44 protein-coding genes and 1 pseudogene (1 of these 45 running past the window's edge) are annotated in these 47,051 nt (G+C 73.1%); 29 read left to right on the plus strand and 16 right to left on the minus strand.

Annotation, left to right across the window (positions count from 1 at the left end; all coding sequences use genetic code 11):
* The 9 genes from ACWD4U_RS15585 to ACWD4U_RS15625 form a co-directional block, all read left to right on the plus strand.
* On the plus strand, nt 1-655 hold the 3' portion of the coding sequence (locus ACWD4U_RS15585; protein WP_363455988.1) for a PQQ-binding-like beta-propeller repeat protein. It extends 254 nt beyond the left edge of the window; the window shows 655 of its 909 coding nt (coding positions 255-909); its start codon lies off the left edge, out of view; the stop codon is at nt 653-655.
* A gap of 86 nt (nt 656-741) precedes the next feature.
* Nucleotides 742-2,340 carry an ABC-F family ATP-binding cassette domain-containing protein gene (locus ACWD4U_RS15590; RefSeq protein WP_363455986.1) on the plus strand — a complete coding sequence of 533 codons (1,599 nt, stop codon included), beginning with the start codon at nt 742-744 and terminating at the stop codon, nt 2,338-2,340.
* A 363-nt stretch (nt 2,341-2,703) separates the two neighbouring features.
* Nucleotides 2,704-2,937 carry a helix-turn-helix domain-containing protein gene (locus ACWD4U_RS15595; protein WP_363456107.1) on the plus strand — a complete coding sequence of 78 codons (234 nt, stop codon included), beginning with the start codon at nt 2,704-2,706 and terminating at the stop codon, nt 2,935-2,937.
* Nucleotides 2,938-3,180: 243 nt separating this feature from the next.
* The gene (locus ACWD4U_RS15600) at nt 3,181-3,984 is read left to right on the plus strand and encodes an enoyl-CoA hydratase/isomerase family protein (protein ID WP_363455983.1); all 804 of its coding nucleotides are present in this window, start codon (nt 3,181-3,183) and stop codon (nt 3,982-3,984) included.
* A 190-nt stretch (nt 3,985-4,174) separates the two neighbouring features.
* The gene (locus tag ACWD4U_RS15605) at nt 4,175-4,651 is read left to right on the plus strand and encodes an Asp23/Gls24 family envelope stress response protein (protein WP_363455980.1); all 477 of its coding nucleotides are present in this window, start codon (nt 4,175-4,177) and stop codon (nt 4,649-4,651) included.
* A 38-nt stretch (nt 4,652-4,689) separates the two neighbouring features.
* Nucleotides 4,690-4,881 carry a hypothetical protein gene (locus ACWD4U_RS15610; protein ID WP_363455977.1) on the plus strand — a complete coding sequence of 64 codons (192 nt, stop codon included), beginning with the start codon at nt 4,690-4,692 and terminating at the stop codon, nt 4,879-4,881.
* Nucleotides 4,881-5,225, plus strand: coding sequence for a hypothetical protein (locus ACWD4U_RS15615; RefSeq protein WP_363455974.1), 345 nt, complete (start codon nt 4,881-4,883; stop codon nt 5,223-5,225). Before ACWD4U_RS15610 ends, ACWD4U_RS15615 begins: the two co-directional genes overlap by 1 nt.
* Nucleotides 5,222-5,890 carry a DUF6286 domain-containing protein gene (locus ACWD4U_RS15620; RefSeq protein WP_363455972.1) on the plus strand — a complete coding sequence of 223 codons (669 nt, stop codon included), beginning with the start codon at nt 5,222-5,224 and terminating at the stop codon, nt 5,888-5,890. The genes ACWD4U_RS15615 and ACWD4U_RS15620 overlap by 4 nt, the downstream gene beginning before the upstream one ends.
* Nucleotides 5,887-6,537 (plus strand): alkaline shock response membrane anchor protein AmaP, encoded by a 651-nt coding sequence (locus tag ACWD4U_RS15625; RefSeq protein ID WP_363455969.1) that lies wholly within the window; start codon nt 5,887-5,889, stop codon nt 6,535-6,537. The genes ACWD4U_RS15620 and ACWD4U_RS15625 overlap by 4 nt, the downstream gene beginning before the upstream one ends.
* 8 nt (nt 6,538-6,545) lie before the next feature.
* Here ACWD4U_RS15625 and ACWD4U_RS15630 read toward each other — a convergent pair whose 3' ends face one another.
* From ACWD4U_RS15630 to ACWD4U_RS15640, 3 genes and pseudogenes are all read right to left on the minus strand, one after another.
* Entirely contained in the window at nt 6,546-7,301 is a 756-nt protein-coding gene (locus ACWD4U_RS15630) for an SDR family oxidoreductase (RefSeq protein ID WP_363455967.1), read from the minus strand.
* Between the two features lie 42 nt (nt 7,302-7,343).
* Nucleotides 7,344-8,372 (minus strand): right-handed parallel beta-helix repeat-containing protein, encoded by a 1,029-nt coding sequence (locus ACWD4U_RS15635; RefSeq protein ID WP_449787203.1) that lies wholly within the window; start codon nt 8,370-8,372, stop codon nt 7,344-7,346.
* Nucleotides 8,373-8,402: 30 nt separating this feature from the next.
* Nucleotides 8,403-9,023, minus strand: a pseudogene (locus ACWD4U_RS15640) (carbohydrate binding domain-containing protein); the annotation flags it as partial.
* Here ACWD4U_RS15640 and ACWD4U_RS15645 point away from each other — a divergent pair.
* Nucleotides 8,998-11,349 (plus strand): SpoIIE family protein phosphatase, encoded by a 2,352-nt coding sequence (locus tag ACWD4U_RS15645; protein ID WP_363455964.1) that lies wholly within the window; start codon nt 8,998-9,000, stop codon nt 11,347-11,349. The pseudogene ACWD4U_RS15640 and the gene ACWD4U_RS15645 overlap by 26 nt on opposite strands.
* Here the strand turns inward: ACWD4U_RS15645 and ACWD4U_RS15650 are convergent.
* Together ACWD4U_RS15650 and ACWD4U_RS15655 are read right to left on the minus strand one after the other, a co-directional pair.
* A complete protein-coding gene (locus ACWD4U_RS15650) occupies nt 11,339-12,133 on the minus strand; it encodes an SURF1 family cytochrome oxidase biogenesis protein (protein ID WP_363456105.1) in 795 nt (264 codons plus the stop codon). The two genes, ACWD4U_RS15645 and ACWD4U_RS15650, sit on opposite strands and share 11 nt — an antisense overlap.
* Before the next feature lie 31 nt (nt 12,134-12,164).
* Nucleotides 12,165-13,145, minus strand: a complete 981-nt coding sequence (locus tag ACWD4U_RS15655) for a DEDDh family exonuclease (RefSeq protein ID WP_363455961.1) — start codon at nt 13,143-13,145, stop codon at nt 12,165-12,167.
* A gap of 123 nt (nt 13,146-13,268) precedes the next feature.
* On the opposite strand from ACWD4U_RS15655, the gene ACWD4U_RS15660 reads away from it, so the two are divergent.
* The 4 genes from ACWD4U_RS15660 (at nt 13,269) to moaA (ending at nt 17,620) form a co-directional block, all read left to right on the plus strand.
* Nucleotides 13,269-14,312: a zinc-dependent alcohol dehydrogenase family protein gene (locus tag ACWD4U_RS15660; RefSeq protein WP_363455958.1), complete on the plus strand. Its 1,044-nt coding sequence runs from the start codon at nt 13,269-13,271 to the stop codon at nt 14,310-14,312.
* Between the two features lie 199 nt (nt 14,313-14,511).
* Entirely contained in the window at nt 14,512-14,889 is a 378-nt protein-coding gene (locus tag ACWD4U_RS15665; RefSeq protein ID WP_363455956.1) for a DUF485 domain-containing protein, read from the plus strand.
* Entirely contained in the window at nt 14,886-16,493 is a 1,608-nt protein-coding gene (locus tag ACWD4U_RS15670) for a solute symporter family protein (protein ID WP_363455953.1), read from the plus strand. The genes ACWD4U_RS15665 and ACWD4U_RS15670 overlap by 4 nt, the downstream gene beginning before the upstream one ends.
* Before the next feature lie 137 nt (nt 16,494-16,630).
* Nucleotides 16,631-17,620, plus strand: coding sequence for a GTP 3',8-cyclase MoaA (gene moaA, locus ACWD4U_RS15675; protein WP_363455950.1), 990 nt, complete (start codon nt 16,631-16,633; stop codon nt 17,618-17,620).
* Nucleotides 17,621-17,636: 16 nt separating this feature from the next.
* Here moaA and ACWD4U_RS15680 read toward each other — a convergent pair whose 3' ends face one another.
* The 7 genes from ACWD4U_RS15680 to ACWD4U_RS15710 form a co-directional block, all read right to left on the minus strand.
* Complete coding sequence (locus tag ACWD4U_RS15680; RefSeq protein ID WP_363455947.1) at nt 17,637-21,404, minus strand: tetratricopeptide repeat protein; 3,768 nt, start codon at nt 21,402-21,404, stop codon at nt 17,637-17,639.
* A gap of 78 nt (nt 21,405-21,482) precedes the next feature.
* Nucleotides 21,483-21,713, minus strand: coding sequence for a hypothetical protein (locus ACWD4U_RS15685; protein WP_363455945.1), 231 nt, complete (start codon nt 21,711-21,713; stop codon nt 21,483-21,485).
* Nucleotides 21,714-21,937: 224 nt separating this feature from the next.
* Complete coding sequence (locus ACWD4U_RS15690; protein ID WP_363455942.1) at nt 21,938-22,291, minus strand: DUF3099 domain-containing protein; 354 nt, start codon at nt 22,289-22,291, stop codon at nt 21,938-21,940.
* Between the two features lie 100 nt (nt 22,292-22,391).
* Nucleotides 22,392-22,940 carry an RNA 2'-phosphotransferase gene (locus ACWD4U_RS15695; protein ID WP_363455939.1) on the minus strand — a complete coding sequence of 183 codons (549 nt, stop codon included), beginning with the start codon at nt 22,938-22,940 and terminating at the stop codon, nt 22,392-22,394.
* 30 nt (nt 22,941-22,970) lie between these two features.
* Complete coding sequence (locus ACWD4U_RS15700) at nt 22,971-24,365, minus strand: metallopeptidase TldD-related protein (RefSeq protein ID WP_363455937.1); 1,395 nt, start codon at nt 24,363-24,365, stop codon at nt 22,971-22,973.
* Nucleotides 24,365-25,930, minus strand: coding sequence for a TldD/PmbA family protein (locus tag ACWD4U_RS15705; RefSeq protein WP_363455934.1), 1,566 nt, complete (start codon nt 25,928-25,930; stop codon nt 24,365-24,367). The genes ACWD4U_RS15700 and ACWD4U_RS15705 overlap by 1 nt, the downstream gene beginning before the upstream one ends.
* A gap of 117 nt (nt 25,931-26,047) precedes the next feature.
* On the minus strand, nt 26,048-27,178 hold the full coding sequence (locus tag ACWD4U_RS15710; RefSeq protein ID WP_363455932.1) for an MBL fold metallo-hydrolase: 1,131 nt from the start codon (nt 27,176-27,178) through the stop codon (nt 26,048-26,050).
* A 243-nt stretch (nt 27,179-27,421) separates the two neighbouring features.
* On the opposite strand from ACWD4U_RS15710, the gene fabG reads away from it, so the two are divergent.
* Together fabG and fabI are read left to right on the plus strand one after the other, a co-directional pair.
* Nucleotides 27,422-28,141, plus strand: coding sequence for a 3-oxoacyl-[acyl-carrier-protein] reductase (fabG, locus tag ACWD4U_RS15715; protein WP_363455929.1), 720 nt, complete (start codon nt 27,422-27,424; stop codon nt 28,139-28,141).
* A 2-nt stretch (nt 28,142-28,143) separates the two neighbouring features.
* Nucleotides 28,144-28,911: an enoyl-ACP reductase FabI gene (fabI, locus tag ACWD4U_RS15720; protein ID WP_363455926.1), complete on the plus strand. Its 768-nt coding sequence runs from the start codon at nt 28,144-28,146 to the stop codon at nt 28,909-28,911.
* 72 nt (nt 28,912-28,983) lie between these two features.
* Here fabI and ACWD4U_RS15725 read toward each other — a convergent pair whose 3' ends face one another.
* Nucleotides 28,984-29,655: a FadR/GntR family transcriptional regulator gene (locus ACWD4U_RS15725; RefSeq protein WP_363455924.1), complete on the minus strand. Its 672-nt coding sequence runs from the start codon at nt 29,653-29,655 to the stop codon at nt 28,984-28,986.
* Nucleotides 29,656-29,733: 78 nt separating this feature from the next.
* Between ACWD4U_RS15725 and ACWD4U_RS15730 the strand changes: the two genes are divergently transcribed.
* From ACWD4U_RS15730 to ACWD4U_RS15740, 3 genes are all read left to right on the plus strand, one after another.
* Entirely contained in the window at nt 29,734-30,990 is a 1,257-nt protein-coding gene (locus ACWD4U_RS15730; RefSeq protein WP_363455921.1) for a CynX/NimT family MFS transporter, read from the plus strand.
* Between the two features lie 10 nt (nt 30,991-31,000).
* Nucleotides 31,001-31,123: an SGM_5486 family transporter-associated protein gene (locus tag ACWD4U_RS15735; protein WP_363455918.1), complete on the plus strand. Its 123-nt coding sequence runs from the start codon at nt 31,001-31,003 to the stop codon at nt 31,121-31,123.
* Between the two features lie 99 nt (nt 31,124-31,222).
* On the plus strand, nt 31,223-31,750 hold the full coding sequence (locus tag ACWD4U_RS15740) for a SixA phosphatase family protein (protein ID WP_363455916.1): 528 nt from the start codon (nt 31,223-31,225) through the stop codon (nt 31,748-31,750).
* Between the two features lie 179 nt (nt 31,751-31,929).
* Here the strand turns inward: ACWD4U_RS15740 and serB are convergent, their stop codons facing one another.
* On the minus strand, nt 31,930-33,189 hold the full coding sequence (gene serB, locus ACWD4U_RS15745; protein WP_363455913.1) for a phosphoserine phosphatase SerB: 1,260 nt from the start codon (nt 33,187-33,189) through the stop codon (nt 31,930-31,932).
* Between the two features lie 191 nt (nt 33,190-33,380).
* Here serB and ACWD4U_RS15750 point away from each other — a divergent pair, with 191 nt between their 5' ends.
* From ACWD4U_RS15750 to ACWD4U_RS15760, 3 genes are all read left to right on the plus strand, one after another.
* A complete protein-coding gene (locus tag ACWD4U_RS15750) occupies nt 33,381-36,065 on the plus strand; it encodes an FHA domain-containing protein (protein WP_363455911.1) in 2,685 nt (894 codons plus the stop codon).
* A gap of 71 nt (nt 36,066-36,136) precedes the next feature.
* Nucleotides 36,137-37,276, plus strand: coding sequence for a GAF domain-containing sensor histidine kinase (locus ACWD4U_RS15755; protein ID WP_363455908.1), 1,140 nt, complete (start codon nt 36,137-36,139; stop codon nt 37,274-37,276).
* Entirely contained in the window at nt 37,269-37,913 is a 645-nt protein-coding gene (locus tag ACWD4U_RS15760; RefSeq protein ID WP_363455905.1) for a response regulator transcription factor, read from the plus strand. The genes ACWD4U_RS15755 and ACWD4U_RS15760 overlap by 8 nt, the downstream gene beginning before the upstream one ends.
* A gap of 40 nt (nt 37,914-37,953) precedes the next feature.
* Here ACWD4U_RS15760 and ACWD4U_RS15765 read toward each other — a convergent pair whose 3' ends face one another.
* Nucleotides 37,954-38,751, minus strand: a complete 798-nt coding sequence (locus ACWD4U_RS15765; RefSeq protein ID WP_363455902.1) for a hypothetical protein — start codon at nt 38,749-38,751, stop codon at nt 37,954-37,956.
* A 133-nt stretch (nt 38,752-38,884) separates the two neighbouring features.
* On the opposite strand from ACWD4U_RS15765, the gene ACWD4U_RS15770 reads away from it, so the two are divergent.
* The 6 genes from ACWD4U_RS15770 (at nt 38,885) to ACWD4U_RS15795 (ending at nt 44,505) form a co-directional block, all read left to right on the plus strand.
* On the plus strand, nt 38,885-39,676 hold the full coding sequence (locus tag ACWD4U_RS15770; RefSeq protein WP_363455899.1) for an ABC transporter ATP-binding protein: 792 nt from the start codon (nt 38,885-38,887) through the stop codon (nt 39,674-39,676).
* Nucleotides 39,677-39,799: 123 nt separating this feature from the next.
* A complete protein-coding gene (locus ACWD4U_RS15775) occupies nt 39,800-40,210 on the plus strand; it encodes an NfeD family protein (RefSeq protein WP_363456104.1) in 411 nt (136 codons plus the stop codon).
* Nucleotides 40,211-40,220: 10 nt separating this feature from the next.
* Entirely contained in the window at nt 40,221-41,249 is a 1,029-nt protein-coding gene (locus tag ACWD4U_RS15780) for an SPFH domain-containing protein (RefSeq protein WP_363455896.1), read from the plus strand.
* Nucleotides 41,250-41,388: 139 nt separating this feature from the next.
* Nucleotides 41,389-42,156: a sulfite exporter TauE/SafE family protein gene (locus ACWD4U_RS15785; RefSeq protein WP_363455893.1), complete on the plus strand. Its 768-nt coding sequence runs from the start codon at nt 41,389-41,391 to the stop codon at nt 42,154-42,156.
* A gap of 68 nt (nt 42,157-42,224) precedes the next feature.
* Entirely contained in the window at nt 42,225-42,521 is a 297-nt protein-coding gene (locus ACWD4U_RS15790; RefSeq protein WP_363455890.1) for a 4a-hydroxytetrahydrobiopterin dehydratase, read from the plus strand.
* Between the two features lie 100 nt (nt 42,522-42,621).
* Complete coding sequence (locus ACWD4U_RS15795; RefSeq protein ID WP_363455888.1) at nt 42,622-44,505, plus strand: PQQ-binding-like beta-propeller repeat protein; 1,884 nt, start codon at nt 42,622-42,624, stop codon at nt 44,503-44,505.
* Between the two features lie 78 nt (nt 44,506-44,583).
* On the opposite strand, the gene ACWD4U_RS15800 is transcribed toward ACWD4U_RS15795, so the two are convergent.
* Nucleotides 44,584-45,093, minus strand: a complete 510-nt coding sequence (locus ACWD4U_RS15800; protein WP_363455885.1) for an HNH endonuclease — start codon at nt 45,091-45,093, stop codon at nt 44,584-44,586.
* A 226-nt stretch (nt 45,094-45,319) separates the two neighbouring features.
* On the opposite strand from ACWD4U_RS15800, the gene tyrS reads away from it, so the two are divergent.
* A complete protein-coding gene (gene tyrS / locus ACWD4U_RS15805) occupies nt 45,320-46,585 on the plus strand; it encodes a tyrosine--tRNA ligase (protein WP_363455882.1) in 1,266 nt (421 codons plus the stop codon).
* Nucleotides 46,586-47,051: the final 466 nt, after the last annotated feature.

Consider the following 47,051-nt stretch of genomic DNA (forward strand, 5'->3'; position numbering starts at 1 on the left):
CCGGCGCGAGGGCGCCACCGCGCTGTACCTCGCCATGGTCGGCGAGAACGCCGCGGTGGTCTGGGACGACGGCATGGTCACCTCCGTCCACCCGGCCGACCACTCGGTGCGCTGGCACCGCTCGGTCCCCGGCCTGGCCGACTGGCTGCGCGCCGACGGCGAGCCCGGCGCAGCCGACCGGACCGACGACCAGCGCCGGCAGACCGCGGTCCAGCGGGCCGCGGCCGCCCTCCAGCCGGTCAACGACGTCGAGCCCTGGGTCACCGTGGTCACCCCCGGCCTGACCATGGGATTCCGCGACCGGGACGGCGACCTGCGCTTCAACTCCCGCCCGCCGGCGGGCTGTTCGTTCGACCCGCTGCGCACCGTGCACACCGACGACGCGGTGCTCAGCCCGCGCACCTGCCCGCCCGCGGCCGGCGGCGCCCGCCAGCTCCCCGGCGGCATCACGGTCTTCTCGATGTCCGACCACGGCGGCCAGCTCGCCGCCGGACCCGACGTCACGCTGCGCCGGCTCGACAACCACCGGGTCGCCATCGAGGACGGCCCGGTGATCGGCACCCGGACCTTCGACACCTCCCTCGGCGTCCCCGAGACCCCGTGCGGCGCCACCTCCGTCCCGTTCGCGGCGATCACGCCCTTCTGCGAGCAGTAGGGCGGGCCCGGAAACCGGTTCGCGGGCTCCCGTAGACTGGAGGCTCATGGCTGAGTGCCATACCCACGTCTAGGAGTGCCCCAGCCATGATTTCCGCGAACGCCCTGGAGCTTCGTGCCGGTGCCCGCATCCTGATCGAGTCCGCCAGCTTCCGGATCGCCCCGGGCGACCGGATCGGCCTGGTCGGCCGCAACGGCGCGGGCAAGACCACCCTCACCAAGGTGCTGGCGGGCGAGGGCCTGCCGGCCGGCGGCACGGTCACCACCTCCGGCGAGGTCGGCTACCTGCCGCAGGACCCGCGCACCGGCGACCTCGACGTCCTCGCCCGCGACCGCATCCTCTCGGCCCGCGGCCTCGACACCGTGCTGAAGAAGATGCGCGAGAACGAGGAGCGGATGGCCAACGGCAAGGGCGCCACCCGCGACAACGCGATGAAGAAGTACGCCCGGCTGGAGACCGAGTTCCTCACCAAGGGCGGCTACGCCGCCGAGGCCGAGGCCGCCACCATCGCCGCCGCGCTGGGCCTGCCCGACCGCATCCTGGGCCAGCCCCTGCACACCCTCTCCGGTGGTCAGCGCCGCCGCGTCGAGCTGGCCCGGATCCTGTTCTCGGACGCCGACATCCTGCTGCTGGACGAGCCCACCAACCACCTCGACGCGGACTCGATCGTCTGGCTGCGGGACTTCCTGAAGACGTACAAGGGCGGCTTCATCGTCATCTCGCACGACGTCGACCTGGTCGAGACGGTCGTCAACAAGGTCTTCTACCTGGACGCCAACCGCTCCGCCATCGACATCTACAACATGGGCTGGAAGCAGTACCAGCAGCAGCGCGAGGACGACGAGAAGCGCCGCAAGCGCGAGCGCGCCAACGCGGAGAAGAAGGCCGCGACGCTCAACGCGCAGGCCGACAAGATGCGCGCCAAGGCCACCAAGACGGTCGCCGCGCAGAACATGGCCCGCCGCGCCGAGAAGCTGCTCTCCGGTCTGGAGCAGGCCCGGGTCTCCGACAAGGTCGCCAAGCTGCGCTTCCCCGACCCGGCCCCGTGCGGCAAGACGCCGATGACCGCCTCCGGGCTGTCCAAGTCGTACGGCTCGCTGGAGATCTTCACCGACGTCGACCTGGCCATCGACCGCGGCTCCAAGGTCGTCGTCCTCGGCCTCAACGGCGCGGGCAAGACCACCCTGCTGCGGATGCTGGCCGGGGTGGAGAAGCCCGACACCGGCGAGGTGATCCCCGGGCACGGCCTGAAGATCGGCTACTACGCGCAGGAGCACGAGACGCTCGACCCGGAGCGCACCGTGCTGGAGAACATGCGCTCCTCGGCGCCGGACACCGACCTGGTGCAGATCCGCAAGATCCTCGGCTCCTTCCTGTTCTCCGGCGACGACGTCGACAAGCCCGCCGGCGTCCTCTCCGGCGGCGAGAAGACCCGGCTCGCCCTGGCCACCCTGGTGGTCTCCAGCGCGAACGTGCTGCTGCTCGACGAGCCCACCAACAACCTCGACCCGGCCAGCCGCGAGGAGATCCTCGGTGCGCTGCGCTCCTTCACCGGCGCCGTCGTCCTGGTCACCCACGACGAGGGCGCGGTCGAGGCGCTCCAGCCCGAGCGGATCATCCTGCTCCCCGACGGCGTCGAGGACCTGTGGAGCCCCGCCTACCACGATCTGGTGTCGCTGGCCTGAACCCCGCCCAGCCGGCCGTGAGCACCGGACGGCGCAGCGGAGTAGACGCCGGATCGGCCCGTGGTACGAGAAGATCTGGTCTTCCGGCGAAACCGGGAACAGCTGAGCCCCGGCTTCCGTTTTCGGTCGGGGCGCTGACCGGCGTGCGCGGTTTGCCCGCTGACGGTCCGGGCTGAGCAGCGGATTCGCTCACCCAGCGGAGCACTTGGGGGGCGCGTGCACCCTGCGTGAGCGCCCTGGTGCGGAGCGAACACCACCGCAGGACTGCGCTTTCCCGCGACCGACCTTGTCGAATGGGTGGCCAGGAGCCTTGCAATGGGTGATCATGGGATTCTGACCGATCACCTCTACGAGGAGGCACGGGTGGCCGAGACTCTGAAAAAGGGCAGCCGGGTAACAGGTGCCGCGCGTGAGAAGCTCGCGGCCGATCTCAAGAAGAAGTACGACTCCGGCGCGAGCATCCGCGCCCTCGCGGAGGAGACGGGCCGCTCCTACGGCTTCGTCCACCGGATGCTCAGCGAGTCCGGGGTGAACCTCCGGGGTCGCGGTGGCGCCACCCGTGGCAAGGGCAAGGCGGCTGCGGTCGCCGGTTCCTGACGACCCATCACCTCCGGCGGGCGGCCTCCGAGCAGCCCCGGCCGCCACGGCTCTTGCACGCGCTGCTCGCCTCGCACCATGCTCCACAACGGATCGGCGGCCGGGTTCTCCCGAGCCGCCGACCGCCGTTTCCGGACCCGTGCGCACGCGTTCCTGTACGCGCCGGGACGGCTTTGTTACTCTCCAGTAGCCCGTCGGGGTCGGCGGGCCTTTCCCTGCCCAGTCGCTGGAGGTAGCACCGCCATGACCGACCACATCCCCGACGCCGACCGCCTCGCCTGGGAGCAGGCCGGGGTCCGCCTCGACCTGGACGGCGAGCTCGCCGTGGTCACCCTCTGCGACCCCAAGCGCCGCAACGCCCAGACCCCCGCCATGTGGCGCGCCCTCGCCGCGATCGGCCGCGCGCTGCCCGGCAGTGTCCGGGTCGCCCTGCTGCAGGCCGAGGGCTCCTCCTTCTCGGCCGGCCTGGACCGCGCGATGTTCACCCCCGAGGGCATCCCCGGCGAGACCACCTTCCTGCAGCTCGCCGCCCTGCCCGACGCCGAGCTGGACGCCGCCATCGCCGGCTTCCAGGAGGCCTTCACCTGGTGGCGCCGCACCGACCTGATCACCGTCGCCGCGGTCCAGGGCCACTCCGTCGGCGCCGGCTTCCAGCTCGCGCTCGCCTGCGACCTGCGGGTGGTCGCCGAGGACGTCCAGTTCGCCATGAAGGAGACCTCGCTCGGCCTGGTCCCCGACCTGGCCGGCACCAAGCCGCTCAGCGACCTGGTCGGCTACGCCCGCGCCCTGGAGATCTGCGCCACCGGCCGCCGGGTCGGCGCCCAGGAGGCGGTCACCATCGGCCTCGCCAACCTGGCCGTGCCCGCCGCGGACCTGGCCGGCGCCGCGAGCGACCTCGCCGCCGCCCTGCTCGCCGCCCCGCGCGGTGCCGTCATCGAGACCAAGGCCCTCCTGCTCGGCGCCGCCGCCCGCGACTACGACGCCCAGCGCGCAGCCGAACGCGAAGCCCAGGCCCGCCGCCTGCGCGAGCTGGCCGGCCTGGCCTGACCCCGCCCGACCGCAGACCGCGAGCCGGCCGTCCACCGCGTGGCACCCCGCCACCCGGTGGACGGCCGGCTCGCGTCGGTGGGGGTGATCCGGCTCTTGGTTGGCGGACTGACGGTGCGTGAGGTGTGGCGGAATGTCAGAGTTGGGGTGATTTGCGGTATAGCTGGAGTCGAACGTCAGGAGGCCCGTGATGGCGCAGAGCCCTACTCCCACCCCCGCCGATCTGCACAAGAGCGTGTCGGAGAGCCAGTCCGGTGATGAGCGCGGGCGGACGGCGCTCGCGGTCGGGGTGGTGGAGAAGATCGCCGGGATGGCGGCGCGGGAGGTGTCCGGGATCCATGCGCTGGGGTCGGGCTTCACGCGGACCTTCGGGGCGATGCGCGACCGGGTGCCCGGGTCGAAGTCGAGTGTCGGACGCGGGATCAAGGCCGAGGTCGGCGAGAAGCAGACGGCGATCGACATCGCGCTGGTGGTGGAGTACGGGGTGGTGATCCCGCTGCTCGCCAGCCAGGTGCGGGCCAACATCATCGAGGCGGTGGAGCGGATGACCGGCCTGGAGGTGGTCGAGGTGAACATCGCGGTCAACGACGTCCACCTGCCCGACGAGCCGGACGAGGAGGAGGAAGAGGTGCCCTCGTCGTCGGGACGGCGCCCGCGCGTGCAGTGAGAAGTGGTCCGGTCGCGAGAAACCCGAAGGAGTAGCGGATGAACCTGGCGTTGGTGGGCCTGCTCGCCGGCATGGCCCTCGGCTTCGCCGGCTACTTCGGCGGTTTCGCCGCGTTCCTGCTGGTCGCGGCGCTCGGCGCGGTGGGCTTCGTGGTGGGACGGCTGATCGAGGGCGACATCGAGCTCGGTGACCTCGGCGATCTGCTGCGCGGCCGGGACCGGCGGCGTTGATGGCGTACCCGGGGGTGGTCGCGAGCCCGCCCGCACAGCGCGGCGGTGAGCGGATCGCGGACCGGGTGTACCGCCGGATCGCGGCCCGGGCCGCCGCCGACGCGCTGGCCCCCGCCTGGGCGGAGCGTCCCGGCCCGCGGCCGTACCCGCAGGTCTCGGTGCTGGTCTCGCACGGCCGGGTCCGGCTCACCCTGCACCTCGAACTCCCCTTCCCCTGCGACGTGTCCACCCTCGCCCGCACCGCCCGCGAGGCCGCGTGCGCGCGGGTCACCGAGCTCACCGGCACTCCCGTCACCGTCGCCGACGTGGTCATCGACCGCCTCCACGCGGCGGCCGCCCGATGACCGCCCCGCCGGAGCCGGTCCCGCCGGAGCCGGTCCGGCCTGACGAGGCGGTGGAGGTCGAAGGCGGCGCACCCGAGCCGGAGCCCGAGCCGGAGCCGAAGCGGTGGTCGGGCGGGCGGTGGCTGCGGGCCGAGCGCGGGGTGGCGACGGCGGTCGTGGTGGCCGTCGTCGTGGTGGCGGCGGGGGCGTTGCTCTACGACGTGATCGCGGTGCGGGCCGGCGGGCACGCCAGGCCCTGGCGGCAGGACCTGGCGGACCAGTTGGCGACCCGTCACCTGGACGATCCGTGGGTGCTCGGGTTCGCCGCCGGCGCGGTCACGCTCGGTGTGCTGCTGCTGTGGCTGGCGTTCGCCCGGGGGCTGCGCGGCTGGCTGGCGCTGGAGCCGCGCGGGACGGCGATCCACCGCAGCGCGGTCACCGCGCTGATCGACCGGCGGGTCCGGGAACGCGCCGACGTGTACTCCTGGCAGGTGCGGGCGGGCCGCCGTCGCACCCGGGTGACCGTCGCCGGGACCACCGATCCGGCCGGGGTGGAACAGGAGTTGCGGGCCGAGCTGGCCCGCATCCCGTTCGCCGTGCCGTACCGGCTGGACGTCCGCACCCGGCCGGTGAAGGAACACCACCGCCACCGCCGGGACCTCGCCGAGCTGGAGCCGCCCCGATGAGCCGTCGCCGCCGGATCACCCGACGCGCCGTCAACCGCACCGTCCTGGCAGCGGTCGGGCTGGTCCTGCTGGTCGGCGGGCTGCTGGTGCTGCTCGGCGGCTTCGACGTCTACGGCCGGCTGGGGATCACCCCGCCCGGCTGGTGGCCGCTCACCTCGCCCGACCAGCCGGTGCTCAGCTCCGCCTCCCGCGCCGACTGGTCGTCCCGGTCCTGGTGGTGGCCGGTGGCCGTCGCGGTTCCGACGGTTCTCCTGCTGGGCGGCCTGTGGTGGCTGTTCTCCCAACTGCGACGCGGCGGCCCGGCCGGGGTCGACCTGCCCTCCCCGGCCGCGCCCGGGCAGCCGCACTTCGCCCTGCACGTGCGCAGCCGCGCGGTCGAGGAGGCGGTCGAGTCGGAGGCCGTCGCGCTCCCCGACGTCGACCGCGTCACCGTCCGGGTCACCGGCGCCTCCCACCGCCCCGAGCTGCACACCGCGCTCCGGCTGTCGCCGTACGGCGACACCGGCGCACTGGTCGACGCCTACCGCACCGGGCCGGTCGAGCACGCCCGCCACTCGCTGGGCCTGGCCGAGCTCTCCACGGAGCTCCGCATCCGGGTGACGAAGCCCCGCAAGGCGCGGACGAGCAAGACCAAGCGGGTCCGGTAGGCGGGGGACTACAGGCCGCGGAGGGCGCCGCCGTCGACCGGGAGCATCAGGCCGGTGAGGTAGGAGGCGGCGGGGGAGAGCAGGAAGGCGGCGGCCCGGCCGAACTCGGCGGGGGTGCCGTAGCGGCGCAGCGGGATGCCGGCGGCGGCCGCCTCGCGGGCGGCGGCGGGGTCGGCGGCGAGGGAGTCGAGTTCGCGGACGCGGTCCGTGTCGATGCGGCCGGGGAGCAGCCCGAGGACCCGGATGCCGCGGGGGCCGAGTTCGTCCGCGAGGGTCTTGGCGGCCATCGCGAGGCCGGGGCGCAGGCCGTTGGAGATGCCGAGGCCGGGGATCGGCTGGCGGACCGAGGTGGAGAGGACGAAGGCGATGACGCCGCCGTCGCCGAGATGTTCGGCAGCGGTGCGGGCGAGCCGGAGGGCGCCGAGGAAGACCGCGTCGAACGCGGCGTGCCAGGCCTCGTCGGTGGCGGTGGCGACCGGGCCCGCGGTGGGACCGCCGACGCTGATCAGTACGCCGTCGAAGCGGCCGAAGCGCTCGCGGGCGGCGTCGATCAGCCGCTGCGGGGCGTCGTGGTGGGCGTTGTCGGCGACCACGCCGTGCGCGTGGTCGCCGAGGGCGGCGGCCGCGGCGGCGACCGACTCGGGCGTGCGCCCGCTGATCACCACCCGGGCGCCCTCGGCGACCAGTTGTTCGGCGGTGGCGCGGCCGAGGCCCCTGGTCGCGCCGGTCACCACGTACACCCTGTCCTGCAGTCCGAGATCCATGCCGACCATTCTCCCCGGCCGGCCCGGCCCGGAGCGGGAGGGTCAGCCCACCGGGATGCCGGGGTTGACCAGGGCGGTGCCGCCGGTGACGGTGTTGTCCGCGGTGACGGTCACAGGGCAGGCGACGGCGTCGTAGTCGGTGACGTCGATCGCGTACTTGGCGGCGTTCGCGCCGCTCGCCCCGGTCAGGTCGGAGTGGTTGCCGCGGAAGACGGTGCCGCAGCCCCAGCCGGGCAGTTGGGCGTGGGTCTGGTAGCCGTCGTTCATGGTCCGGACGCCGGTGTTGTTCTCGATGACGTAGCCGTTGCCCTTCACGTCGACCCAGGAGTCGTCGTAGTTGACGTTCGTCAGGCCGTTGCCGTCGAAGCGGTTGCCGGAGACCAGGCCGCCGGTGGTGCCCTCCTTGAGGTCGATGTTCTCGCCGCCGATGTTCGGGCCGATCACGTTGTCCAGGATCTGCACGCGGTCGCTCCGGTCGGTGAGCGTGTTGGCGGTGCCGACGTACACCCCCTCGCCCTTGCCGTCGTGGGCGCTGCCGGTGTCGTGGACGGTGGAGTTGCGCAGCACCCCGTCGCTGCTGGAGTTGCGGAAGTGCACGCCCTCCATGCTGGTGTGATGGACCGTCACCCCGTCGATCACCACGTGGGTCGAGGCGTCCAGCATGATGCCCTTCTGGGCGCCGGTGAGGGTGATCCCCTGGATCGTCCAGTACGAGGCGCCGTTCAGGTACAGCGCGTTGCCGCCGCCGGTGGTGGTGGAGAGCACCGCGTTGGGCGAGCCGCTGAGGGTGATCCGGGCGGCGGCGGTGCCGGGCGTGGAGGCCTTGAAGTTGCCGACGTAGGAGCCGTCGGCGAGCTGGATGGTCTGCCCGGGGGCGGCGGCGGTCAGCGCGGCCTGCAGCTCCTTGCCGTTGGTGACCCGGACCGTGCTGCCGGCCGGGGAGGAGCTCGCGGTCGGAGTCGGCGTCGGCGTCGGCGTGGGTGTGGGCGTGGGGCTGGCGGTGGTGGTGGCGGACGGTGACGGGGTGGCGGTGGCCGTGCCGGTCGCGGTGAGCGAGACGTCGTCGGCCAGGTACGGGGTGCCGTACCAGCCGCTGAGCGTGACGGTGACCTGGGTGGTGGCGGCGCCGGTGGTGAAGGTGCGGGTGAGCTGCGCCCAGTCGGCGGCACCCGTCCAGGTGGAGGTGGCGACGCCGGTGCCGGAGGCGGCCAGGGTGACGTAGGAGCCCTTCACCCAGGCGGTCAGGGCGTAGGAGGTGTTCGGCTGCACGGTGACGGTCTGTGAGCAGGGTGCGAGGTCGCTCGCGCCGGGCGTGCCGCTGAGGGCGTAGCCGCCGGAGTGGGGGGTGGCGGCGGCCCGGGCGGTGCCGGTGCAGCTCCAGGGGGAGAGCGCGCCGGTCTCGAAGCCGGGGTTGGTGAGCAGTTCGGTGGCGGCGGTGGCCTGGCCGGGCAGCAGCGTGAGGGCCGCGCTGCCCAGGCAGAGGGCCCCGGCCGCGGCGAGGCCGCGGCGGGTGGTGTGCGTCATGACGGTTCGCTCCGTTGTGGGGGGAGAGCGGTTGCGGACGAGGTGCACCCAGCAATGTGGACTAGACCAATACGGGGCGTCAATGGGCGCGCCGCCAGCGGGCGGCAATGGCGCGCGGCCCGGAACCGTTCGAAGATGGGGGAGACCGGACCACCCACCCGAGGTGCAGCGCATGGACAGTCGGCGGTTGCCCGACATCGACGGCGTCGCGGCGGCCCTGGTCGACGGCGATGGCCTCGTCGTGGGCTGGAGCGGCGCCGCCGAGAAGCTGCTGGCGCTCAGCGCCGAGCAGGTCACCGGCCGTCCGGTGCGCGACCTGCTCGCGGAGGGCGAGGCCGCCGCGACCGGCCGCCGGGCCGGCGAGGTGCGGCTGCGCACCGGCAACGGCGAACCGCTCACCGTCGTCTACCAGGTGCTGCCGCTGGCCGCCGCGGACGGCGAGGTGCGGGTGCTGGTCCTGGTGGTGCCCGCCGACACGGTGGCCCGCCGGCGGCAGGACGAGGCGTTCACCCGGGAGCTGTTCAAACAGGACCGGCTCGGCCTCGCCGTCTTCGACCGCGACCTGCGGCTGGTGCGCACCAACACCCACCTGCTGCCGTACAGCGGCCTGCCCGCCGACCTGTCCGGGCACCGCCTCGGTGACTTCCTGCGCCCCGACGACGCGGCCGCCGCCGAGGCGATCCTGCGGCAGGTGGTGGCCACCGGGGAGCCGGCGGTCCGGGCCGAGCTGCTGATCCGCACCCTGGACGACCCGCGCGGCGGCGTGGTGATGGAGCTGCAGGCGTTCCGGCTGCAGGGCCTGGACGGGGCGGTGATCGGGGTGACCGCGCTGTTCGGCGACGTCACCGAGCTGCACCGGTACCGGCGGCGCGCCGACGTGCTGCACCGGGCCACTGCCGCGCTCGGCGGGTCGCTGTCCGTGGTCGGCACCGCCGAGGACCTCGCCGGGGTGCTGGTGCCCGGGCTCGGCGTGCGCGCCGAGGTGGACATCGCCGAGGCGGTGTTCACCGGCGACGAACCGGCGCCGGGACCCGACGGCCTGACCGCACTGCGCCGCACCGCCGCCGCCGGGCTGCCGAGCGGGCGGGAGTCGCTGCCCGACCCGACCTCGGTGCCGCCGAACGGCGCCGCCGTCCCGGCCGACGGCGACGGCCGTCCGCTCGGGCCGCTCGGCCTCGAACTGCTCGACCGCCCGGCGTCCCGCCGCGCCGACCCGCCGTCGATGTCCGCCCCGCTGCGGGCCCGCGGCGGGCCGCTCGGCCGGGTCACCGTCCGCCGCGACCCGGCCGACGGGCCGTACCAGCAGGAGGACCTGGACCTGCTGCGGGAGATCGCCGCGCGGGCCGCGCTCGCCCTGGACAACGCCCGCCGCTACACCCGCGAGCACCGCGCCGCCGTCAGCCTGCAGCGCAGCCTGCTGCCGCCCGCCGAGACCACCGTCACGGCCGCCACCACCGCCAGTGTCTACCGGCCCACCGACACCGCGACCGGCGTCGGCGGCGACTGGTTCGACGTCATCCCGCTCTCCTCCGCCCGGGTCGCGCTGGTGGCCGGCGACGTGGTCGGCCACGGCCTGCAGGCCAGCGCCACCATGGGCCGGCTGCGCACCGCCGTGCGCACCCTCGCCGACCTCGACCTGGAACCCGACGAGCTGCTGGTGCACCTGGACGACCTGGTCTCCCAACTGGTGGTGGAGGCCAGCGAGGAGGAGCGCGAACGCGGCGTCGCCGATCCGTCCGGCGCGACCTGCGTGTACGCGGTGTACGACCCGGTGACCGGGCTGTGCCAGGCCGCGAGCGCCGGGCACCCGCCGCCCGCGGTGGTGCACCCCGACGGGCGGGTGGAGTACCTGCGGGTCAACCCGGGGCCGCCGCTCGGCGTCGGCGGGCTGCCGTTCGAGGCCGCCGAGCGGGCGCTGCCGGCCGGCAGCGTGCTCGCGCTGTACACCGACGGGCTGATCGAGGGCAGCAGCGGCGACCTCGACGAGGGGATGGCGCAGCTGTCCGGCCGGCTCGCCGAGGCCGACCTGGCCGGGGACCTGGCGGCGGCGGGCCGGGCGATCGTCGCGGAGATGTCCACCGCCGGGCAGAGCGACGACGTCACGCTGCTGCTGGCCCGGCTGCACCCGGTGCCGCCGGAGGACATCGTCGCCTGGACGCTGGAGGCCGACCCGGCGGCGGTGGCCGGGGTGCGCGGGGAGGCCACCCGGGCGCTGGAGCGGTGGGGGCTGGACGAGCTGGTGTTCACCACCGAGCTGGTGCTCAGCGAACTGGTCACCAACGCGATCCGGTACGCGGGCGGCCCGGTCGTGGTGCGGCTGATCCGTTCCTCGGTGCTGACCTGCGAGGTCTCCGACCCGAGCGCCACCCAGCCGCGGATGCGCCGGGCCCGGCTCACCGACGAGGGCGGGCGCGGGCTGTACCTGGTCGCCCAGCTCACCGAGCGCTGGGGCAGCCGGTACACCCGCAACGGCAAGACCATCTGGGCCGAGCAGCCGATCGGCCGGTCGCCGCTCAGCTGGTAGCGGCCACCGCCTCCGGCGCGGGCGCGGCCTCGTCGGCGGGCTGCCGGGCCTCGCGGCGGGCCATCACCACCAGGCCGACCGGCACCAGCGCGGCGAACAGCCACCACTGGACGGCGTACGCCATGTGCGGGCCGATGTCCGAGTGGCCCGGCTCGGCGAGCAGCTCCGGCGGGTTGCCGGCCGGTGGGACGGCGGAGGCCAGCTCCAGGTAGCCGCCGAGCACGGTGGCGCCGGAGGCCTTGGCCTGCTGCTCGCTGTTGATCAGCTTGTACATCCGGTCGGGCAGGCCGCCGCGGTCGCGGATGCCGGAGGACGCGGCGGTCTCGTCGGCGCGCAGCCGCCCGGTGACGGTGACCTCGCCGCTCGGCGGGGCGGGCACCGCCGGGTAGCTGGTGGCGTCCGCGGCGGAGTCCACCCAGCCGCGGTTGACCAGCACCGAGCCCTTGCCGTCGGCGAGCACCAGCGGGGTGATCACGAAGTAGCCGATCGAGCTGCCGCCCGGCTCGGTGCGCCCGCGGATCACCACCTCGTGCGCGGTGTCGTACCGGCCCTGCGCGGTGACCGTCCGCCACACCCGGTCGGTGGGGACGGACCAGCCGGGCGAGGAGAGCGCGTCGAAGGCGACCGCCGGGCTGCCCAGGTTCTGCGCCACCAGGTGGTTGCGGGCCACCCGGGCCTCGTGCCGGTGGTACTGCCAGAACCCGAGCCGGACCATGGTCGGGATCAGTAGCAGCGCCACCACGGCGATCGCCGCCCAGCGCGCGGACAGCAGGAATCGGTACACACCCGGCACGCTAATCCTCCTTACCGCCGCGTCACGCACCGGGGTGCGGCGCGACCTCCCGCAACAGGTGCAGGAACGCGTCCTCGCCGAGCACCGGGGTGCCGTACTCGCGGGCCTTGCGGGCCTTGCCGCTCCACGAGCTCGGCTCGTTGGTGACCAGCAGGCTGGTGAGCCGGCTGACCGAGCCCGCGATGTGCAGGCCGGCCTCGATCGCGCGGTCCTCCAGCAGCTCCCGGTCGGTGGCGGTGTCGCCGGTGATCGCCACCCGCATGCCCTGCACCAGCGGGTTGCCGTCCGCCCAGCGGCCCGGGTTCGGGTACGGGCACGGCGGGCGCTTGCGGCTCGGCCGGTACGAGCTGCTCCAGGCGCGGCCGCCCGCCGGCGCGGCGTCGGACTCGCCCAGGTCGGTGACGGCCACACAGGTGGTCAGCGGCAGCGGCACCCCGCCGTCGCGGGCCAGCCGCAGCGAGGGCCGGAACACCTCGGCGAGCACCCGGGCGTCGTCCAGCGCGTGGTGCGCCTGGCGCTGGCGGACCCCGAAGTGCGCGGCCAGCGAGGCGAGCTTGCCGTTCGGCAGCGGCAGGGCCAGGTCGCGGGCGAGCACCATGGTGCACAGCCGTTGCTCGACCGGGGCGCGCAGCCCGGCCCGGGAGAACTCACGGGAGATCATGTTCCAGTCGAAGAGCGCGTTGTGAGCGACCATCACCCGGCCGCGCAGCTGCTCGGCGAACTCCTCGGCGACCTCCGGGAAGGTCGGCGCGCCCTCCAGCGCCTCGCTGGTCAGGCCGTGGATCCACACCGGCCCGGGGTCCCGCTCCGGGTTCACCAGGGTGTACCAGTGGCCGGTCACCTCGCCGTCCCGGTCCAGCTGGTAGACGCCCGCCGAGATCACCCGGTCCGAGCGGCCCAGGCCGGTGGTCTCCACGTCGACGACGGCGAAGCCGCGCGCCGCCCCCTCGCCGGGGCCGGAGCGCTGTGCCGGGAACGGCGAGGACGGGAATGGCGCGTGCATAGCGCACCACTCTACGTGCAGTGGCGGACGGCCCAGTGCGATTCCCGCAGACCAGTGGCGGCTTAGGCTTGGCACAAGGGTGCGACACCCTGGCACCTCTCCCCAGCACGAAGGACAACCCTCATGCGCGCCACCGTGATCCACGGACCCAAGGACATCAGGATCGAGGAGGTGCCCGATGCCCGGATCCAGCGGCCCACCGACGCGGTCGTGCGGGTGCTGAACGCCTGCATCTGCGGCAGTGACCTGTGGGCGTACCGCGGGGTGGCCGCCCGGGTCGCGGGGCAGCGGATCGGGCACGAGTTCCTCGGCTTCGTCGAGGAGGTCGGCCCCGAGGTGCGCGACGTCACAGTCGGCGACCTGGTGGTGGCCCCGTTCGTCTGGTCGGACGGCGTGTGCGACTTCTGCCGCGAGGGCCTGCAGACCTCCTGCCCGCACGGCGGGTTCTGGGGCGAGGTCGGCTCGGACGGCGGACAGGGCGAGGCGGTCCGGGTGCCGTTCGCGGACGGCACCCTGGTGAAGCTGCCCAAGGAGGCGGCCGGGGACGAGCAGCTGCTGCCCGGGCTGCTGGCGCTCTCGGACGTGATGGCCACCGGCCACCACGCGGCGGTCTCGGCGGGCGTGCGGCCCGGCGCCACCGTCGCGGTGGTCGGCGACGGCGCGGTCGGGCTGTGCGGCGTGCTGGCCGCGCACCGGCTCGGCGCCGGCCGGATCATCGCGCTCGGCCGGCACCCCGCCCGGACCGAGATCGCCCGCGCCTTCGGCGCCACCGACGTGGTGGCGGAGCGCGGCGAGCAGGCGATCGAGGCGGTGCGCGAGCTGACCGGCGGTCAGGGCGCGCACGCCGTGCTGGAGGCGGTCGGCACCGAGGAGTCGATGCGCACCGCGATCTCGATCGCCCGGGACGGCGGCGCGGTCGGCTACGTCGGCGTGCCGCACGGCGGCAGCGCCGGTGTCGACATCGGCCAGATGTTCGGCCGGAACGTCCAGCTGCGCGGCGGCGTGGCCCCGGCCCGGGCGTACATCCCCGAGCTGCTGCCGGACGTGCTGTCCGGCGCGATCGACCCGGGTCGGGTGTTCGACCGCACGGTGGGCCTGGACGAGGTCCCGGAGGGGTACCGGGCGATGGACGAGCGGACCGCGCTCAAGGTGCGAATCGCCTTCTGAGACAGCCCAATTGACGGATCATCACACCGGGGCGGCCCTTTCCTGGCCGCCCCGGTGGCGTGTTCTGGTCAGTTTTCGGCCACATCGCGCGGGGAAGCTATCCGCTGCTCGGTCATCGATCTAGCATGCAGCGCACTCAATGTGACGTCCCTCACGTCCATCTGATCGTCCGCCGTACCGAAGACGTCAGGAGTCCCGCGTGGCACGCCCCCCTGAGACCGTCCCCGAATCGTTCCAACGTATTGAGGAATCCCCCGAGTTCCAGCAACTGCGCGGATCCTTCCGGGGGTTCGCCTTCCCCGTCACCGCCGGTTTCCTCCTCTGGTACCTGCTCTACGTCCTGCTCTCCTGCTACGCGCCCGGCTTCATGGGCACCAAGGTCGTCGGCAACGTCAACGTCGCGCTGGTGCTCGGCATCCTGCAGTTCGTCAGCACCTTCGCCATCGCCGCCTGGTACGCCCGCTACGCCGGTGCGCGGCTCGACCCGGCCGCCGACCGGATCCGCCAGGGCGCCGAGGCCGCGCTCCCGGCCCAGCCGGTCGACCGTCCCGCCGTGGCCGAGGAGGCTGCCGAATGAACCTGGCCAGCTCCGCGAGCGACCACCGCACCCTGATCATGATCCTGTTCGGGGTCTTCGTGCTCGCCACCCTCGGCATCACCGTCTGGGCCGGCCGGCAGACCAAGGACGCCGCCGACTTCTACGCCGGCGGCCGCGGCTTCACCGGCTTCCAGAACGGCCTGGCGATCTCCGGCGACTACATGTCCGCGGCGTCCTTCCTCGGCATCGCCGGCGCCATCGCCCTGTTCGGCTACGACGGCTTCCTCTACTCCATCGGCTTCCTGGTCGCCTGGCTGGTCGCGCTGCTGCTGGTCGCCGAACCGCTGCGCAACTCCGGCCGCTACACCATGGCCGACGTGCTGGCCTTCCGGATGCGCCAGCGCCCGGTGCGCACCGCCGCCGGCATCTCCACCATCGTGGTGTCGATCTTCTACCTGCTGGCCCAGATGGTCGGCGCCGGCTCGCTGGTCGCCCTGCTGCTCGGCGTCAGCGGCGAGGGCGCCAAGCGCTGGACCATCCTAGCGGTCGGCGCCCTGATGGTGATCTACGTCGCCGTCGGCGGCATGAAGGGCACCACCTGGGTGCAGATCGTCAAGGCCGTGCTGCTGATCGCCGGCACCGCGCTGATGACCGTCCTGGTCCTCGCCAAGTACCACTTCAACCTCTCCGAGCTGCTCGGCGCCGCCGCGAGCGCCAGCGGCAAGGGCAGTGCCTTCCTGGAGCCGGGCCTCAAGTACGGCGTCACCGGCACCACCAAGCTGGACTTCATCAGCCTGGGCCTGGCCCTCGTCCTCGGCACCGCCGGACTGCCGCACATCCTGGTCCGCTTCTACACCGTCCCCACCGCGCGGACCGCCCGGAAGTCCGTGCTCTGGGCGATCGGCATCATCGGCGTCTTCTACCTGATGACCCTCGCCCTCGGCTTCGGCGCCGCCGCCTTGGTCGGCCCCAAGACCATCAAGGCCTCCAACGCGGCCGGCAACACCGCCGCGCCGCTGCTCGCCGAACAGCTCGGCGGCGGGGCCGGCTCCACCGGCGGCGCGATCCTGCTCGCGGTGATCTCCGCGGTCGCGTTCGCCACCATCCTCGCCGTGGTCGCCGGACTCACCCTGGCCTCCTCGGCCTCCTTCGCCCACGACCTGTACGCCAACGTGATCCGCCGCGGCAAGGCCAGCGAGAAGGAGGAGGTCGCCTCCGCCAAGCTCGCCGCCGTCGCGATCGGTGCGATCGCGATCCTGCTGTCGATCTTCGCGGACAAGCTGAACGCCGCCGCCCTGGTCGCCCTGGCCTTCGCGGTGGCCGCCTCGGCCAACCTGCCGACCCTGCTCTACTCGCTGTTCTGGAAGCGGTTCAACACCGTCGGCGCGGTCTCCTCCACCTACGCGGGCCTGATCACCGCGGTCACCCTGGTGATCTTCTCCCCAGTGGTCTCCGGCGGGAAGAACTCGCTCTTCCCGCACAGCGACTTCCACTGGTTCACGCTGGAGAACCCCGGCCTGATCTCCATCCCGGTCGGCTTCCTGGCCGGCTGGCTCGGCACCCTGCTCGCCAAGGAACAGGCCGACCCGGCCAAGTACGCCGAGCTCGAGGTCCGCTCGCTCACCGGCCTCGGCGCGCACTGACCGGTCGGGGCGGCCGGCGCCCACGGGCCGGACCGCTCCCGGGACTCGTCCCCGTCCCTCGCTAAGCTGGCCCGGTCGCCTCCCCGGCGACCGGGCCGGCGGCGTTCCCGCCGCTCCCAGCGGAAAGGCGGGCCGGGATGCTCCTCGACACCTACGGCCGGCAGGCGGTCGACCTGCGGGTCTCCCTCACCGACCGGTGCAACCTGCGGTGCACCTACTGCATGCCGGAAGAGGGCCTCCAGTGGCTCGGCAAGCCGTCGCTGCTCACGGACGAGGAGATCGTCCGGCTGGTCGGCCTGGCGGTGGCGGAGCTGGGCGTCCGCGAGGTCCGCTTCACCGGCGGCGAGCCGCTGCTGCGGCCCGGGCTGGTGTCGATCGTCACGGCCTGTGCCGCGCTCACGCCGCGACCGGAGATCTCGCTCACCACCAACGGCATCGGGCTGGCCCGGGTCGCCACCGGACTGCGCGACGCCGGACTGGACCGGGTGAACGTCTCGCTGGACACGCTCGACCCCGAGACCTTCTTCGCCCTGACCCGGCGCCGGCGGCACGCGGACGTCCTGGCGGGGCTCGCCGCGGCGGAGGAGGCCGGGCTGCGGCCGGTCAAGCTCAACGCGGTGCTGATGCGCGGCGTCAACGAGCACGAGGCCGCCGGGCTGCTGGAGTGGTGCCTGGAGCGGGGCTACGAGCTCCGCTTCATCGAGCAGATGCCGCTCGACGCGCAACACGGCTGGGACCGCTCGCAGATGGTCACCGCCGCGGAGATCCTCACGCTGCTGCGCTCCCGTTTCGACCTCACCCCTGAGCCGTCGTCAGTCCGCGGCGCCGCCCCCGCCGAACGCTGGCTGGTCGACGGCGGCCCCGCCCGGGTCGGCGTGATCGCCTCGGTCACCCGCCCGTTCTGCCGCGCCTGCGACCGCACCCGCCTCACCGCCGACGGCCAGGTCCGCAACTGCCTGTTCGCGGAAGGGGAGACCGACCTGCGCGGCGCACTGCGGGCCGGCGCGACCGACGCCGAACTCGCCGAGCTGTGGCGGGCGGCGATGTGGGGCAAGAAGGCCGGCGCGGGCATCGACGACCCCGAGTTCCTCCAGCCGCAGCGCCCGATGTCGGCGATCGGCGGATAGCCGCGACGCCCTCCGATCAGAGCAGCAGCCCGGCGGCGGCCGCGCCCCGCGCTTCCACGTCCGTCCCCCGCAGGTCGTGGAGGCAGGCCCGGGCCACGTCGACTATCCCCCGGGCACCCGGGACGTCGAGGAACTCGGCCACCAGGGCCGCGATGTCGGTGTCCTCGACGATCAGGCCGTAGACGAACACGCCGAACGCCTGGCTGCCGGCCGCTCCGGGGTCGTCGCTCCGCATCGCGTCCCGGAACGCGCTCCAGGCCGTGGCCGACCCTTGCCTCCCCACCTCGTGCAGGTGCAGAGTGGCCTCCTCCAGCAGGAGGTCGAGGTTGGTCGGATCCTGTGCGGCCGCCTCGTCCAAGGCCTGGCGAGCCTCGCCGAGCCGCCCCTGGAGGCGGAGGACCGACGCGGCGTCGCACCGGTGTCCGGGATTCGTGGGATCAAGGGCCGCGGCGGCGGTGAAGTCGGCGAATGCGTCGTCGAGCCGACCCGCCAGACGGTGCGTCAGCCCGCGCGCATTCACGGCCGCTACGAACGATGAGTCGATGTCGAGCACGGCGGTGAAGTCGGCGACGGCGTCGTCGAGCCGCCCGGCCAGACGGTGCGTCAGCCCGCGCGTGAGTTGTACCCAGAGATCCAGGCTACCGGCCGCCGAGGCGGCGAGGGCGGCGTCGAGGTCGGACATGGCCTCGTCCAGCCGGCCGACGGCGCGATACGCATCGCCCCTGACGCCGAGGGGCACGGTGTAGCCGGGGTCGACGGTGAGTGCGGCGGTGAGGTCGGTGATCGCGTCGTCGTACCGTCCGGCCCGGCGGTGGGCGGCACCGCGCCGGGTCAGAGTGACGGCGTTGGCGGGGTTGATGGCGAGTGCGGCGGTGAGGTCGGTGATCGCGTCGTCCGGCCGGTCCGCGAGTCGGTGGACCTCGCCGCGTTCGCTGAGAGCCCATGCGTAGTCGGGGTCGATGGTGAGTGCGGCGGTGAGGTCGGTGATCGCGTCGTCGTACCGTTCGGCCTGACGGTGAGTGGTGCCGCGTTCGCTGAGGGCCCATGCGTAGTCGGGGTCGATGGTGAGTGCGGCGGTGAGGTCGGTGATCGCGTCGTCGTACCGTTCGGCCTGGCGGTGGGTGGCGCCGCGCCGGGCGAGGGCGGTGGCGTTGGCGGGGTTGACGGCGAGGGCGGCGGTGAAATCGGTGATCGCGTCGTCCAACCGGTCCGCGAGTCGGTGGACCTCGCCGCGTTCGCTGAGGGCCCATGCGTAGTCGGGGTCGATGGTGAGTGCGGCGGTGAGGTCGGCGATCGCGTCGTCGTACCGCTCGGTTTGACGGTACGTCAGGCCGCGTACGCCGAGGGCCCAGGTGTACGTGGGATCCAGGATGAGTGCGGCGGTGAGGTCGGTGATCGCGTCGTCGTACCGCTCGGCCTGACGGTGCGCGGCGCCGCGTTCGGCCACGGCCCACGCGTAGTCGGGCTCCAGGGCGACGGCGGCGGTGAGGTCGGTGATCGCGTCGTCGTACCGTTCGGCCTGGCGGTGGGTGGCGCCGCGTCGGGCGAGGGCGGTGGCGTTGGCGGGGTTGACGGCGAGGGCGGCGGTGAAATCGGTGATCGCGTCGTCGAACCGGTCCGCGAGTCGGTGGACCTCGCCGCGTTCGTACAGGGCCCAGTCGTCGTGGCCCCGGCTGACGCCCACCGTGAGGTCCGCGAGTGCCTCGTCCAGTCGGCCGGCCGCCCGGTACGTGGTACCCCGCTCGATGTACAGGGAGGCATCCGACGGATCGATGGCCATGGCGGCGGTGTAGTCCGCGATCGCCTCGGGCCAGCGCTGCGCCGCATGGTGTGCGGCGGCGCGGAACCCGAGCACCGCCGGGTCGCCCGGTTCGATCGCCAGTGCGCGGTCACAGTCGTCGACGGCATCGTCGGGGCGGCCGCTCGCGGTGCGGACCATGGCCCGGGCCATGAGGGCATCGGCGGAGTCCGGGACCAGTCCCAGCGCCGCGTCGAGATCGGCCGCCGCCGCTTCCCGCCGCTCCAGGAAGTGGTGGGCGAGGCCTCGGTGGATCAGCGGCTGAGGGAGCCCCGGGGCGAGCGCCACCGCCTGGTCCAGCAGCTCGAGCGCCTCGGCGTCCGATCGCCCGACCATGAGGTAGCGCGCCTGCCACGACAGGGCGTGCGCGCGGACCCGTGGCGGCAGTTCGGGGGAGACGAGCACGGCGAGCGCCTCCTCCTCCGGGTCCCAGTCGTCGACGGCCTCGCGGATCCGGTCGGCCCAGTGCGTCAGGGCCGGGTCGGCGCTGTCCCGGGCGGCGAGGTCGAGGGTGTCGGCCCAGGCGGGGAGCAGGTCGGCGTGGCGGCCGGCGGCCTCCGCGGTGCGTTCGAGTGCCACGGACAGGTTGGCCACCGGGTCGGCGCAGAGCAGGTGGTAGGTCTCGTCGAGGAGGTGGCGGCGGTGTCGGGCGTCGCCACCGAACCGGTTGCCCGGCAGGGTCTGTTCGAGGGCGGTACGGGCGTCGGTGTGGTGCCGCGCCAGGCGGGTGTGACCGTCGTGCCACTGGCGCGATGAACGGATCCGGCGGTGGCGGACCAGGCTGGCCCGGACCACCGCGTGGTACTGGTGGGAGGCGTCGTGGCCGGAGACGAAGGGTTGGGCGAGCAGCCACTCCCAGTGCGGTGCGGCCGGGTCGTCGACGCTGCGGCGGAACAGGTCCTGGTCCAGCCGGGGCGGCAGCGCCGCGGCCAGGATCGTCTCGCGGAGTTCTGGCTCGGGTATCCATTGCAGGAAGCGCTGGACGGCCTTGTCGACCGCGTCCGTCCCGGCGTCGGTGACCTCGTCCGCGGTGCCGGGCTCGGTGCCGGCCAACAGGGCGAGCAGCAGCGGGAGCCCGAGGGACATCCGGATGATGGCGTCCACCGCCTCCGGGGCGTGCACGCCGCGACCGGCGAGCAGGTCGCGGGCCTCCTGTGCGGAGAAGGTCTCCAGCCGGACGTCCACCACGACGTCCCGCAGCTGGGCCCAGTCCCGTTCGGCGAGTTCGTCTCGGCCGGCCAGCACGATCAGGACCTCCAGCGGGAGGTCGCCGAAGGCACCGGTGATCAGGTCGCGCAGCCAGCTGTCCAGGTGGCGGCCGGTGATCTCCCAGGTGTCGAGGAACAGGGCCACCCACGGGGTCCGGTCCGTCCGGCAGATCCGACCGAGCTCGGTGACGAACGCCCGGCTGAGCAGGGTGAGTTCGGAGTCACCGGTGGGGCGGCGGCGGCGCACGGCCGCGAGCACCCGGTCCGTTCCCTGGGCGACCGTCTCCGGTGTGGTGAACGCGGCCGCGCCGGGGACGAGGGTGTTGGCCGTGCCCAGGGCCGCCTGGGCCACCACCCGGGCCGGGAGCGAAGGCGATCCGTCGGCCGAGGCGGGGTCCAGGGACGCCTGGGTGCGCTGGTATCGCTCCAGGGCCTTCTCGAAGTCGCGCAACGGTCCGGCTTGGTCGGCGAGTTGGGCGGCCAGGGCGGTGAGGGCGGTCTCCACGCCGTGGACTGCGGTCTCGTCGACCACGGCGGTCACGCCGCCGGCTCGGCGGGTGGCGGTCTGCCACTGGGCGAGCAGCGTGGACTTGCCGACTCCGCCGACGCCTCGGACGTGGAAGAGGAATTCGGCCGGATCGGTGCCGGCGTCCGGGTCGGGGTTCTTGGCGAGGTTGTCCGCGAACAGTGCCAGTTGGGCGCGTCGGCCGACGAACTGGGCGTCGACGCGGCGGCGCAGGGCCTCGGCGCGGGACATCCGTCCCGGTGTGCGTGCCATCTGGTTCCCCCCGGAAGCCGAGCACTGTAGGACCGACGGTAGCGAGCGGGGGAGGGGCCTGTCAGCCGTACCGGGCGGTCAGAACCGCTCGGTTTCCTTGAGGAAGCCGCGGACCGCGAGGAACTGGCTGAGGGACTCGCGGTGGTCGTCGCAGGCGAGCCAGGTCTTGCGGCGGTCGGGGGTGTGGAGCTTGGGGTTGTTCCACAGGAGGGACCAGACGGCGGCTTCGCGGCAGCCCTTGGCGGAGCAGACCGGCGGGCCGTCGGGGCCGGTGGGGGTGCCGAAGAGGGGGTGTGCGCCGGTGTCCATGGTCCGATCCTATGCCCGGACATGACGACGCCGGGCAGCCACGGGGGGAGCTGCCCGGCGTCGGTCCGTCGCTCCGACGGGGGATGCGGAGCGCTAAGGAAGTATGGCACGGCGGGAGCCCCGGAAGTGCGTCCCTCTGATGATTAATTTGAGGATCGTCTGAGCTTTCCACCAGTCATATCACTGCATAAACGGACATATGATCCGCGCGAGTTGAGGAACCCTCACTCCGAAGGACCGGTTTCGGTCGCCCCGCCGCGTCCACCGCCACCGGTGCCGCCGGGGCCGAGCATCAGCGGCGTGTCGGGGGCGAAAGCAAAGGTGGAGGGCAGTCCGGGGGCCCGCTCGCGGCCGGCGTTGGCGATCAGGACCGCGAAGTAGGGGAGCAGGACGCCGCCGGTCAGCGCCACGAAGGCCAGCCAGCGTTCGATGTCCCAGAGGATCACGGCGAGCAGGACGCAGGCCGTCCGGATCAGCATGGAGATGACGTAGCGGCGCTGCCGCCCCTGGACGTCCTCGGACAGGCTGCTGCGGGCTCCGGTGATCCGGAAGACCTCGCCGTCCGCGCTCTTGCGCATGTTCCACCCGCTTCGTCAGTGAGCGCACCCTACGGTCGACCACGGTAACCCCGCTGACGCCCGGCGGACCCACGCGGGGTCGGCCGAGTCGCCGCGGGCGTCAGCCGAGCGGGGCGAGGTACTGCGGCGGAACCTCGCCGGTGAGCCAGACGCCGTTGTCGCTGACCCGGAACTCGTGCCCGTCGGCGGCCATCGCCGCCGCGTCGACCCGCAGGACGACCGGGCGGCCGTGCCGGGAGCCGACCCGGACCGCGGTGTCGGTGTCGGCCGAGAGGTGGACGTCCTGACGGGCCATCGGGCGCAGGCCCTCGGCCAGGATCGGGCCCAGGGTGCGGGTGGCGGTGCCGTGGTACAGCACCTCGGGCGGGACGGTGACGGGCAGGCCGAGGTCGACCTCGACGGTGTGGCCCTGGCTGGCCCGGATCGAGCGGCCGTCCGCGGAGTAGGCGAAGCGGCGCTTGTTGTTGGTGGCGACCACGTGGTCGAGCTCGGCCCGGGTCAGCGCCCGGCCGTGCCGGGCCAGCGCGGCGAGCAGGGTGTCGATCTCCACCCAGCCCGCCGCGTCCAGGGAGACCCCGACCGCTCCCGGGTCGTGCCGCAGGATGCGTGACAGCATCTTCGACGTCTTGACGGTGCGTTTCTCGTCCATCGGGGTCCCCCGTTGTCGTTCGACGGCCGGTCAGGAGGCCTGACTGACCGAGCTCATGTTGAAGTCGGGCACCCGGACCGGCGGCATCGCCGCCCGGGTGAACCAGTCGCCCCACTCGCGGGGCAGGCAGCGTTCGGTGCGGCCCGCCTCGGTGATCCGGCCGAGCAGGTCGACCGGGGACTCGTTGAAGCGGAAGTTGTTGACCGCGCCGACCACCTCGCCGTTCTCGACCAGGTAGACGCCGTCCCGGGTCAGGCCGGTGAGCAGCAGGGTGGCCGGGTCGACCTCGCGGATGTACCAGAGGCAGGTGAGCAGCAGGCCGCGCTCGGTGGAGGCGATCATCTGGTCCAGGGTCGGCGCGTCGGGCGCGCCGGTCTCCAGCACCAGGTTGTCGATCGGCGGGGTGAGCGGGAGGTCGGCCAGGCCGGCCGAGTGCCGGGTGGTCAGCAGGTTGGCGAGGCGGCCCTCGCGCAGCCAGTCGGTGGCGGCGAGCGGCGCGCCGTTGTCGAAGACCGAGTCGTTCTCGCCCGAGGAGCGGGTGAGCGCGAACGGCGCGGCCTGCAGGCCGGGTTCGGCGGGGTCGGAGCGCAGGGTGAGCGGCAGCGGGCTGAGCTGCTCGCCGATCCGGGTCCCCCCTCCGGCCTTGGAGAAGACCGAGCGGCCCTCGATCGCGTCCCGCGCGCCGGACGACCAGGAGAGGTAGACCATCAGGTCGGCGACGGCGGACGGCGGCAGGACGGTCTCGTAGCGGCCGGCCGGCAGGTCGATCCGCTTGCGGCCCCAGCCGAGCCGGCGGGTGACCTCGGCGTGCAGGGCGGTGACGTCCACGTCGGTGAAGTCCCGGGTGGCCGCGCCGACCCAGGCGGAGCCGGCGAGGTCGGCGGTCTTGCCGTTCAACTCGACCGAGCCGGTGGGCTGGTCGTGCCGCAGCCGGACGCCGGTGGAGGTGCCGAGGTAGCTGGAGAGCACCTCGTGCCGGGCGAAGCCGTACAGCAGCTCGCCGCCCGCGCGGGCCCGGGCGAAGGCCTCGCCGAGGGCGGGGGCGAAGTCGGCGAACACCTCGACGGAGGTGGTGGCCGGCGGTTCGGTGAAACGCGGGTCGACGCCCTGGGCGGTGATCAGCGGCTGGGCGTCCTCGGCGGGTTCGGCGGCCCGGGCGGCGGCCTCGGCGGCGCGCACCAGCTGCTCCACCTCGTCGAGGGTGGCGGCCTCCTGGGCGACCACGCCGGCCGCGGTGCCCTGCGCGCCGTCGACGGTGGCGATCACGGTGAGCCGGCGGCCGCGGGTGACGCCGTTGGTGGTCAGCGCGTTGCCGGCCCAGCGCAGGTTGGCGGTGGACTCCTCGTCGGCGATCACCACGCAGCCGTCCGCTCGGGACAGCTCCAGGGCGCGCTCGACCAGCTCGTGGGGGTGCGTGAGGGACATCAGTGACCCGCCTCCTGCTGGGTGTTGAGCACGTTGACCTGACGGAACAGCGCGGACGGGCAGCCGTGGCTGACCGCGGCGACCTGGCCCGGCTGGGCCTTGCCGCAGTTGAAGGCCCCGCCGAGCACGTAGGTCTGCGGGCCGCCGACGGCGCTCATCGAGCCCCAGAAGTCGGTGGTGGTGGCCTGGTAGGCGAAGTCCTTGACCTGGCCCGCGAGTTCGCCGTTGCGGATGGCGTAGGCGCGCTGGCCGGTGAACTGGAAGTTGTAGCGCTGCATGTCGATCGACCAGGAGCGGTCGCCGACGATGTACAGGCCGTTCTCCACCTGGGAGAGCAGGCCCGCGGTGTCCGGGCCGTCGGCCGCGGGCTGCAGCGAGACGTTGGCCATCCGCTGCACCGGGACGTGCGCCGGGGAGTCGGCGTAGGCGCACCCGTTGGAGCGCCCGAAGCCCTTCAACTGCGCCATCGGACGGTCGAGTTGGTAGCCGACCAGGACGCCGTCGCGGATCAGGTCCCAGGACTGGGTGGCCACCCCCTCGTCGTCGTAGCCGATGGTGGCCAGGCCGTGCTCGGCGGTCCGGTCGCCGGTGACGTGCATCAGCTCCGAGCCGTACTTCAGCGAGCCCAGCTGGTCGAAGGTGGCGAACGAGGTGCCCGCGTAGGCGGCCTCGTAGCCGAGCGCCCGGTCCAGCTCGGTGGCGTGGCCGATCGACTCGTGGATGGTCAGCCACAGGTTGGACGGGTCGATCACCAGGTCGTAGCGGCCCGCCGCGACGCTCGGCGCGGCCATCTTCTGCGCCAGCAGCTCGGGCAGCTCGGCCAGTTCGGCCTCCCAGTCCCAGCCCACCCCGCGCGGGCTGCGATCTTCGGGGGATGACCCCCGAGCCCCCGCGAGATATTCCCAACCGCGGCCGGCCGGCGGCGCGATGGTGCGCATCGAGTCGAAGGCGCCGGTGCGCTCGTCCACGCTGGTCGCCTCCAGCCACGGGTGCAGCCGCACCCGCTGCTGGGTGGTGACGGTGCCCGCGGTGTCCGCGTAGAACTTGTTCTCCTGGACCGTCAGCACCGCCGCCGACACGTGCGAGACGCCGTCCGCCGCGAGCAGCCGCGAACTCCACTCGGCGAGCAGCCCGGTCTTCTCGGCGTCCGGCACCTCGAACGGGTTGACCTCGTACGCGGAGACCCACGAGGCGTCCGGGTACACCGGCTCCGGGGCCAGCTCGACCCGCTCGGCGGAGCCCGCCGCCCGGCTGATCCCGCCGGACAGCCGGGCCACCGCGACCGCCTGCTCGGCCACCGCCGCGGCCGCCTCCGGGGTGAGGTCCACGCCCGCGGCGAAGCCCCACGCGCCGTCCAGCAGCACCCGGACGGCGAAGCCCAGCTGCACGGTGTCCGAGGAGCCCGCCGGGCGGGCGTCGCGCAGCCGCCAGGCCGCCGAGCGGACCCGCTCCAGGCGGAAGTCGGCGTGCGCGACGCCGAGTTGCCGTGCCCGGGAGAGCGCGGCGTCGGCCAGCGGCCGCAGCGGATAGGCGAGGAACTGGGGGTCCAGCGCGGAGGGGGGCATCGGGCTCCCTGGATCGAGGGTGCGTCAGGCCGCCCCCGGGCCGAGGGCGCCCGATCGCATCATCCCCGGCCAGCGCGGTTTCGGCCAGCAATTATCCCCGCGCGCCCTGACGGACCGTCAGGCCAGTGCCTCCCACCAGCCGTCCAACTCCGGCGGGTTGGCCACCTCGACCCGCTGACCCGGCCGCGGCACCGCCAGCGGCACGCCCTGCGCCTTCGCCTCCGCCAGCAGCCGCTCCACCGGCTCCGCCCAGCGGTGCGGCGCCAGGTTGAACGTGCACCAGTGCACCGGCAGCAGCAACCCGCCGCGCAGCTCCAGGTGCGCCCGGACCGCCTCCTCCGGGTTGAGGTGGATGTCCGCCCAGGCGTCGTCGTACGCGCCGATCGCCATCAGCGCCGCGTCGAACGGGCCGTGCTGCTCGCCGACCCGGGCGAAGCCCTCGAAGTAGCCGGAGTCGCCGGTGAAGAACACCTTGCGCTGCTGCCCGGCGATCACCCACGAGCCCCACAGCGTGGTGTTCCGGGTCAGGCCGCGGCCGGAGAAGTGGTGCGCGGCGGTCAGCGTCAGCGTCAGCTCGCCGAGCGTGCAGGTCTCGTCCCAGTCCAGCTCGATGATCCGGTGCTCCGGCACGCCCCAGCGGCGCAGGTGCCCGCCGATGCCCAGCGGCACCGCGAACGGCGCCGACTGCAGCTCGACCAGCTGCTGCACGGTGTCCAGGTCCAGGTGGTCGTAGTGGTCGTGCGAGATCAGCACCGCGTCCACCGGCGGCAGCGCCGCCAGCTCCACCGGCACCGGGTGCAGCCGCTTCGGGCCCGCCAGGTGCGAGGGCGAGCAGCGGTCCGACCAGATCGGGTCCACCAGCACCCGGCTGCCCTCGACCTCCAGCAGCGCCGAGGCGTGCCCGAACCAGGTCACCGCCACCCCGTCCGAGGCCTGCTCCACCGGCTCCGGGCGGACCACCGGCACCGGCAGCTCCGGCACCCGGCCGTCCCGCTCGAACAGCATCCGCCGCAGCGTCGCCGAGTCCGGGAAGCCCGGCGCGGACCTGGCCAGCTCGGACGGCGCGTTGTGGAACACCCCGTCCCGGAACTGCGGCGAGGTGCGCACCCGCACGTCCAGCGGGTCGGGACGGCGCCCGAACTGCGCCGGCAGCCCGCGCAGCGCCCACGCCGCGGCGCCCGCCACCGCCAGCCCCGCCGCCAGCACCAGTGCCCGACGGCCCGACCGGCCAGGGTCTGCACCACTCATCGCGTCCGCTCCGATCGGCTCGCTCTTCGGCGCCCGGACTCTCCGACACGCCTCCGGGCCAACGGCCGCCGAGCACTCCGCGTTCCCGCCCCGGACCGGGCCACCCATTGTCGGATTGCCACAGATCTCGCCCGGCGCGCCTGTCGGAGGCCGCTTCGCCCAAGCTCGCACCCTACCGATAGCGTCGCAGGTGGCGTATGCGCGCACGTCGCCCGCGCGCACATCTAGAGAGAAGGTGGACCGTTGAGCCGCTCGGTACTCGTCACCGGAGGTAACCGGGGCATCGGCCTGGCCATCGCGCTGGCCTTCGCCGAGGCGGGCGACAAGGTCGCCATCACCAGCCGTTCGGGCGAGGTCCCCGCGGAGCTGGCCAAGTACGACGTCCTCGCGGTCCGCGCCGACATCACCGACGCCGCGCAGGTCGAGGCCGCGTACACCGAGATCGAGGCCGCGCACGGCCCGGTCGAGGTCCTGGTCGCCAACGCCGGCATCACCCGGGACACCCTGCTGCTGCGCATGTCCGAGGAGGACTTCACGTCCGTCCTCGAGACCAACCTCACCGGCACCTTCCGGACGGTCAAGCGGGCCGCCGCGAAGATGCTGCGCGCGCGCAAGGGCCGCGTCGTGCTGATCTCCTCGGTCGTCGGCCTGAGCGGCTCGGCGGGCCAGGCCAACTACGCCGCCTCCAAGGCCGGCCTGGTCGGGTTCGCCCGCTCGCTCGCCCGCGAACTGGGCTCCCGCAACATCACCATCAACGTGGTGGCGCCCGGCTTCGTCGACACCGACATGACCGCAGTGCTCAGCGAGGAGCGCCGCAAGGAGATCGTCTCCGGCGTCCCGCTGGGCCGCTACGCCGCGCCCGCCGAGATCGCCTCGGCCGTGCGGTTCCTGGCCTCCGACGAGGCCGCGTACATCACTGGTGCCGTCATTCCCGTGGACGGCGGATTGGGCATGGGTCACTGACCATGACTGGAATTCTCGAAGGCAAGCGCATCCTGATCACCGGCGTGCTGATGGAGTCCTCCATCGCCTTCCACACCGCGAAGCTCGCCCAGGAGCAGGGCGCCGAGATCATCCTCACCGCCTTCCCCCGGCCCAGCCTCACCGAGCGCATCGCCAAGAAGCTGCCGAAGCCGGTCACGGTCCTCGAGCTCGACGTCTCCAGCGCGGAGCAGCTGGCCGGCATCGCCGACCAGGTCCGCGAGCACCTGCCCACCCTGGACGGCATCGTCCACTCCATCGGCTTCGCCCCGCAGGACGCGCTCGGCGGCAACTTCCTCGACACCCCGTGGGAGTCCGTCGCCACCGCCATGCAGGTCTCCGCGTACTCGCTGAAGTCCCTCACCATGGCGCTCCTCCCGCTCATGCAGGACGGCGGCTCGGTGGTCGGCCTGACCTTCGACGCGCAGTTCGCCTGGCCGCAGTACGACTGGATGGGCCCGGCGAAGGCCGCCCTCGAGTCGACCAACCGCTACCTCGCCCGCTACCTCGGCGAGCGCGACATCCGCTGCAACCTGATCTCGGCCGGCCCGCTCGGCACGATGGCCGCCAAGTCGATCCCCGGCTTCCCGGCCCTCGCCGCCACCTGGGAGACCCGCTCCCCGCTCAAGTGGGACCTCACCGACCCCGAGCCGGCCGGCCGCGGCGTGGTCGCCCTGCTCAGCGACTGGTTCCCGAAGACCACCGGCGAGATCGTCCACGTGGACGGCGGGTTGCACGCCATCGGCGCCTGAGGCACACGGGTAGGTAGTCAGGGGCTCTGGGGGGATGCCCCCAGGGCCCCTGTTGTGGTCTCCCTGAGTGCATCACTTTTCCGTCTTGCAGAAGCCGATCGCGCGGCCCGCTTCGGTGGAGGCGCGTTCGGGGTCGCCGTCGCGGATGGCGTCGAGGATGGCGGTGTGCGGGACCCAGCGGTGGGGGAGCAGGGCGGGGCCGACGTCGTGGCGGAGGTGGGCGCGGAGGACTTCGCCGAGGTCGGCGTAGACCGCGGCGAGGACGTCGTTGTGGGCCGCGGCGACGACGGCCTGGTGGAATGCGGCGTCGGCCTGGATGAAGTCCTCCGGGTCGCCCGCGTGCCAGGCGGCATCGCGTCGCTCGAGTGCCGAGCCGAGCAGTTCGAGGTCGCGTGCGGTGCGGCGGACCGCGGCGAAGCCCGCGGCCGAGGTCTCCAGGGTGGCGCGCAGCTCGGCGACCTGGTCCTGGTCGGCGTCGGCGAACCGACGGTGCATCACGCCGGCGAGTTCGCTGGTGGCGAGGACGTAGGTACCGGAGCCCTGGCGGATGTCGAGCAGCCCGTTGTGGGCGAGCGCTCGGACGGCCTCGCGAATGGTGTTGCGGGCGACGCCGAGCTGGTCGACCAGTTCCGCCTCGGTGGGGATGCGTGAGCCGACCGGCCATTCGCCCGAGGTGATCTGCGAGCGCAGCTGGGCGATCACCTGGTCGGAGAGCGGGGTGCGGCGAGTGGTCGACAGCGCCAAGGTCGGACTCCTTCTGTGGTCTACGTCATCAGGATACCGGCGTGCGATAAGTCATCCCATGATTCTATGATTACGCCCATGCCGACCGCAGCCGACCGCACCGCCACCCAGCCGAAGACCGTCGACCTCCCCTCGTCCGCCCCCGCCCGCAGCGGCGGCGCCGCCGTGCTGCTCGCCGTGGCGGTGGCCGCCGCCGCGCTCAACCTGCGCCCGGTGGTGACCAGCCTCGGGCCGCTGCTCGACCGGGTCCGCGAGGACCTGGGGATGAGCGCGACCATGGCGGGCCTGCTGACCGCCGTGCCGCCGCTGTGCTTCGCCGCGGTGGGCTTCGCGGCGCCTTCGCTGGCCCGCCGGATGGGCCCGCTCACCGTGGTGACCGCGGGCATGGGGGCGATCGCCGCGGGCGTGCTGGCCCGCTCGTTCACCGGGTCCGCCGCGCTGTTCCTGCTGCTGACCGCGGTGGCACTGGCCGGGGTGGCGCTGGCGAACGTGCTGCTGCCGGTGGTGATCAAGCGGTACTTCCCGGACCGGGTCGCCCCGATGATCGGCCTCTACTCGATGGCGCTGTCGGTCGGTACCTCGCTGGCGGCCGCCGCGACCGTGCCGCTGACCAGCGCGCTGGGCGGCAGCTGGCGGGTCGGCCTCGGGCTGTGGGGCGTGCTGGCGGTCGCCGCGCTCGGGATCTGGCTGGTGGTGTGGTTCCTGCGCCGGGAGCGCGGCGGCCGGACCGCGGCCGGTGCGCACACCCGGCTGCCGATCGTCCGCAGCCGCACCGCGTGGGCGCTGGCCGCGTTCTTCGGACTGCAGTCGACCAGCGCGTACAGCGCGATGGGCTGGCTGCCGAAGATCTACCAGGACGCCGGGGTCTCCGAGTCGGCGTCCGGCGTGCTGCTCGCGGTGGTGATGGCGATCAGCGTCCCGGTCTCCTTCCTGCTGCCCAACCTGGCCGCCCGCCGCGGCGACCAGCGCCGGTACGTGGTGGCGCTGGGGCTGTGCGGGATCACCGGCTTCCTGGGCCTGCTGTTCGCGGCCGGGACGGTGCCGTGGCTGTGGGCGGTGCTGGTGGGCCTGTCGATGTGCGCCTTCCCGCTCGCGCTGACCATGCTCGGCCTGCGCGCCCGCACCCCCGGCGGGGTGACCCAGCTGTCCGCGTTCGCGCAGAGTGTGGGCTACCTGATCTCCATCCCCGGCCCGATCCTGGTCGGCGCGCTGTACCAGCGCACCGGCGACTGGTACCTGCCGCTGGGCCTGCTGGCCGCGCTGCTGGTGCCGCAGATCCTGGTCGGCCTGCGGGCGGCCAGGGCCCGGCACATCGAGGACGAGGTCGTCGGCTAGGCTCGCGGGCATGCCCGTACTCGACCCGAACCCCCAGAACGGCCAGAAGAAGCTGCTGCAGATGCTCGGCCTGATCGCCGCGATCGTGGTGGTCATCTCGATCGTGGCCACCGTCGCCCGGAACCTGGGCTGACCCGCAGTTCGGGGCCCTTTGCCGAAGCCGCCACCCCTGCGGGTGGCAGCTTCGCGGACCACGCGACCCGGCGGCGGTTTTCTGCGAAGCTCTAGGGGTATGAGCGCCGACACTCCTCGTAGGATCATCGTTCTCCGCCATGCCCGGGCCGACTGGCCCAACCAGGTCACCGACCACGAGCGGCCGCTGGCCGACCGCGGACGCGGGCAGGCCACGGACGCGGGCCGCTGGCTCACCGACTCCGGGATCAATCCCGACCACGTGCTCTGCTCCGACGCCCTGCGCACCCGCGAGACCTGGAAGCTGGTCGCGCACGAGCTGCCCAAGCGGCCCCGCAGGACGGTCTACGAGGACCGGGTCTACGAAGCCCAGCCCGGGCAGCTGATCGAAGTGATCCAGGAGACCCCCGAGGAGCACACCGACCTCCTGCTGGTCGGCCACAACCCCGGCGTCCTCGGCCTCACCCAGGTCCTGGCCGGCGACGAGGGCGACACGGAGGCCCTCAACCGCCTGCGCCTCAACGGCTTCCCCCCGGCCGCAGTCGCCGTCCTGAGCCTCAACGCCTCCTGGAAGCAGGTCGAACCCGGAATCGCCCGGCTCGACTCCTACTTCCTCCCCCAAGACTGAGAGCCCCGAAAGGGGCCCTCCGGGGCCCTTCAGGGGCCCGGGGAACGGCGGGAGTGCGTGACGGTGGGGGTACGAGGGCGCTGCGAGGTCCGGGCGCATGGAGGTCTCCAAAAACCACCAGCCAAGCCGAGACCGTCAGACACTCGCCTCGCAGTTCTCCGAGCCCCTGAAATGCCCCCTCAGTGGTCAGTGGCCCCGTCCAGCTCGTCCGCCGCCTCGACCTCTTCCCGGGTGACGCCGAGCAGGTAGAGCACGGTGTCGAGGAACGGCACGTTGACCGCGGTGTCGGCCTGCTCCCGCACCACCGGCTTGGCGTTGAACGCCACGCCCAGGCCGGCCGCGTTCAACATGTCGAGGTCGTTCGCGCCGTCGCCGATCGCCACCGTCTGCTCCAGCGGCACGCCGGCCTGTTCGGCGAAGCGGGCCAGCCAGCGGGCCTTGCCGGCGCGGTCGACGATCTCGCCGGTGACCCGGCCGGTGAAGCGGCCGTCGACCACCTCGAGGGTGTTGGCCGCCGCGAAGTCCAGGCCGAGGCGTTCGACCAGGTGCTCGGTGACCTGGGTGAAGCCGCCGGAGACGATCGCCACCTGGTAGCCGAGTCGCTTCAGGGTGCGGATCAGGGTGCGGGCGCCGGGGGTGAGGCGGACCTCGGCCCGGACCTTCTCGGTGACGGTGGCGTCCAGGCCGGCCAGCAAGGCGACGCGGGCGCGCAGCGACTCGGCGAAGTCCAGTTCGCCGCGCATCGCCTGCGCGGTCACCTCGGCGACCTGCTCCTCGCAGCCCGCGTGGGCGGCGAACAGCTCGATCACCTCGTCCTGGATCAGCGTGGAGTCGACGTCCATCACCACCAGGCGCTTGGCCCGGCGGTGCAGTCCGGCCTTCACCACGGCGATGTCCACGCGCTGGGCGGCGGCCTCGGCGGCCAGCACGGTGCGCAGTTCCTCGGTGGGGACGCCGGAGACGGCCAGCTCGACCGCGGTCACGGGGTACTTGGCGAGGCGGAACACGCGGTCGATGTTGCCGCCCGCGGCGGAGACCCGGCTGGTGAGTGCGGCGACGGCGGCGGCGGTGAGCGGGTGGCCGAGCACGGTGACGTGCGAACGGCCCTCGCGGCGCGGGCGGTTGTCGCCGGTGCCGGAGATGATCTCGGCCTGCAGGCGGTTCTCCTCCGCCCAGCGGTGGACGGTGACCCGCAGGGTGCCCTCGACGCCCGGCGCGGGCGGCGGGGTGACCAGGGCGCACAGCGTTATCCGGCCCCGGGTGACCACCTGCTCGATGTCGATGACCTCGACGCCGAAGTCCGCCAGGGTGGTGAACAAGCCCGCGGTGATGCCCGGGCGGTCCTTGCCGAACACCTTGACCAGCAGCGTGCGCTCGTCCTCGGAGCTCCGGGACGGGGCGGCGGGGAGGGCCTGAGCGGCCGGATCTGTTCCGTTCATGGTGCGTCCCACGCTACCGGGCCCGCCCGCGCGGCCACGCCACCCGTCCGCCCCGTGGGACGCCGGGCGTACCCCCGCCGGACACCCGTAGGCCCTTTGCGACATGCTCCGGACAGTGTTGCCGGGCGGTCACAGTCCAGCGGCCCGACTTTCGAGGGGAGCGCGGCGGCTGGAATGATTCCCCCCGTCAGATGCACATCCTGGGGCCGGAGAGCGGGGCGGGCGGACAGTTGCCGCAACTCGTACTAGAGATTGACGGCCGGCAGCGGGTTCTGGAGCCCGGCCGGTCCTACACCATCGGGCGCGACCCGAACTCGGACTTCCCGTTCGACGACGCCAGGGTCTCCTGGCGGCACGCCAGCCTGACCTTCGACGGCACCGGCTGGCAGCTCACCGACCACGGCTCCACCAACGGCACCTTCGTGGGCGGCGCCCGGGTCGCGCAGACCGCCGTCCACCCGGGCGGGGTGATCCACCTCGGAAACGGGCAGAACGGGCCCCGGCTGGCGTTCAGCGCCCCGGCCGGCGCGCCGGCCGCGCCCAGCGACATCCACGAGGCCGCCACCAGCCGGGCCACCCCCGGGCAGCAGGCGCCGTACCAGCAGCAGCCGTTCCCGGGCGGGCCGGCCGCGCCGCAGGGCCACCGGCCGCCGCCGGTGCAGCAGCCGATCCCGCAGAGCTGGGACGCCCCCACCCCGCGGCCCGGCTTCCCGCAGCAGCAGAGCGCGCCGGTGCAGCAGCCGGCCGTGCCGCCGCAGGCGCCGTACCAGCAGCCGCCGGTGACGCCGGGTCAGCCGCCGGTCCAGCCGCAGCCTCCGGTCCACCCGCTCGGCGGGCAGCCGCAGCAGGGCGGCGGTCTGGGCAACCCGACCATGGTGCGCAGCCTGGCCGCCGGGATGCGCACCATCCGGATCGGCCGCGCGCTGGACAACGACATCGTCGTCTCCGACCTGCAGGTCTCCCGGCACCACGCCGAGCTGCGGCAACTGCCGGACGGGCGCTGGGAGATCGTCGACCTCGGCAGCCACAACGGGATCTTCCTGAACGGCCAGCCGGTGCAGCGCCAGCTGATGGGCCCGCAGGACCGGCTCACCGTCGGCCACTCCTCCTTCGTGCTGGTCGGCGACCAGCTGCAGGAGTTCGTCGACAACGGCGCCGTCACCTTCTCCGCGCACCACCTGACGGTGGAGGTGGAGCACAAGGGCGGCAAGAAGATCCTGCTCAACGACGTGAGCTTCTCCGTCCCGGAGAAGTCGCTGGTCGCGGTGATCGGCCCGTCCGGCTCCGGCAAGTCGACCCTGCTGCGCGCGCTGACCGGCTACCGGCCCGCCGACCGCGGCGAGGTGCTGTACGACGGCCGCAACCTGTACCGGCAGTTCGCCGAACTGCGGTCCCGGATCGGCCTGGTGCCGCAGTCGGAGATCCTGCACAAGGAGCTGACCGTCCGCACCGCGCTCAAGTACGCGGCCCGGCTGCGCTTCCCCGGCGACACCGAGTCGGCCGAGCGCGAGCGCCGGATCGACGAGGTGCTGTACGAGCTGCGCCTGGACAAGCGCGCCGACAACCGGATCACCGCGCTCTCCGGCGGCCAGCAGAAGCGCGTCTCGGTCGCCCTGGAGCTGCTCACCAAGCCGTCGCTGATCTTCCTGGACGAGCCGACCTCCGGCCTCGACCCGGGCATGGACCGCGAGGTGATGCAGACCCTGCGCGGCCTCGCCGACGACGGCCGCACCGTCCTGGTGGTCACCCACTCGGTCGCCGAACTCGCGCTCTGCGACCGGCTGCTGGTGATGGCCCCGGGCGGCTCGGTGGCGTACTTCGGCCCGCCCGGCGAGGCGCTGCACTTCTTCGGGTACGAGACCTGGGCGGACGTCTTCCAGGCGTTCGAGAACTACCCCGACCACGACTGGGCCGGGCGCTACCGCAACTCGGTGCACCACCGGCAGTACTCGGCCGACGTGGACGCGGTGGCCACCCAGGCGCAGCCCAACGTGCACGCCCAGATGCGTCCATCGAAGCCGCAGAGCTGGGGCTCCCAGCTGTGGACGCTGATCCGCCGCTACCTGTCGGTGATCGCCTCCGACAAGGGCTTCATCGCGCTGTCGGTGCTGCTGCCGCTGGTGCTCGGCGCGGTCTCCGCGGTGATCCCCGACAAGTGCGGCCTGGCACCGTGCGGCAACGGCCGCAACGACGTCGCCCGGCTGATCCTGATGGTGGTGGCGTTCTCCGCCTGCCTGTCCGGCTCGGCCAACTCGGTCCGTGAGCTGATCAAGGAACGGGCGATCTACGAACGCGAACGCGCCACCGGGCTCTCCCGGTCCGCGTACCTGCTGTCGAAGATCATCGTGCTGGGCGCGATCAGCTTCCTGCAGGGCGGCATCATCTCGGCGATCGCCTTCAAGGTCCGCACCCTGCCCGCCGAGGGCCTGCTGCTGAAGCACATGCCGGCCGCCGAGATGGCGATCGGCGTGATCCTGCTGAGCTTCTCCTCGATGATGGTCGGCCTGGCGATCTCCTCGCTGGTGAAGACCGCCGAGAAGACGATGCCGCTGCTGGTGATGTTCGCCATCGTGCAGATGGTCTTCACCGGCGCGATCTTCCAGCTCTTCGACAAGCCCGGCCTGGAGCAGTTCGCCTGGCTGATGCCCGCCCGCTGGGGCGTCGCCGCCAGCGGCAACACGCTCGACCTCGCGCACATCTCCCCGGTCGTGGTGGCCCGCCCGCCGGAGACCTCCCCGGTCGACCCGCTGTGGGACCACTCGATCGGCTACATGATCCTCAACTGGATCGCGATGATCGTGATCTCGGTGGGTCTGGCCTTCGCCATCCAGCGCTTCCAGAAGCGCCACGAGCCGGAGGTCATGCAGAAGGGCTAGCCGCTCTGACCTACGACGTAGGTCCTGCGGCCGAGGCGGCGGGCGTGATCACCGGGGTAGCGTGTGGCGGTATGGACACCCCGGGACGCGACCCGTCGCTTCGCGCGATCGAGGCGGTGAGCGCCGCCGTCCTCGCGATGAGCCGCCCGCTGGAGGTGCGGGAGGTGCTGCAGCGGATCACCGCCTCCGCGCGCACCCTGCTCGGCGCCGAGTACGCCGCCCTCGGCCTCCCGGACGACCACGGCGGCTTCGCCCAGTTCGTGGTCGACGGCGTCAGCGACGAGCAGTGGCGCGCGATCGGACCGCTGCCCCGCCAGCACGGGGTGCTGGCGACGATGCTGCACGACCGCGGCCCGACCCGGCTCGGCGACGTCCGCACCGCTCCCGACTTCGGCGGCTGGCCGGACGCGCACCCCGAACTCACCGACTTCCTCGGCATGCCGATCATGGACGAGGGCGAGATCGCCGGTGCGCTGTTCCTGGCCAACAAGCCGGGCGGCTTCACCGACCAGGACGAGGAACTGCTGCGCATCCTGGTCGCGCACGCCGCCCTCGCCCTCGCCAACGCCCGCCTGTACGAGCGCAGCCGCGAACTGACCCTCTCCGGCGAGCGGGCCCGGATCGCCCACGACCTGCACGACGCGGTGTCGCAGAAACTGTTCTCGCTGCGGCTCACCGCCCGCGCCGCCGCGAAGCTCGTCGACCGCGACCCCGCCCGGGCCCGCGCCGAACTCGCCGAGGTGGCCCGGCTGGCCGCCGAGGCGGCCGACGAACTGCGCGCGGTGGTGATCGAGTTGCGCCCCGCCGCGCTGGAGGAGGACGGCCTGGTCGCCACCCTCGCCTCCCAGGTCCAGGTGCTGGACCGCGCCCACACCGCCAAGGTGCACTTCACCGCCACCGGGGTGCGGGCGCTGCCCGCCGCGCAGGAGGCGGCGCTGCTGCGGGTCGCCCAGGAGGCGCTGCACAACGCGCTGCGCCACGCGGAGGCCGGGCAGGTCGCCGTCACCCTGACCGCCACCCCGACCCGCGGGGTGCTGCTGACGGTCCGTGACGACGGCCGGGGCTTCGACCCGGAGTCGGTGCGGCGGGCCGGCCGGCACCTCGGCCTGGTGTCGATGCGCGACCGCGCGGCCGCGGTCGGCGGCCGGCTCACCCTGGAATCCGCCCCGGGCCGGGGCACCCTGGTCGAACTGGAGGTCCCCGGTGCCTGACACGACGTCACCGATCCGCGTGCTGCTGGTGGACGACCACCAGGTGGTCCGCCGCGGCCTGCGCACCTTCCTGGAGGTGCAGGACGACATCGAGGTGGTGGGGGAGGCCGCGGACGGCGCGGAGGCGGTCGAACAGGCCGCCGCGCTCGCCCCCGACGTGGTGCTGATGGACCTGAAGATGCCGAACGTGGACGGCATCGAGGCGCTCCGGCTGCTGCGCGAACGCGGCAGCGGGGCCCGGGTGCTGATCGTCACCAGCTTCACCGAGCACCGCACCATGGTCCCGGCGCTGCGGGCGGGCGCGGCCGGCTACGTGTACAAGGACGTCGACCCGGAGGCGCTGGCCGGGGCGATCCGCTCGGTGCACTCCGGACACGTGCTGCTGCAGCCGGAGCTGGCCGCCGCGCTGCTCGCCGAGGACACCCCGGCCGTCCCGCAGGGCCGGGGCGGCAACCTCACCGACCGCGAGCGCGAGGTGCTCTCGCACATCGCCGACGGCCGCTCCAACCGGGAGATCGCCCGCACCCTGCACCTGTCCGAGAAGACCGTGAAGACCCACGTCTCCAACATCCTGATGAAACTGGACGTCGCCGACCGCACCCAGGCCGCCCTCTGGGCCGTCCGCCACCAGGGCTGACGCGTCCTCAGCCGCGCTGCGCCCCAGGGGTGACCTGGTGTCAGCCGCGTTCGTCGACCGCGGCGTTGTAGGCGGCTACCTGGGCGCGGCGGGCGGTGCGGTCCAGGGGGGCGAGGATCTCCCGGCGGGCGGCCATCTCGGCGGCGGAGACCGCTGCGCCGTGCCCGTCGGAGGCGATCGACAGCAGCGCGGCGACCTGCCGGGCGGACTCCAGCACCCGTACGGCGCGCGGCGGGTAGCCGGGGGCTAGCAGCTCGCTGTGGCCGCGGCGGCGGAAGGCCTCCAGCGCGCGCAGCGTCTCCGGACCGGCCCCGGCGACGTCGAGCCGGGTCAGCAGCGCGGTGGCCTCGCGCAGCCCGTCGGCGAGTTCGCGTTCCGCCTCGTCCAGTGACGGCACGTCCGCGGGCCGCCCGTCGTCGACCGGCAGGCACTGCCACAGCACCCGGACGCCCTGGTCGCCGGCCGGGCCGTACACCTCGACCTCGGGGACCAGGCCGAGCGGGGCGCCGACCGCGAGGACGGCCTCGCCGGCGCCCATGGCAAGGGAGTTGAAGGCGGGCGGCCCGCACAGCCCGAGCGGGTGTCCGGCCACCGGGAGGGCCAGGCGCAGGCCGGTGACGCCCTGGGCGCGCAGCCGGCCCAGCGCCCAGGTCAGCCCGTGCAGCGAGTCCGGCGGCTCCCCGGGCAGCCCGGTGACGCGGTGCGCGTCGTCGACGCCCTGGACCGCGGTGACCGCGTCGTCGGGGGAGGCGGCCCCGGCCAGCAGCGCGTTGCCCCACGCGGTGAGGCGTCCCGAACGGGGTTCTTGGTACGGATTGTCGGCAGGAGTGGCGAGCATCGGACCAGCCTACGGACAACCGGGCCAGGCGGGTGGCGTAGGTTTGGCCTGACACAGGTGGACCGCACCCCGAAGGACCGTACCCGCAGGTCCCACGGACGGCCGGATTCTTGCATTTGGGGAAGGCGTAGGCATGAGCGACGTGCTGGAGCTGGTGGACGTTTCCGTGGTCCGGGAGGGTCGCGCACTCGTCGATCACGTGTCCTGGTCGGTCAAGGAGGGCGAGCGCTGGGTGGTGCTCGGCCCGAACGGCGCGGGCAAGACGACGCTCCTCCAGGTCGCGTCCACCTACCTGTTCCCGACCTCCGGCGAGGCGGCCGTGCTCGGCGAGAAGCTCGGCAGCGTCGACGTCTTCGAGCTGCGCGCCCGGGTCGGCCTGGCCAGCGCCGCGATGTTCGACAAGCTCCCGCCGGAGCAGACCGTGCTGCAGACCGTCCTCACCGCCGCGTACGGGATGACCGCGCACTGGCAGGAGACCTACGAGCAGTCCGACGAGGACCGCGCGCTGGTGCTGCTCGACCGGATGGGCATGGCGGCGTTCACCGACCGCAAGTTCGGCACCCTCTCCGAGGGCGAGCGCAAGCGCACCCTGATCGCCCGCGCCCTGATGACCGACCCCGAGCTGCTGCTGCTCGACGAGCCGGCCGCCGGCCTCGACCTCGGTGGCCGCGAGGACCTGGTGCGCCGGCTCGGCGCGCTCGCCCAGGACGAGTTCGCGCCGTCCATGGTGATGGTCACCCACCACGTCGAGGAGATCGTGCCCGGCGTCACCCACGTGCTGATGATCCGTCAGGGCAAGGTGCTGACGGCCGGTCCGATCGAGACCGCGCTCACCTCGCGCAACCTGTCGCACTGCTTCGGCCTGCCGCTGACCGTCGAGCGGCACGGCGACCGGTGGACCGCGCAGGGCCTCCCGCTCGGCTGATTCCCGCCGTTCGGCGCGGCGGCGGAAACCGATCGTACATACGGCCGGTTTCCGCCCGTCCACCTGCGGGAAGCCACACGGGGAGAGCCCGCACCTCCCTAGGATGGATCTGTGGACAACTGGATCTGGTGGCTTCTGCTCGCCGTCGGCCTCGGCATACCGCTGGTGGTCACCGCGATGCCCGAGTTCGCGCTGTTCGCGGCCGGCGCCGGCGCCGCCGCGCTGACGGCCGGTCTGGGCGGCGGCGTGGTACCCCAGTTCCTGGTCTTCGTCGGGGTGTCGGCGGCGCTGCTGGTGTTCGTCCGGCCGGTCGCCTACCGCCTGCTCAACAAGGGCCCGGAGTACCGCACGGGCGTGGCGGCGCTCACCGGCGCCACCGCAGTCGTACAGGAAACAGTCGACGGGAACGGCGGCCGGATCAAGCTCAACGGCGAGATCTGGTCGGCCCGTGCGCTCAATCCGGGGGCGGTCTTCGAACCCGGGCAGCAGGTCGACGTCGTGGAAATCCAGGGCGCCACCGCCCTGGTCGTCTAGGGGAGAAGCGTTGGAACCCGTCCTCATCGTGCTGGTCGTCCTGGTCGTGGTGGCCTTCATCGCGCTGATCAAGACGATCCAGGTGATCCCGCAGGCGAGCGCGGCGATCGTGGAGCGCTTCGGCCGCTACACCCGCACCCTCAGCGCGGGCCTGAACATCGTCGTCCCGTTCATCGACACCATCCGCAACCGGATCGACCTGCGCGAGCAGGTCGTCCCGTTCCCGCCGCAGCCGGTGATCACCTCGGACAACCTGGTGGTCAACATCGACACCGTCATCTACTACCAGGTGACCGACCCGCGGGCGGCGACCTACGAGGTGGCCAGCTACATCCAGGCCATCGAGCAGCTCACCGTCACCACCCTGCGCAACATCATCGGCTCGATGGACCTGGAATCCACCCTGACGTCCCGTGAGGTGATCAACGCCGGCCTGCGCGGCGTCCTCGACGAGGCCACCGGCCGCTGGGGCATCCGGGTCAACCGGGTCGAGCTGAAGGCGATCGAGCCGCCGACCTCCATCCAGGACTCGATGGAGAAGCAGATGCGCGCCGACCGCGACAAGCGCGCCGCGATCCTCACCGCCGAGGGCGCCCGGCAGGCCCAGATCCTGCGCGCCGAGGGTGAGAAGCAGGCCGCCGTGCTGCAGGCCGAGGGTGAGGCGCAGGCCGCCGTGCTCAAGGCCGACGGTGAGGCCGCCGCGATCCGCACCGTCTTCGAGGCCATCCACGAGGGCGACGCCGACCAGAAGCTGCTCGCCTACCAGTACCTGCAGACCCTGCCGCAGCTCGCCCAGGGCGACTCCAACAAGCTGTGGATCATCCCCAGCGAGGTCGGCGACGCGCTCAAGGGCCTCGGCGGCGCCTTCACCGGCATGGCCGGCGGCAACGGCAACGGTGGTGGCGCGGCAGCCGTCCCGCCGCCCGCCAGCCGCGTCCCGGTCGACCCGGCCAGCGGTCCGCGTCCGGTGGACACCGAGAACAAGACCGCCCGCCCGCGGGTCGAGCCGACCCGCGAGTACCCGAAGATCGACGAGTAGTCAGCCGCCCCGCAGGCCCCGTCCGACCACGCGTCGGGCGGGGCCCGCGCGCGTTCCGGATCGCGGACGCCCCCTGGCCAAGCGCTGAGACGGTCCGGCATGATCAACCGGCCGACAGCACCAACCGAGGGGAAAGCAGATGACAGTCTGGGAGGCGCTCGCCGTCCTGCTCGCCGGAGTCGCCGCCGGCACCATCAACACCATCGTCGGCTCCGGCACCCTGATCACCTTCCCCACCCTGCTGGCCGTCGGCCTCCCCCCGGTCACCGCCAACGTCTCCAACACCCTCGGCCTCGCCCCCGGCTCGCTCGCCGGCGCCCTCGGCTACCGCGCCGAACTCGCCACGCAGCGCCGCCGCCTGCTCCGCCTCGGCACCGCCTCGCTGATCGGCGGCCTGACCGGCGCCGTCCTGCTGATCACCCTGCCCAGCAAGGCCTTCGACGCCATCGTCCCGGTCCTCATCCTCACCGCGCTGGTCCTGGTCGTGCTGCAGCCCCGGGTCGCCCGCGCGATGGCCGCCCGCCGCGCCGCCGGCACCGCCCGCCCGGCCGGCGACGGCGGCTGGCTGCTCACCGTCTGCGTCGGCCTCACCGGCATCTACGGCGGCTACTTCGGCGCCGCCCAGGGCGTCCTGCTGCTCGCCCTGATGGGCATGCTGCTCCCCGACGACCTGCACACCATCAACGGCATCAAGAACGTCCTCGCGCTGATCGTCAACGGCGTCGCCGCGGTCTTCTTCGTCTTCACCTCCACCATCGACTGGACCGCCGCCGCACTGATCGCCGTCGGCGCCACCCTCGGCGGCGTGCTCGGCGCCAAGGTCGGCCGCCGGCTGCCCCCGCCCGCCCTGCGCGCACTGATCGTGGTCGTCGGCCTCGCCGCCGTCACCAAGCTGCTCTTCCTGTGACCGGCGCGCCGCGACCCGACGTAGGCTCGGCGATGGAAGCCGCCTCCCGCACCGGACGGAGCCACGCCATGAGCCGCACCCGCCTGACCGAGGACCAGATCACCGCCGCCCTCGCCGAACTCCCGGACTGGCAGCGCACCGGAGAGGCCATCGCCCGCACCGCCGAGACCGCGAGCTTCCCCACCGCGATCCGGGTCGTGGACGCCGTCGCCGAGCAGGCCGAGCGGCTCGACCACCACCCCGACATCGACATCCGCTGGCGCACCCTCACCTTCGTCCTCTCCACCCACAGCGCAGGCGGCCTGACCAGCCTCGACGTCACCCTCGCACACCTGATCGACCAGGCCCTGGAGGCCACCGCCTGACCCCGGCCCACCCCCGGGCCCGCAAAGTTCCGGCAAAACCCGTGCCCCGACCGTGAGATGCTGGCTGCTTGCCAGACCGCAGTCGGGACGGACGGAACGCATGGCTCAGGACCCCACGACGCCCGGGTACGACCACCAGCAGCCCTGGTACCCCCCACCGCAGCAGCAGGTCTACGGCGAGCAGCAGGCCGCCTACCAGGACCCGCAGCAGCAGGCCTACGGCGGCTACCAGCAGCCCGGATACGTGGACCCCGACACCCAGCTCTACTACCAGCAGCAGGTCTACGGCGAGCAGCAGCTGTACGCGGACCCGCAGCAGGCGTACCAGCAGCCCTTCCCCCAGCAGCAGGGCTACGCCGAGCAGGCGTACCCCGCGCAGGCCTACCAGGACCAGGCCTACCAGCAGCAGGCCTACGCCGACCCGAACCACGGCTACCAGCAGCACACCGGCTACCAGGACCCGGCGGCCCAGCTCTACACCGCCGCCGCCCCCGGGCAGCAGCAGGCCGAGCCGGCCCCGCAGACCACCGACCCCGGACCGGTCACCGCCACCGACTACCCGCAGACCAGCGCCGCGGACCCCTTCGCGCCCGGATCCGACGGAACGTCAACCATCTACCAGGACACCGCCGACAGCCCCGCCGGCCGCCGCCGCGGCGGCGGCAAGCCGGCCCTCGGCCGCCGCGCCCTCGCGGTGCGGGTCGGCGCCGGCGTCGCCGCCCTCGCCGTCCTGGTCACCGCCGGCGTGCTCGCCACCTCGGGCGGCGACGACAAGCCCACCGCCAAGGGCGACCAGGGAACCACCCAGAACATCGCCGTCGCCCACACCAAGGCCTGGACCGCCGCCGTCGACCCCGCCGCCGCGCAGGGCGCCGACGACACCCTCGCCGGCAGCTGGCTGCTCGCCGACACCGTGGTCCGCGCCGACGCCACCGGCGTCCGCGCCTACGCCCTCGCCGACGGCAAGCCCGCCTGGACCCTCGCCCCGCCCGCCGACGGCGCCGTCCCCTGCGGACTCTCACCCACCGTCAACCCGTCCGGCCTCGGCGCCGTCGTCTACCGCGGCAGCGCCGACCCCAAGAGCCCCTGCAGCACCGCCGTCGCCGTCGACACCAAGACCGGCAAGGCCGCCTGGAGCAAGGGCTTCTCCGACGCCAAGGAGAACTACGCCGCGCACGTCGCCGTCACCGACGACAAGGTGATCGCGATCGGCGACGACAAGGCCGTCGCCTGGGCCGCCGCCGACGGCAAGGACGCCTGGCAGTACGCCGGCCAGGGCAAGTACTGCACCCTCTCCGGCGGCGCCGGCGGCGCAACCGTCCTGCTGCACAGCAGCTGCGCCGACTCCAACCCGGTCGACCAGGCCGTCGCCCTCAACGCCGCCGACGGCAAGGTCAAGTACTGGCGCGGCCTCAACAACCAGCCCAAGACCGTCACCGTGCTCTCCGCCGAACCCGCCGTGGTGCTCACCACCGGCGCCCAGCCCGCCGACGACCGGGTCTTCGCCTGGGGCGCCGAGGGCGACCCGGCGGTCGAGATCCCGCTCGCCGTCGAGGGCGGCGGCCGGCTGGACGTCGCCCACGGCACCTTCGCCGCCGTCCCCGGCGTCTACTTCCACGACCACACCATGTTCACCGGGGTCGTCCCCGGCGGCGGCGGCAGCCCCGCCGCCGTCGCCGCCTACGACCTCACCACCGGCAAGCCGCAGTGGCGCACCCCCATCGCCGAGAAGGGCAAGGCCCGCCCCGCCGGCGTCGACGCGGGCGGCCTGCTGCTCGCCGTCGACGAACGCCTCGACCAGCCCGCCCACCTCAGCCGCTTCGCACTGGCCGGCGGCCAGGAGACCCAGGGCGGCGCCTTCCCGCAGGGCACCGGCTCGCTGCTCGGCGCGGGCCGGGTGCTCAGCGGCGGCGGCCACCTGGTCGCGGTCCCCGAGCACTCCACCAACTTCGGCATCGCCACCGGCTTCACCAGCAAGGGCTGACCCCCCGTCAGCCACCGCACGGCCCACATGGAAGACGGGCCCGACCTGTCCCCTGATCAGGTCGGGCCCGTCGGCCTCTCACGCGCTCGCCGGCAGCCAGGCGGCGAGCTCCCCGAGCTCGCCCGCCCGCAGCCCGAGCGCAAGCATCAACGTGGCCTCCGGCGTCGGCTCGAACGGCCGCCGCAGCAGCCGCATCCCCGCCTGCTCCGGCGTCCGGTCCGCCTTGCGCTGGTTGTCCTCCGCGCAGGCCGCCACCGTGTTCAGCCAACTGTCCGCGCCACCGCGCGACTTCGGCACCAGGTGGTCCACCGTGGTGCCCCGCCGCCCGCAGTACGCGCAGCGGTGCTGGTCCCGTGCCAGCACGCCCCGCCGCGACCACGGCGCCTGTTGTCGGAACGGCACCCGCACGTACCGGTTCAGCCGGATCACCCGCGGCACCGGCACCTGGACGCCCGTGCCCCGCACCACCCGCAGCGGATGCGCCTGCTCGACCACCGCCTTGTCCTGGAGCACCAAGACCACGGCGCGGCGCAGCGGCACCGTGGTCAGCGGTTCGTAGCTCGCGTTCAGTACCAATGTGTTGCGCATCCCGGGCCACCTCCAGTGCTCACCCCCCGCCGCTCGGCGGTGGCACCACTCTGAACGCCCGCACCCCGCCCGACAACGGAATTTCCGACCCGCCCGGCCCGGCACCCGCCCTGCGCGGAAACCCCCTGGCCCGGAACGCGTAGGCTCTACGACGCTGGAGTCGTCCAGGCGCGGGCCCGACGGGCCGCCGGCGCGCCGGACCCCCGACCGAAGGAGAAGCGGGACCGTGACCGACATCGTCGACGAGCTGCAGTGGCGCGGGCTGATTGCCCTGTCCACTGACGAGGACGCACTGCGCAAGGCGTTCGCGGACGGCCCGGTCACGTTCTATTGCGGCTTCGACCCGACCGCGCCCAGCCTGCACCTCGGCAACCTGGTCCAGATCCTGACCATGCGCCGCATCCAGCAGGCCGGCAACCTCCCGCTCGGCCTGGTCGGCGGCGCCACCGGCCTGATCGGCGACCCCAAGCCCACCGCCGAGCGCGTCCTCAACGACCCCGAGACGGTGGCCGGCTGGGTCGACCGCCTGCGCGGCCAGATCTCCCGATTCCTCGACTTCGACGGCCCGTACGCCGCCCGCATGGTCAACAACCTGGACTGGACCTCGGGCATGTCGGCGATCAGCCTGCTGCGCGACGTCGGCAAGTACTTCCGGGTCAACAACATGATCGCCAAGGAGGCGGTCGCCCGCCGCCTCAACTCGGACGCCGGCATCAGCTACACCGAGTTCAGCTACCAGATCCTCCAGGGCATGGACTACCTGGAGCTGAACCGCCGCCACAACTGCACCCTGCAGACCGGCGGCAGCGACCAGTGGGGCAACCTCACCGCCGGCACCGACCTGATCCGCAAGGCCGACGGCAAGTCCGTGCACGCCCTCGCCACCCCGCTGATCACCAAGGCCGACGGCACCAAGTTCGGCAAGACCGAGTCCGGCACCGTCTGGCTCGACCCCGAACTCACCACCCCGTACGCCTTCTACCAGTTCTGGCTGAACGCCGACGACCGCGACGTCGCCAAGTTCCTGCGCATCTTCTCCTTCCGTTCCCGTGAGGAGATCGAGGAACTGGAGCGCGAGACCGCCGACCGCCCCGCCGCGCGCCTCGCCCAGCGCGCCCTCGCCGAGGAACTCACCACCCTCGTCCACGGCGCGGACCAGTACGAGCGCGCCGTCGCCGCCTCCAAGGCGCTCTTCGGCCAGGGCGACCTCGCCGACCTGGAGTCCGACACCCTGGCCGCCGCCCTCGCCGAGGTCCCCAAGGCCACCGTCACCGAGCTCGGCCAGCTCGTCGACCTCCTGGTCGAATGCGGCCTGGCCCCCAGCCGCTCCGCCGCCCGCCGCACCATCAAGGAAGGCGGCGCCTACCTCAACAACGCCAAGGTCACCGACGAGGAGGCCACCGCGGCCGACTCCGACCTGCTGCACGGCCGTTGGCTGGTCCTCCGGCGCGGCAAGCGCAACCTCGCCGCCATCGAACTCACCAGCGCCTGAAGGTAGTTGAGAGTTCCCATGAGTCCGGATCGAACCCGAACGGACCATCAGGTGGCTTGAAACACACGCCAGTTGACCTGCTGACCCACCAACGACGGGCCGGATCCAGCCAGATCCGGCCCGTCGTGTTTGACTCTCCCGGATCCGTCACCTAACGTAGTCCGAGTCGCCTCTTCCGGCCGTGACCGGGAGGCGGAACCCCAAACCCTGCTGAGCGATCCGTCGCGCGCCCATTCGAATTCCGACTGGGAAATGCGGACCGGATAAGTCTGCTAGAGTTCGGGGGCGCCGAAAGGGAAAAACCTTCAAAGGGAAACCCCAGGGCGAAAGCGAGTCGGGAAAGAGCACAAGCTCGGATCTGATAAGCTGGAAACACGAAAGAACGAAGCGCCCGGAGGGTCGGTCGGAAGGCCGCCTGAAGGAAGTGTCCGTTCCTTGAGAACTCAACAGCGTGCCAAAAGTCAAC

This window comes from Kitasatospora sp. NPDC002522 (assembly GCF_053595195.1).

Bases quoted from the DNA above. Each gene is read 5' to 3' on its own strand.
- ACWD4U_RS15670 (WP_363455953.1), top strand. From the start codon at position 14,886: ATGAACCTGGCCAGCTCCGCGAGCGACCACCGCACCCTGATCATGATC.
- ACWD4U_RS15800 (WP_363455885.1), bottom strand. From the start codon at position 45,093: ATGCGCAACACATTGGTACTGAACGCGAGCTACGAACCGCTGACCACG.
- ACWD4U_RS15660 (WP_363455958.1), top strand. From the start codon at position 13,269: ATGCGCGCCACCGTGATCCACGGACCCAAGGACATCAGGATCGAGGAG.
- fabI (WP_363455926.1), top strand. From the start codon at position 28,144: ATGACTGGAATTCTCGAAGGCAAGCGCATCCTGATCACCGGCGTGCTG.
- ACWD4U_RS15645 (WP_363455964.1), top strand. From the start codon at position 8,998: ATGGACAGTCGGCGGTTGCCCGACATCGACGGCGTCGCGGCGGCCCTG.
- ACWD4U_RS15735 (WP_363455918.1), top strand. From the start codon at position 31,001: ATGCCCGTACTCGACCCGAACCCCCAGAACGGCCAGAAGAAGCTGCTG.
- ACWD4U_RS15685 (WP_363455945.1), bottom strand. From the start codon at position 21,713: ATGGACACCGGCGCACACCCCCTCTTCGGCACCCCCACCGGCCCCGAC.
- ACWD4U_RS15630 (WP_363455967.1), bottom strand. From the start codon at position 7,301: ATGGATCTCGGACTGCAGGACAGGGTGTACGTGGTGACCGGCGCGACC.
- ACWD4U_RS15740 (WP_363455916.1), top strand. From the start codon at position 31,223: ATGAGCGCCGACACTCCTCGTAGGATCATCGTTCTCCGCCATGCCCGG.
- ACWD4U_RS15750 (WP_363455911.1), top strand. From the start codon at position 33,381: ATGCACATCCTGGGGCCGGAGAGCGGGGCGGGCGGACAGTTGCCGCAA.
- ACWD4U_RS15615 (WP_363455974.1), top strand. From the start codon at position 4,881: ATGGCGTACCCGGGGGTGGTCGCGAGCCCGCCCGCACAGCGCGGCGGT.
- ACWD4U_RS15700 (WP_363455937.1), bottom strand. From the start codon at position 24,365: ATGTCCCTCACGCACCCCCACGAGCTGGTCGAGCGCGCCCTGGAGCTG.
- ACWD4U_RS15705 (WP_363455934.1), bottom strand. From the start codon at position 25,930: ATGCCCCCCTCCGCGCTGGACCCCCAGTTCCTCGCCTATCCGCTGCGG.
- ACWD4U_RS15690 (WP_363455942.1), bottom strand. From the start codon at position 22,291: ATGCGCAAGAGCGCGGACGGCGAGGTCTTCCGGATCACCGGAGCCCGC.
- ACWD4U_RS15770 (WP_363455899.1), top strand. From the start codon at position 38,885: ATGAGCGACGTGCTGGAGCTGGTGGACGTTTCCGTGGTCCGGGAGGGT.
- ACWD4U_RS15610 (WP_363455977.1), top strand. From the start codon at position 4,690: ATGAACCTGGCGTTGGTGGGCCTGCTCGCCGGCATGGCCCTCGGCTTC.
- ACWD4U_RS15605 (WP_363455980.1), top strand. From the start codon at position 4,175: ATGGCGCAGAGCCCTACTCCCACCCCCGCCGATCTGCACAAGAGCGTG.
- ACWD4U_RS15695 (WP_363455939.1), bottom strand. From the start codon at position 22,940: ATGGACGAGAAACGCACCGTCAAGACGTCGAAGATGCTGTCACGCATC.
- ACWD4U_RS15765 (WP_363455902.1), bottom strand. From the start codon at position 38,751: ATGCTCGCCACTCCTGCCGACAATCCGTACCAAGAACCCCGTTCGGGA.
- ACWD4U_RS15790 (WP_363455890.1), top strand. From the start codon at position 42,225: ATGAGCCGCACCCGCCTGACCGAGGACCAGATCACCGCCGCCCTCGCC.
- moaA (WP_363455950.1), top strand. From the start codon at position 16,631: ATGCTCCTCGACACCTACGGCCGGCAGGCGGTCGACCTGCGGGTCTCC.
- ACWD4U_RS15785 (WP_363455893.1), top strand. From the start codon at position 41,389: ATGACAGTCTGGGAGGCGCTCGCCGTCCTGCTCGCCGGAGTCGCCGCC.
- ACWD4U_RS15600 (WP_363455983.1), top strand. From the start codon at position 3,181: ATGACCGACCACATCCCCGACGCCGACCGCCTCGCCTGGGAGCAGGCC.
- ACWD4U_RS15655 (WP_363455961.1), bottom strand. From the start codon at position 13,145: ATGCACGCGCCATTCCCGTCCTCGCCGTTCCCGGCACAGCGCTCCGGC.
- ACWD4U_RS15710 (WP_363455932.1), bottom strand. From the start codon at position 27,178: ATGAGTGGTGCAGACCCTGGCCGGTCGGGCCGTCGGGCACTGGTGCTG.
- ACWD4U_RS15620 (WP_363455972.1), top strand. From the start codon at position 5,222: ATGACCGCCCCGCCGGAGCCGGTCCCGCCGGAGCCGGTCCGGCCTGAC.
- ACWD4U_RS15590 (WP_363455986.1), top strand. From the start codon at position 742: ATGATTTCCGCGAACGCCCTGGAGCTTCGTGCCGGTGCCCGCATCCTG.
- ACWD4U_RS15795 (WP_363455888.1), top strand. From the start codon at position 42,622: ATGGCTCAGGACCCCACGACGCCCGGGTACGACCACCAGCAGCCCTGG.
- ACWD4U_RS15680 (WP_363455947.1), bottom strand. From the start codon at position 21,404: ATGGCACGCACACCGGGACGGATGTCCCGCGCCGAGGCCCTGCGCCGC.
- ACWD4U_RS15730 (WP_363455921.1), top strand. From the start codon at position 29,734: ATGCCGACCGCAGCCGACCGCACCGCCACCCAGCCGAAGACCGTCGAC.
- ACWD4U_RS15755 (WP_363455908.1), top strand. From the start codon at position 36,137: ATGGACACCCCGGGACGCGACCCGTCGCTTCGCGCGATCGAGGCGGTG.
- serB (WP_363455913.1), bottom strand. From the start codon at position 33,189: ATGAACGGAACAGATCCGGCCGCTCAGGCCCTCCCCGCCGCCCCGTCC.
- ACWD4U_RS15625 (WP_363455969.1), top strand. From the start codon at position 5,887: ATGAGCCGTCGCCGCCGGATCACCCGACGCGCCGTCAACCGCACCGTC.